57 protein-coding genes and 1 riboswitch (2 of these 58 cut by a window edge) are annotated in these 54,904 nt (G+C 62.8%); of the genes, 37 read left to right on the top strand and 20 right to left on the bottom strand.

Annotation, left to right across the window (positions count from 1 at the left end):
* From ACQ4WO_RS22350 to ACQ4WO_RS22295, 12 genes are all read left to right on the top strand, one after another.
* A protein-coding gene (locus ACQ4WO_RS22350; RefSeq protein ID WP_436483296.1) for a Crp/Fnr family transcriptional regulator crosses the window boundary here: on the top strand, positions 1-425 show its 3' portion. 316 nt of this gene lie to the left of the window's left edge; only the last 425 of its 741 coding nucleotides appear in the window; its start codon lies beyond the left edge, outside the window; the stop codon is at positions 423-425.
* A 45-nt stretch (positions 426-470) separates the two neighbouring features.
* The gene (locus tag ACQ4WO_RS22345) at positions 471-2,375 is read left to right on the top strand and encodes a hybrid sensor histidine kinase/response regulator (protein WP_436483295.1); all 1,905 of its coding nucleotides are present in this window, start codon (positions 471-473) and stop codon (positions 2,373-2,375) included.
* A gap of 28 nt (positions 2,376-2,403) precedes the next feature.
* Complete coding sequence (locus ACQ4WO_RS22340) at positions 2,404-3,210, top strand: response regulator (RefSeq protein WP_436483294.1); 807 nt, start codon at positions 2,404-2,406, stop codon at positions 3,208-3,210.
* 38 nt (positions 3,211-3,248) lie between these two features.
* Positions 3,249-3,506, top strand: a complete 258-nt coding sequence (locus ACQ4WO_RS22335) for a hypothetical protein (protein ID WP_034749180.1) — start codon at positions 3,249-3,251, stop codon at positions 3,504-3,506.
* An 83-nt stretch (positions 3,507-3,589) separates the two neighbouring features.
* Positions 3,590-3,705: riboswitch (TPP riboswitch) on the top strand.
* A 79-nt stretch (positions 3,706-3,784) separates the two neighbouring features.
* On the top strand, positions 3,785-5,698 hold the full coding sequence (gene thiC, locus ACQ4WO_RS22330; RefSeq protein ID WP_436483293.1) for a phosphomethylpyrimidine synthase ThiC: 1,914 nt from the start codon (positions 3,785-3,787) through the stop codon (positions 5,696-5,698).
* Between the two features lie 11 nt (positions 5,699-5,709).
* Positions 5,710-5,922 carry a sulfur carrier protein ThiS gene (thiS, locus tag ACQ4WO_RS22325; protein WP_128141284.1) on the top strand — a complete coding sequence of 71 codons (213 nt, stop codon included), beginning with the start codon at positions 5,710-5,712 and terminating at the stop codon, positions 5,920-5,922.
* 143 nt (positions 5,923-6,065) lie between these two features.
* Entirely contained in the window at positions 6,066-6,860 is a 795-nt protein-coding gene (locus ACQ4WO_RS22320) for a thiazole synthase (RefSeq protein ID WP_436483292.1), read from the top strand.
* A gap of 8 nt (positions 6,861-6,868) precedes the next feature.
* The gene (locus ACQ4WO_RS22315) at positions 6,869-7,624 is read left to right on the top strand and encodes a hydroxymethylpyrimidine/phosphomethylpyrimidine kinase (protein WP_436483291.1); all 756 of its coding nucleotides are present in this window, start codon (positions 6,869-6,871) and stop codon (positions 7,622-7,624) included.
* Positions 7,625-7,634: 10 nt separating this feature from the next.
* Complete coding sequence (thiE, locus tag ACQ4WO_RS22310) at positions 7,635-8,246, top strand: thiamine phosphate synthase (protein ID WP_436483290.1); 612 nt, start codon at positions 7,635-7,637, stop codon at positions 8,244-8,246.
* Between the two features lie 78 nt (positions 8,247-8,324).
* Positions 8,325-8,957, top strand: coding sequence for an ANTAR domain-containing response regulator (locus ACQ4WO_RS22305; RefSeq protein WP_034749164.1), 633 nt, complete (start codon positions 8,325-8,327; stop codon positions 8,955-8,957).
* Between the two features lie 93 nt (positions 8,958-9,050).
* Positions 9,051-10,157: an S-(hydroxymethyl)glutathione dehydrogenase/class III alcohol dehydrogenase gene (locus ACQ4WO_RS22300; protein WP_436483289.1), complete on the top strand. Its 1,107-nt coding sequence runs from the start codon at positions 9,051-9,053 to the stop codon at positions 10,155-10,157.
* Between the two features lie 183 nt (positions 10,158-10,340).
* Entirely contained in the window at positions 10,341-11,195 is an 855-nt protein-coding gene (locus ACQ4WO_RS22295; RefSeq protein WP_436483288.1) for a hypothetical protein, read from the top strand.
* On the opposite strand, the gene ACQ4WO_RS22290 is transcribed toward ACQ4WO_RS22295, so the two are convergent.
* On the bottom strand, positions 11,192-11,467 hold the full coding sequence (locus ACQ4WO_RS22290; protein WP_436483287.1) for a hypothetical protein: 276 nt from the start codon (positions 11,465-11,467) through the stop codon (positions 11,192-11,194). The genes ACQ4WO_RS22295 and ACQ4WO_RS22290 overlap by 4 nt on opposite strands.
* A gap of 108 nt (positions 11,468-11,575) precedes the next feature.
* Between ACQ4WO_RS22290 and ACQ4WO_RS22285 the strand changes: the two genes are divergently transcribed.
* Positions 11,576-13,879 (top strand): UvrD-helicase domain-containing protein, encoded by a 2,304-nt coding sequence (locus ACQ4WO_RS22285; protein ID WP_034749150.1) that lies wholly within the window; start codon positions 11,576-11,578, stop codon positions 13,877-13,879.
* 180 nt (positions 13,880-14,059) lie between these two features.
* Here ACQ4WO_RS22285 and ACQ4WO_RS22280 read toward each other — a convergent pair whose 3' ends face one another.
* The 3 genes from ACQ4WO_RS22280 to ACQ4WO_RS22270 form a co-directional block, all read right to left on the bottom strand.
* On the bottom strand, positions 14,060-14,851 hold the full coding sequence (locus tag ACQ4WO_RS22280; protein ID WP_139091722.1) for a BPSS1780 family membrane protein: 792 nt from the start codon (positions 14,849-14,851) through the stop codon (positions 14,060-14,062).
* Positions 14,852-14,853: 2 nt separating this feature from the next.
* On the bottom strand, positions 14,854-15,810 hold the full coding sequence (locus ACQ4WO_RS22275; RefSeq protein ID WP_436483286.1) for a homoserine kinase: 957 nt from the start codon (positions 15,808-15,810) through the stop codon (positions 14,854-14,856).
* A gap of 83 nt (positions 15,811-15,893) precedes the next feature.
* Positions 15,894-16,289 carry a hypothetical protein gene (locus tag ACQ4WO_RS22270; protein WP_046683428.1) on the bottom strand — a complete coding sequence of 132 codons (396 nt, stop codon included), beginning with the start codon at positions 16,287-16,289 and terminating at the stop codon, positions 15,894-15,896.
* A gap of 292 nt (positions 16,290-16,581) precedes the next feature.
* Between ACQ4WO_RS22270 and polA the strand changes: the two genes are divergently transcribed.
* From polA to ACQ4WO_RS22250, 4 genes are all read left to right on the top strand, one after another.
* Complete coding sequence (gene polA / locus ACQ4WO_RS22265; RefSeq protein ID WP_436483285.1) at positions 16,582-19,344, top strand: DNA polymerase I; 2,763 nt, start codon at positions 16,582-16,584, stop codon at positions 19,342-19,344.
* A 136-nt stretch (positions 19,345-19,480) separates the two neighbouring features.
* A complete protein-coding gene (locus ACQ4WO_RS22260) occupies positions 19,481-20,365 on the top strand; it encodes a dienelactone hydrolase family protein (RefSeq protein ID WP_436483284.1) in 885 nt (294 codons plus the stop codon).
* Positions 20,366-20,730: 365 nt separating this feature from the next.
* Positions 20,731-21,489: a ZIP family metal transporter gene (locus ACQ4WO_RS22255; RefSeq protein ID WP_046683425.1), complete on the top strand. Its 759-nt coding sequence runs from the start codon at positions 20,731-20,733 to the stop codon at positions 21,487-21,489.
* Between the two features lie 263 nt (positions 21,490-21,752).
* Positions 21,753-23,489, top strand: coding sequence for an ABC-F family ATP-binding cassette domain-containing protein (locus ACQ4WO_RS22250; protein ID WP_436483283.1), 1,737 nt, complete (start codon positions 21,753-21,755; stop codon positions 23,487-23,489).
* A 45-nt stretch (positions 23,490-23,534) separates the two neighbouring features.
* Here the strand turns inward: ACQ4WO_RS22250 and ACQ4WO_RS22245 are convergent, their stop codons facing one another.
* From ACQ4WO_RS22245 to ACQ4WO_RS22235, 3 genes are read right to left on the bottom strand one after another with little or no spacing between them, the layout of a single operon-like run.
* Positions 23,535-24,389, bottom strand: a complete 855-nt coding sequence (locus ACQ4WO_RS22245; protein ID WP_436483282.1) for a sulfurtransferase — start codon at positions 24,387-24,389, stop codon at positions 23,535-23,537.
* Between the two features lie 13 nt (positions 24,390-24,402).
* Entirely contained in the window at positions 24,403-25,326 is a 924-nt protein-coding gene (locus ACQ4WO_RS22240) for a DMT family transporter (RefSeq protein ID WP_436483281.1), read from the bottom strand.
* Positions 25,327-25,385: 59 nt separating this feature from the next.
* Positions 25,386-26,486, bottom strand: a complete 1,101-nt coding sequence (locus ACQ4WO_RS22235; protein ID WP_436483280.1) for a putrescine 2-hydroxylase Put2H — start codon at positions 26,484-26,486, stop codon at positions 25,386-25,388.
* Between the two features lie 406 nt (positions 26,487-26,892).
* Here ACQ4WO_RS22235 and ACQ4WO_RS22230 point away from each other — a divergent pair, with 406 nt between their 5' ends.
* The 9 genes from ACQ4WO_RS22230 to ACQ4WO_RS22190 all read left to right on the top strand — a co-directional run bounded on the left by ACQ4WO_RS22230 (position 26,893) and on the right by ACQ4WO_RS22190 (position 33,875).
* Positions 26,893-27,144, top strand: coding sequence for an exodeoxyribonuclease VII small subunit (locus ACQ4WO_RS22230; RefSeq protein WP_046683420.1), 252 nt, complete (start codon positions 26,893-26,895; stop codon positions 27,142-27,144).
* On the top strand, positions 27,141-28,052 hold the full coding sequence (locus tag ACQ4WO_RS22225) for a polyprenyl synthetase family protein (RefSeq protein ID WP_436483279.1): 912 nt from the start codon (positions 27,141-27,143) through the stop codon (positions 28,050-28,052). Before ACQ4WO_RS22230 ends, ACQ4WO_RS22225 begins: the two co-directional genes overlap by 4 nt.
* Positions 28,053-29,921 (top strand): 1-deoxy-D-xylulose-5-phosphate synthase, encoded by a 1,869-nt coding sequence (gene dxs / locus ACQ4WO_RS22220; protein WP_436483278.1) that lies wholly within the window; start codon positions 28,053-28,055, stop codon positions 29,919-29,921. It begins immediately after the preceding gene.
* Between the two features lie 191 nt (positions 29,922-30,112).
* Entirely contained in the window at positions 30,113-32,179 is a 2,067-nt protein-coding gene (locus tag ACQ4WO_RS22215; RefSeq protein WP_436483366.1) for an FUSC family protein, read from the top strand.
* A gap of 274 nt (positions 32,180-32,453) precedes the next feature.
* Positions 32,454-32,651 (top strand): hypothetical protein, encoded by a 198-nt coding sequence (locus ACQ4WO_RS22210; protein WP_436483277.1) that lies wholly within the window; start codon positions 32,454-32,456, stop codon positions 32,649-32,651.
* A gap of 63 nt (positions 32,652-32,714) precedes the next feature.
* Positions 32,715-33,095 carry a glutaredoxin family protein gene (locus tag ACQ4WO_RS22205; protein WP_034749103.1) on the top strand — a complete coding sequence of 127 codons (381 nt, stop codon included), beginning with the start codon at positions 32,715-32,717 and terminating at the stop codon, positions 33,093-33,095.
* Positions 33,096-33,126: 31 nt separating this feature from the next.
* Complete coding sequence (locus tag ACQ4WO_RS22200) at positions 33,127-33,306, top strand: hypothetical protein (RefSeq protein WP_436483276.1); 180 nt, start codon at positions 33,127-33,129, stop codon at positions 33,304-33,306.
* 86 nt (positions 33,307-33,392) lie between these two features.
* Positions 33,393-33,593 carry a hypothetical protein gene (locus ACQ4WO_RS22195; protein WP_034749098.1) on the top strand — a complete coding sequence of 67 codons (201 nt, stop codon included), beginning with the start codon at positions 33,393-33,395 and terminating at the stop codon, positions 33,591-33,593.
* A gap of 93 nt (positions 33,594-33,686) precedes the next feature.
* Positions 33,687-33,875, top strand: coding sequence for a hypothetical protein (locus ACQ4WO_RS22190; RefSeq protein WP_230518303.1), 189 nt, complete (start codon positions 33,687-33,689; stop codon positions 33,873-33,875).
* A 65-nt stretch (positions 33,876-33,940) separates the two neighbouring features.
* On the opposite strand, the gene ACQ4WO_RS22185 is transcribed toward ACQ4WO_RS22190, so the two are convergent.
* The gene (locus ACQ4WO_RS22185) at positions 33,941-34,495 is read right to left on the bottom strand and encodes a cob(I)yrinic acid a,c-diamide adenosyltransferase (RefSeq protein WP_070222612.1); all 555 of its coding nucleotides are present in this window, start codon (positions 34,493-34,495) and stop codon (positions 33,941-33,943) included.
* A gap of 150 nt (positions 34,496-34,645) precedes the next feature.
* Between ACQ4WO_RS22185 and ACQ4WO_RS22180 the strand changes: the two genes are divergently transcribed.
* Genes ACQ4WO_RS22180 through glcF form a run of 3 tightly spaced genes read left to right on the top strand, consistent with a single transcriptional unit; the run spans position 34,646 to position 38,468 of the window.
* Complete coding sequence (locus ACQ4WO_RS22180) at positions 34,646-36,136, top strand: FAD-linked oxidase C-terminal domain-containing protein (protein WP_436483275.1); 1,491 nt, start codon at positions 34,646-34,648, stop codon at positions 36,134-36,136.
* 16 nt (positions 36,137-36,152) lie between these two features.
* On the top strand, positions 36,153-37,223 hold the full coding sequence (glcE, locus tag ACQ4WO_RS22175; RefSeq protein WP_436483274.1) for a glycolate oxidase subunit GlcE: 1,071 nt from the start codon (positions 36,153-36,155) through the stop codon (positions 37,221-37,223).
* 6 nt (positions 37,224-37,229) lie between these two features.
* Positions 37,230-38,468, top strand: a complete 1,239-nt coding sequence (gene glcF / locus ACQ4WO_RS22170) for a glycolate oxidase subunit GlcF (RefSeq protein ID WP_436483273.1) — start codon at positions 37,230-37,232, stop codon at positions 38,466-38,468.
* On the opposite strand, the gene ACQ4WO_RS22165 is transcribed toward glcF, so the two are convergent.
* From ACQ4WO_RS22165 to ACQ4WO_RS22150, 4 genes are all read right to left on the bottom strand, one after another.
* Positions 38,461-40,569, bottom strand: a complete 2,109-nt coding sequence (locus ACQ4WO_RS22165; RefSeq protein WP_436483272.1) for a putative bifunctional diguanylate cyclase/phosphodiesterase — start codon at positions 40,567-40,569, stop codon at positions 38,461-38,463. The two genes, glcF and ACQ4WO_RS22165, sit on opposite strands and share 8 nt — an antisense overlap.
* A gap of 184 nt (positions 40,570-40,753) precedes the next feature.
* Positions 40,754-41,239: a glutathione peroxidase gene (locus ACQ4WO_RS22160; protein WP_436483271.1), complete on the bottom strand. Its 486-nt coding sequence runs from the start codon at positions 41,237-41,239 to the stop codon at positions 40,754-40,756.
* A gap of 1 nt (position 41,240) precedes the next feature.
* On the bottom strand, positions 41,241-42,380 hold the full coding sequence (locus ACQ4WO_RS22155; protein WP_436483270.1) for a PilT/PilU family type 4a pilus ATPase: 1,140 nt from the start codon (positions 42,378-42,380) through the stop codon (positions 41,241-41,243).
* Between the two features lie 3 nt (positions 42,381-42,383).
* Positions 42,384-43,427 (bottom strand): type IV pilus twitching motility protein PilT, encoded by a 1,044-nt coding sequence (locus ACQ4WO_RS22150; RefSeq protein WP_034749074.1) that lies wholly within the window; start codon positions 43,425-43,427, stop codon positions 42,384-42,386.
* Positions 43,428-43,497: 70 nt separating this feature from the next.
* Between ACQ4WO_RS22150 and ACQ4WO_RS22145 the strand changes: the two genes are divergently transcribed.
* Positions 43,498-44,199 carry a YggS family pyridoxal phosphate-dependent enzyme gene (locus ACQ4WO_RS22145; protein WP_436483269.1) on the top strand — a complete coding sequence of 234 codons (702 nt, stop codon included), beginning with the start codon at positions 43,498-43,500 and terminating at the stop codon, positions 44,197-44,199.
* Positions 44,200-44,215: 16 nt separating this feature from the next.
* Positions 44,216-45,046 carry a pyrroline-5-carboxylate reductase gene (gene proC / locus ACQ4WO_RS22140; protein ID WP_436483268.1) on the top strand — a complete coding sequence of 277 codons (831 nt, stop codon included), beginning with the start codon at positions 44,216-44,218 and terminating at the stop codon, positions 45,044-45,046.
* A 3-nt stretch (positions 45,047-45,049) separates the two neighbouring features.
* Here the strand turns inward: proC and ACQ4WO_RS22135 are convergent, their stop codons facing one another.
* From ACQ4WO_RS22135 to ACQ4WO_RS22100, 8 genes are all read right to left on the bottom strand, one after another.
* Positions 45,050-45,766, bottom strand: a complete 717-nt coding sequence (locus ACQ4WO_RS22135; RefSeq protein ID WP_436483267.1) for an anti-sigma factor — start codon at positions 45,764-45,766, stop codon at positions 45,050-45,052.
* Positions 45,763-46,332, bottom strand: coding sequence for a sigma-70 family RNA polymerase sigma factor (locus tag ACQ4WO_RS22130; protein ID WP_436483365.1), 570 nt, complete (start codon positions 46,330-46,332; stop codon positions 45,763-45,765). Before ACQ4WO_RS22130 ends, ACQ4WO_RS22135 begins: the two co-directional genes overlap by 4 nt.
* Positions 46,333-46,412: 80 nt before the next feature.
* Positions 46,413-46,970 carry a DUF3455 domain-containing protein gene (locus ACQ4WO_RS22125; protein ID WP_436483266.1) on the bottom strand — a complete coding sequence of 186 codons (558 nt, stop codon included), beginning with the start codon at positions 46,968-46,970 and terminating at the stop codon, positions 46,413-46,415.
* Positions 46,971-47,059: 89 nt separating this feature from the next.
* The gene (locus ACQ4WO_RS22120; RefSeq protein WP_436483265.1) at positions 47,060-47,407 is read right to left on the bottom strand and encodes a hypothetical protein; all 348 of its coding nucleotides are present in this window, start codon (positions 47,405-47,407) and stop codon (positions 47,060-47,062) included.
* Positions 47,404-47,781: a phage holin family protein gene (locus ACQ4WO_RS22115; protein ID WP_331778627.1), complete on the bottom strand. Its 378-nt coding sequence runs from the start codon at positions 47,779-47,781 to the stop codon at positions 47,404-47,406. The genes ACQ4WO_RS22120 and ACQ4WO_RS22115 overlap by 4 nt, the downstream gene beginning before the upstream one ends.
* Positions 47,782-47,846: 65 nt before the next feature.
* A complete protein-coding gene (locus ACQ4WO_RS22110) occupies positions 47,847-48,203 on the bottom strand; it encodes an ElaB/YgaM/YqjD family protein (RefSeq protein WP_072456840.1) in 357 nt (118 codons plus the stop codon).
* A gap of 108 nt (positions 48,204-48,311) precedes the next feature.
* Positions 48,312-49,166, bottom strand: coding sequence for a 4-hydroxybenzoate octaprenyltransferase (gene ubiA, locus ACQ4WO_RS22105; protein WP_034749047.1), 855 nt, complete (start codon positions 49,164-49,166; stop codon positions 48,312-48,314).
* A gap of 58 nt (positions 49,167-49,224) precedes the next feature.
* The gene (locus tag ACQ4WO_RS22100; RefSeq protein WP_128141311.1) at positions 49,225-50,163 is read right to left on the bottom strand and encodes a hydrogen peroxide-inducible genes activator; all 939 of its coding nucleotides are present in this window, start codon (positions 50,161-50,163) and stop codon (positions 49,225-49,227) included.
* Positions 50,164-50,297: 134 nt separating this feature from the next.
* Here ACQ4WO_RS22100 and ACQ4WO_RS22095 point away from each other — a divergent pair, with 134 nt between their 5' ends.
* The 6 genes from ACQ4WO_RS22095 to ACQ4WO_RS22070 form a co-directional block, all read left to right on the top strand.
* The gene (locus ACQ4WO_RS22095) at positions 50,298-50,537 is read left to right on the top strand and encodes a DUF3717 domain-containing protein (RefSeq protein ID WP_436483264.1); all 240 of its coding nucleotides are present in this window, start codon (positions 50,298-50,300) and stop codon (positions 50,535-50,537) included.
* Positions 50,538-50,586: 49 nt separating this feature from the next.
* Positions 50,587-51,069 (top strand): D-glycero-beta-D-manno-heptose 1-phosphate adenylyltransferase, encoded by a 483-nt coding sequence (gene rfaE2, locus ACQ4WO_RS22090; RefSeq protein WP_035824719.1) that lies wholly within the window; start codon positions 50,587-50,589, stop codon positions 51,067-51,069.
* Positions 51,070-51,196: 127 nt separating this feature from the next.
* Positions 51,197-52,681 (top strand): hypothetical protein, encoded by a 1,485-nt coding sequence (locus ACQ4WO_RS22085; RefSeq protein ID WP_436483263.1) that lies wholly within the window; start codon positions 51,197-51,199, stop codon positions 52,679-52,681.
* On the top strand, positions 52,678-54,147 hold the full coding sequence (locus ACQ4WO_RS22080) for a hypothetical protein (protein WP_436483262.1): 1,470 nt from the start codon (positions 52,678-52,680) through the stop codon (positions 54,145-54,147). Before ACQ4WO_RS22085 ends, ACQ4WO_RS22080 begins: the two co-directional genes overlap by 4 nt.
* A gap of 45 nt (positions 54,148-54,192) precedes the next feature.
* Positions 54,193-54,633, top strand: coding sequence for a hypothetical protein (locus ACQ4WO_RS22075; protein ID WP_436483261.1), 441 nt, complete (start codon positions 54,193-54,195; stop codon positions 54,631-54,633).
* Between the two features lie 34 nt (positions 54,634-54,667).
* Positions 54,668-54,904, top strand: the beginning of a protein-coding gene (locus tag ACQ4WO_RS22070) for a tubulin-like doman-containing protein (protein WP_436483260.1). Its footprint extends 3,462 nt past the window's final position; 237 of the gene's 3,699 nt are visible here — the first part of the coding sequence; its start codon is at positions 54,668-54,670; the stop codon falls past the right edge of the window.

The raw sequence follows: 54,904 nt of genomic DNA, 5'->3' as shown, positions 1-54,904 counted from the left end.
TCGGCTACCGGCTGAAGGCGCATTTGCTGATGGAAGAATTCGACCGCGCCGGTCCCGTCATGCGCTTGCTGCTGCGCTATACGCAAGCGCTGATCACGCAAATGTCGCAGACGGCCGTGTGCAACCGCCACCATACGGTGGAACAGCAACTGTGCCGCTGGCTGCTGCTGACCATGGACCGCCTGCCGAACCGCGAGCTGACGATGACGCAGGAGTTGATTGCCAACATGCTCGGCGTGCGCCGCGAAGGCGTGACGGAAGCGGCCGGGCGTTTGCAGACGCGGGGCTTCATCAGCTACCGGCGCGGCCATATCTCCGTGCTGGACCGCACCGGGCTCGAAGGCCACGTGTGCGAATGCTATGGCGTGGTCAAAAAGGAATTCACGCGCCTGTTGTCGGACGTGCGCCAGCGCCAGACGCACTGAACACCGCATCCTCTCTTTTATCGTTGTCACAGCCCGGGCTACCCCATGCAATCTGTCGAAAACATTCCCCCGCGCGCACCGTCGCGCTGGCCCATGGCGCTGGCGTTTTCGTTCAGCGCCATCGTGCTGCTGGCCATCGGCCTGCTGGCCTGGCGCGCGCCGTTCGAGACGGCATGCGTCATCGACGCGCTGGTCTTCTTGTTGCTGATGCTGCTCGTGGCACTGTACCGGCGCACCCTGGCGGCCAGCCTGCCGCGCCAGCTGCTCAAGGCGGGCGCCTTGCAAGATGCGATTTTCAACAGCGCCAATTTCTCATGCATCGCCACCGATGCGCAGGGCGTGATCCAGATTTTCAACGTGGGCGCCGAACGCATGCTGGGCTATGCAGCGAGCGACGTGGTCGACAAGCTGACGCCGGCCGGCATTTCCGATGCGCAAGAAATCGTCGCGCGCGCCGCCGCCCTCAGTGCCGAACTCGACACCGTCATCACGCCCGGCGTGGAAGCGCTCGTGTTCAAGGCCACGCGCGGCATCGAAGACATTTATGAACTGACTTACATCCGCAAGGACGGCAGCCGCTTCCCCGCCATCGTCTCGGTAACGGCCTTGCGCGATGCACAAAGCAAAGTCATCGGTTACTTGCTGATCGGCACGGACAATACAGCTCGCAAGCAGGTCGAGGCGGAGCAAGCCTTGCTGGACCAACGCTTGCAGGAGCAGCAGGCGTATACGCGCTCGCTGGTCGAGACCAACAATGCGGAGTTGAAGAAGGCGCGCCTGGTGGCGGAAAAGGCCAACCGCGCCAAGTCCGAATTTTTGTCGAGCATGAGCCATGAATTGCGCACGCCGCTGAACGCCGTGCTGGGCTTTGCGCAGCTGATGGCGTCCGACGTGCCGCCGCCCAGCGTGCCGCAGCAGCGCTCGATCGAACAAATCCTCAAGGGCGGCTGGTATCTGCTGCGCCTGATCAATGAGATCCTCGACCTGGCCATGATCGAATCGGGCAAGGTTACCTTGTCGCAGGAAGCGATGTCGCTGCTCGACGTGTTGCAGGATTGCCAGGCGATGATCGCGCCGCAGGCGGAAAAACGCGGCATCCGCATGCATTTCCCCCGCTGCGGCCAGGCCTTCTATGTGCATGCGGACCGCACGCGCGTGAAGCAGGTGATGGTCAACCTGCTGTCGAACGCCATCAAGTACAACCAGGGCGGCGGCACCGTCACCGTCGATTGCAGCCAGCGCGGCACCAAGGTACGGGTCAGCGTGCGCGACAGCGGCGCCGGCCTCGATGCGGGCCAGGTGGCCCAGCTGTTCCAGCCCTTCAACCGCCTGGGACAGGAAAACAGCACGGAAGAGGGCACGGGCATCGGCCTGGTCGTCACCAAGCAACTGGTCGAATTGATGGGCGGTACTATCGGCGTCGACAGCACGGTCGGCGTGGGCACCACGTTCTGGTTTGAACTGGCCGCCAGCAGCGCGCCGGCACTGGTGCTGGGCGACGGCGACGCGCTGCCGCAGGTGCAGGAGCCGCAGGAAAGCCAGCGCACCTTGCTGTACGTGGAAGACAATCCCGCCAACCTGGCGCTGGTGGAGCAATTGATCGCCCGCCGCAGCGATTTGAAACTGCTGACGGCCATCGATGCGCACCTGGGTATCGACCTGGCGCGCACGTATCAGCCGGACGTGATCTTGATGGACATCAACCTGCCCGGCATCAGCGGCTTCGGCGCCCTGCACATCCTGCACGACGACCCGCTGACGAGCCATATTCCCGTGATGGCCCTGTCGGCCAACGCCGTGCCGCGCGACATCGAGAAGGGCCTGGAAGCGGGCTTCTTCCGCTACCTGACCAAGCCGATCAAGGTCGTCGAATTCATGGATGCGCTCGACGTAGCCCTGCACCATGCGGCCGCGCACGGCCTGGCCGACGACATTCACGCAGTACGCTAATTCAGCATTTATTTTTAGGAATACCGCCATGCTTCAAGCCACCGAGATCCTGAACGCCAGCATCCTCATCGTCGATGACCAGGAGGCGAACGTCCTGCTGCTGGAACAGGTGCTGCGCAATGCCGGCTATACGCGCATCACGTCCACCATGGACCCGCAAGCCGTGCGCGCGCTGCACCAGCAGCACCGCTACGACCTGATCCTGCTCGACTTGCAGATGCCGGAAATGGATGGCTTCGAGGTTATGGAAGGCTTGCGCGACATCGAGGCGGGCAGCTATCTGCCCGTGCTGGTGATCACGGCCCAGCCCGGCCACAAGCTGCGCGCGCTGCAGGCGGGCGCCAAGGACTTTGTCAGCAAGCCGTTCGACCTGGTGGAAGTTAAAACGCGCATCCACAACATGCTGGAAGTGCGCCTGCTGTACCAGAAGCTGGCCGAATACAACAAGTCGCTGGAGCAAATGGTGGAAGCGCGCACGGCGGAGCTGCGCGAAAGCGAAGCGCGTTTCCAGCGCTTCACGGAACTGTCGTCCGACTGGTACTGGGAACAGGATGCGCAGGGCAATCTGACGCGCTTTTCCGGTCCCGTGGCTGAAATGCTGGGCATCGGCAGCGAGCAAGAGCCGCAGCGCTGGAATGCCACCGAACGAGCGCTGCTCGATGCAAAAATTGCCGCGCGCGAACCTTTCCTCGATTTCATCTACAGCCGCGCCAACCTCGACGGCAGCACGCAGTACCTGCAAGTGAGCGGCGAACCGATGTTCGACAGTGGCAGCCGCTTCATCGGCTACCGCGGTATCGGCCTCGATGTCACGGAGCGCCATCGCATTGCCTGATTTATACTGGGTGCTATCGATACTGACCAGGAAAAATCATGACTGACAAATCAACGCCGCAATACTGGTTCCCCGCCAAGACCTATGGCTGGGGCTGGGGCTTGCCCATCACGTGGCAGGGCTGGCTGGTGTTCCTGGCCGCGCTGGCGCTGTTCGCCTGCGGCGCCTTCCTGTTCCCGCCGCAGACCATGCTGGTGGGCTACATCGTCTATGAAGTGGCCATCGTTGCCGTGCTCATTTTCATCTGTCAGCTGAAGGGCGAACCGACCAGCTGGCGCTGGGGCAAGAAGAAGTAGAGCGATGTACAAAGACGACACCTGCAAGAAATCATCTGGCCGCGCGGCGTGAACCGCGTATAATTGGCTCGCTGCCGCAAGGCGGCAAACGCTAGGGGTCCTGCCTTTCGCTGTGGAAACACAGTGCAAGCGCGGGTGAGAAATACCCTCCGAACCTGATCTGGATAATGCCAGCGAAGGGAAGCTTTAGGATGAACGCACCCCGCCTTTCCGCGTGCGCGCAGCCGAACCTCCTTAGCTGGCTCCAGGCTTAAAAATAGTCTAGCCAAGGAGCCAAAATGAACGCCAACCCGAAATTCCTCTCCGCCACCGCCACGGTCGACGAAGCCGCCATCGCGCCGCTGCCCAATTCGCGCAAGATCTATGTTGAAGGCAGCCGCCCCGACATCCGCGTGCCCATGCGCGAAATCAGCCAGTCCGACACGGAAGCGTCGTTCGGCGGTGAAAAGAATCCGCCGATCTACGTCTACGACACGTCCGGCCCGTACACGGACCCGGACGTGCAGATCGACATCCGCTCGGGCCTCGACACGCCGCGCCTGCCGTGGATCGTCGAACGTGCCGATACGGAAGAATTGCCGGGCCCGACCTCCGACTACGGCATCGCCCGCCTGGCGGACCCGAAGCTGGCCGAGCTGCGTTTCAACCTGCACCGCAAGCCGCGCCGCGCCATTGCCGGCAAGAACGTGACGCAGATGCATTACGCGCGCCAGGGCATCATCACGCCGGAAATGGAATATGTCGCCATCCGCGAAAACATGCGCCGTCAGGAATATTTGCGTGAGCTGAAAGCGTCCGGCCCCATGGGCGAGCGCCTGGCCGACCTGATGGGCCGCCAGCATCCGGGCCAGTCGTTTGGCGCCAGCATCCCGACCGAGATCACGCCGGAATTCGTGCGCGAGGAAATCGCCCGCGGCCGCGCCATCATCCCCGCCAACATCAACCATCCGGAAGTCGAGCCGATGATTATCGGCCGCAATTTCCTCGTGAAAATCAACGCGAATATCGGCAACTCGGCCGTCACCTCGTCGATCGGCGAGGAAGTGGAAAAGATGACCTGGGCCATCCGCTGGGGCGGCGACAACGTGATGGATCTATCCACAGGTAAACATATCCACGAGACGCGCGAATGGATCGTGCGTAACAGCCCCGTGCCGATCGGCACCGTGCCCATCTACCAGGCCTTGGAAAAGGTCAATGGCAAGGCCGAAGATTTAACTTGGGAAATCTTCCGCGATACCCTGATCGAGCAGGCCGAGCAGGGCGTCGACTACTTCACCATCCACGCGGGCGTGCTGCTGCGCTATGTGCCGATGACGGCCAAGCGCTTGACGGGCATCGTTTCGCGCGGCGGCTCCATCATGGCGAAATGGTGTTTGGCGCATCACCAGGAATCGTTCCTGTACACGCATTTCGAAGAGATCTGCGAAATCATGAAGGCGTACGACGTGTCGTTCTCGCTGGGCGACGGCTTGCGCCCGGGCTCCATCTACGACGCCAACGACGAGGCGCAGCTGGGCGAACTGAAAACCCTGGGCGAGCTGACGCAAGTCGCCTGGAAGCACGACGTGCAGGTGATGATCGAGGGCCCGGGCCACGTGCCGATGCAGCTGATCAAGGAAAACATGGATTTGCAGCTGGAACAGTGCGGCGAAGCGCCGTTCTATACCCTGGGGCCGCTGACGACCGATATCGCGCCCGGCTACGACCACATCACGTCCGGCATCGGCGCGGCCATGATCGGCTGGTACGGCACGGCCATGCTGTGCTATGTGACGCCGAAGGAACACCTGGGCTTGCCCAACAAGGCGGACGTCAAGGACGGCATCATCACCTACAAGATTGCGGCGCACGCGGCCGACCTGGCCAAGGGCCATCCGGGCGCGCAAATCCGCGACAACGCCCTGTCGAAAGCCCGCTTCGAATTCCGCTGGGACGACCAGTTCAACATTGGCCTGGACCCGGACAAGGCACGCGAATTCCACGATGAAACCTTGCCCAAGGATTCGGCCAAGGTGGCGCATTTCTGCTCCATGTGCGGCCCGCATTTCTGCTCGATGAAGATCACGCAGGAAGTGCGCGAATACGCGGCCGGCATGGGCATCGCGGAAGACAAGGCGCTCAAGCAGGGCATGGAAATCAAGGCCATCGAATTCATCAAGAACGGTGCCGAGCTGTACCGCAAGGTCTGAGGGAGAGCGTGATGCCCGCATTCATCAACATCACGCTCAACGGCGCGCCGCACCAGGTGCCGCCGGGGCAAACCCTGGACCAATTGATCGCCGCGCTGTCGTTGGAAAACCAGGCGCTGGCGCTGGCCGTCAACCGTAATGTCGTGCCGCGCAAGGCGTGGCCGGGACAGGTTTTGCAAACCCAGGATCAGGTTGAAATAGTACGCGCCATCGGCGGCGGCTGAAAACGTCCAAGCAAACCTACTGCGCCTCGCGCTTTGCGGCCTGCGATGCTCACCGTGCTCAAGCACGGTTGCGCGTCTCGGCCACAAATCATCGCCGCTCGCTACGGTTTTCTTCGGACGTTTAAAAACTTAAGGAAGAGCACATGAATACCGAAACAAATAATGACCTGCTGACCATCGCAGGAAAACAGTATCAATCGCGCTTGCTGGTGGGCAGCGGCAAGTACAAGGATTTGCCGCAGACGCGCGAAGCGACGGATGCGGCCGAGGCGCAGATCATCACGGTGGCGATCCGGCGCGTGAATATCGGGCAGGACCCGAACGCGCCCAGCCTGCTCGACTTCGTGCCGCCCGACCAGTACACGATTTTGCCGAACACGGCCGGCTGCTATAACGCGAAAGACGCCGTCTACACCCTGCAACTGGCGCGCGAGCTGCTGGGCGGGCGCAATCTGGTGAAACTCGAAGTGCTCGGTGACGAAAAGACCCTGTTCCCGCACATGCCGGAAACGTTGATTGCGGCCGAAGCGCTGGTCAAGGATGGTTTTGACGTGATGGTCTACTGTAGCGACGACCCGATCCAGGCGAAGATTCTGGAAGACATCGGCTGCGTGGCCGTCATGCCGCTGGCCTCATTGATCGGCTCGGGCATGGGCATCTTGAATCCGTGGAACTTGTCGCTGATCATCGACCAGGCGAAAGTGCCCGTGCTCGTCGATGCTGGCGTGGGCACGGCGTCCGATGCGGCCATTGCCATGGAACTGGGCTGCGATGGCGTGCTGATGAATACGGCCATTGCCGGCGCGCGCGACCCCGTACGCATGGCCCACGCGATGAAGCTGGCTGTGCGGGCCGGACGCGAAGCGTTTTTGGCGGGACGCATGCCGCGCAAGTTTGCCGCGTCGCCGTCGTCGCCGATGGCGGGCCGCCTGGCATGACGGTGCCGATGCGCCACACTGTGCTCGTGTTTGCCGGCGCCGACCCGTCAGGCGGCGCCGGCATCGCCGCCGATATCGTGGCGATTGCGGCGCAGGGCGCGCATGCCTTGCCCGTCATCACGGCGCTGACGGTGCAGGACAACGACTACGTGTTTGCTGTCGAGCCGGTGGCGCCGGAATTGCTGCGCCGGCAGGCGCAGGCGCTGATCGACAAGATGTCGATTCATGCCGTCAAGATCGGCATTCCCGGCAGCGCCGCGAATGCGGCCGTCATCGCGCAACTGATCGCGCAATTGCGGCTGATTCGGCCGGACTTGCCTGTCGTGCTAGACCCCGTGCTGGCCAGCGGCCATGGCGACGTGCTCAGCCGGGACGACGCCGTCCTGGCGCTGGCGCCCTTGCTGCCGGTGACGACCGTCATCGTACCGAACGGGCCGGAAGCGCTGGCCCTCGGTGGCGCAGACAATTTACTTGCGCAAGGCTGCCGGAACGTGCTGGTGACGGGCGGTCACGGTGAAGGCGAAATGATTGTCAACCGCTGGCTCGATGGGGCTGGTGGCGAGCGCGAGTGGCGCTGGCCGCGCTTGCCGGGCGAATTCCACGGCAGCGGCTGCACCTTGGCGTCCGCCATCGCGGCGCGCCTGGCGCAAGGCGTGCCGATGCAAGAGGCGCTCGATGGCGCACAACGCTATTGCCATGCGGCCCTGGCCGGCGCGTATGCAATAGCGCCAGGCCAGCTGATGCCGCAACGATTCATTCAATAAGGAAAATATCATGCGTGGACTGTATCTGGTCACCCCGAACTGGGACGACACCGACCGCCTGCTCGACGTGAGCGAGCAAGCCTTGCAGGAAGGCGTGGCCTTGCTGCAATACCGCCACAAGAGCGCGGAAGCGGATCAGCGGCGCGAGCAGGCGGGCGCCTTGCTGGCCCTGGCCCGCAAGTATGGCGTGCCTTTCATCATCAACGACTTCATCGGGCTGTGCGAAGAGCTGGACGCGGACGGCGTGCACGTGGGCGGCACGGATGCGTCCGTCGCGCAGGTGCGTGCGCGCTTGGGAAAGGACAAGATCGTCGGTGCCTCGTGCTATGGCGACATGGCCTTGGCACGGACGGCGCAGGCGGGTGGCGCCAGCTACGTGGCCTTCGGCGGCTTTTATCCGTCGCTGGTGAAAAAGTATCCGGTGACGACGCCGCTCGACATCGTGCTGCAGGCCAAGCGCGAGATCGCCTTGCCTTGCGTGGTGATCGGCGGCATGACGCCGGAGAACGCCGCGCCGCTGGCCGCGCGCGGTGCCGACATGGTGGCGGCCATCACTAGCGTCTACCAGGCGGACGATGTAGATATTGCGGTGCAGCAATTCAATCACTTGTTTACGGCGTGAGCATGGACGTGCAGGGCTGGTTTGGGGGAATAATCGGCATATAATAAGAACATCATTCATTACCGAGGTCCCCCACCCATGAGCCAGCCAGCCGCCGCGAAACGCCTTATCCTGATCGTTGACGATGACCAGCTCCTGTTGGAATTCCTCGGCGAAGTCCTGCGCCATGCCGGCTACGAAACAGCCTTGGCCCATTCGGCCGAAGTGGCGCTGCAGCTGATCGCCCAGCGCGAGCCGGACCTGGCCTTGCTCGACATCCACATGCCGGGCATGTCCGGCCTGGAACTGGCCAAGCGCCTGCATGGCGAGACGGCCGTGCCCTTCATGTTCCTCTCCGGCAGCGGCGACAGCGAATCGGGCAAGCAGGCGGCCGCCTACGGCGCCGTCGGTTACGTGGTGAAACCCGTCGACGAGGGCCGCTTGATGCCCGCGTTCGAAGCGGGCCTGGCCCGTGCCGATGAAATCCGCCAGCTGCGCCGTACCGAACTGAACCTGAACGCGGCGCTGGCCGCCGGCCGCGAAACGAGCCTGGCCGTGGGTTTGCTGATGGGCAAGTTCCAGACGGACCGCAACACGGCCTTCGAAGTGCTGCGCGACCATGCCCGTTCCAGCCGCCGCAAGATCAATGAAATCGCCAGCCAGCTGCTGCTGGCCGAGGAAACCCTGAACGGCTTGCACGGCGCCTTTTTGAACCGCGCGAAAACCAAGTAAGCGTTTTACTGGCGCCTGCTTTGCTATGATGTGGCGATACGGCGCGCTGGCGCGCCCGGTTCAACCATACACAGCACACACCACAGGACACACATGAAAACCAAAGCAGCGATTGCATGGAAGGCGGGCGCGCCTTTGACCATCGAGGAAGTCGACCTGGCCGGCCCGCGCGAGGGCGAAGTACTGGTCGAGATCAAGGCCACGGGCATTTGCCATACCGATTACTACACCTTGTCGGGCGCCGATCCGGAAGGCATCTTCCCGTCCATCCTCGGCCATGAAGGCGCCGGCATCGTCGTCGACGTGGGCCCGGGCGTGAAAAGCCTGAAAAAGGATGACCACGTCATTCCCCTGTACACGCCGGAATGCCGTCAGTGCAAATTCTGCCTGTCGCAAAAGACGAACTTGTGCCAATCGATCCGCTCGACCCAGGGTCGCGGCCTGATGCCGGACGCCACCTCGCGCTTTTCCATCGACGGCAAGCCCATCTTCCACTACATGGGCACGTCCACGTTCTCGAATTACATCGTCGTGCCGGAAATTGCCCTGGCGAAGATCCGCGAAGACGCGCCATTCGACAAGGTCTGCTATATCGGTTGCGGCGTGACGACGGGCGTGGGCGCCGTGCTGTTCACGGCCAAGGTCGAGGCGGGCGCAAATGTCGTCGTGTTCGGCCTGGGCGGCATCGGCCTGAACGTGATCCAGGCGGCCAAGATGGTCGGCGCAGACAAGATTATCGGCGTGGACATCAACCCGGCACGCCAGGCCATCGCGCGCAAGTTCGGCATGACGCATTTCGTCAACTCCAACGAGGTGGAAAATGTCGTCGACACCATCGTGCAGCTGACGGACGGCGGCGCCGACTATTCGTTTGAATGCATCGGCAACACCACCACCATGCGCCAGTCGCTCGAGTGCTGCCACAAGGGCTGGGGCCAGTCCATCATCATCGGCGTGGCGGCGGCCGGCCAGGAAATTTCCACCCGTCCATTCCAGCTGGTGACGGGACGCGTGTGGAAAGGTTCCGCCTTCGGTGGCGCACGGGGACGCACGGACGTACCGAAGATCGTCGACTGGTATATGGAAGGCAAGCTCAACATCGACGATTTGATCACGCACCGCCTGAAGCTCGACGACATCAACCAGGGCTTCGACCTGATGAAGAGCGGCGAATCGATCCGCTCCGTCGTGCTGTACTAATACATTACGCCGTACCACGGCGTTTTTGCGGAGGCTGCGGCCTCCGTTTTTTTGCCCGGCGTTCCATCCATCGTCCGTGTCTGCCATCCAGGCCGGTCTTTTTGCAGCCTGTCGCACCGCGCTGGAGCCGTGCTCCATCCGCCGCTAAAGTCAATGCTCCACTACTTTTGCGACGAGGCAGCCATGTCCACTTCCTACCGTTTGATCCTCAGCCTGGCCGGTATCCTGCTTGGCGGCAGTGCGCTGGCCGTGCAGCCGCCGCAGCCGCCCGCGCCGCCTGCCCCGCCGGCCGCACCCAGCGTGCAGGTCAGCCGTTCGCTCGACAAGGGCGAAAGCTATGCACTGGTCGATGGCGCCACGGATAGCGAGGGCGTCATCGTCGTCGACAGCGATATTCACTCGCAGCAGGTGGAAAAGCTCAAGCGCTCGATCAAGGGGCCGTTCCTGTGGTTCCGCGATCAGGGGCAGGCCTACGTGCTGCAGGATGCGGCCTTGCTGGGCAAGGTGCGCACGGCATGGCAGCCTTCGAAACAGATCGGCAAGGAGATGAGCGCGCTCGGCGATCAAATGGGCGCGCATGGCAAGGCCATGGGTGAAATGGGCCGCAAGATGGGCGCCCGCAGCCTGGAAAAAGGCAGCGCGCGCGAGTCGGAACAGTTGCGCGCGCTGGGCCGCCAGCAGCAGGATCTTGGCCGCAAGCTCGGTGACGCCTCGCGCCGCCAGGCGCTGGCAACGAGCGACACGGCGCGACGCGCGGCCGAGCGCGACGTGGAACGCCTGCAGCAGCAGATGGAAGATGCGCAGGAAAAGATGGAAGAGATCAACGACCGCATAGCCGACGTGCACGAGCGCGAGGCCGAGAAAGTGGAGCAGATGTCGCGCCAGATGGAGCAGCGCAGCAAGCCGATGGAAGCGCTGGGCAAGCAAATGGGCGACCTGGGCCGCCAGCAGGAAAAAGTCGTCAAGATCGCCGACAAGACCACGCGCCAGGTGATCGCCCAGGCGCTCAGTGAAGGCAAGGCCAAACTGGTGCGCTAAGCAAGATTCCAAGTGGCGGTCACGGCGCGGTATTGCGCCGGCAACTGCTCCCTGGCGTCGTCCTCGCTGGCATACACGTCATCCTGCACCGTTTCCCACTGCGCGTCGCAGCTGAAACGGTAGACGCGCGCTTCGTCTGCGTAGCGGCATACGGCCAGGCCGTGGATGGCGGCGGGGGCGCCGCCATGCTCATTGGTGACGTGGCCGAAGGGCAGGTCGGACCAGGCCCAGGCCAGTATACGGGCGCCGTCGATGTGGGGCGGTGGTGTCATGGGATGCAGGCAGAGGTGTCGGGATGGCGATTGTAGCGCGCGTGGGTAAAATGCCGCGACCGCTGGACAAATGCACAGTATTTTTAGCCATGCCGGTATAATCACGGGATGCAAAATCTTCTTCACAACCTCAATCCCGAACAATTGGCTGCCGTCACCTTGCCGGCGCAGCATGCGCTGATCCTGGCAGGCGCCGGTTCAGGCAAGACCCGCGTGCTGACCACCCGCATCGCGTGGCTGATCCAGACCCAGCAGGTATCGCCGCCCGGCATCCTGGCCGTGACGTTTACGAACAAAGCCGCCAAGGAAATGCTCACGCGCCTGTCGGCCATGCTGCCCATCAATACGCGCGGCATGTGGATTGGCACTTTCCACGGCCTGTGCAACCGCCTGCTGCGCACGCATTACCGCGACGCCGCCTTGCCGCAGACGTTCCAGATCCTCGACTCGCAGGATCAATTGTCCGTGATCAAGCGCTTGTTGAAGGCGAACAATATTGACGATGAAAAATTCCCGCCGAAGACGGTGATGTATTTCATCAATAATGCCAAGGACCAGGGCTTGCGCGCCACGGACGTGGAAGCGTACGACGCGCACGAGCGCAAGATGGTCGAGCTGTACCAGCTGTACGACGACCAGTGCCAGCGCGAAGGCGTCGTCGATTTTGCCGAATTGCTGTTGCGCACGTATGAATTGCTGAGCCGCAACCAGCCCTTGCGCGAACATTACCAGGCCCGTTTCCGCCATATTCTGGTGGACGAGTTCCAGGATACGAATAACCTGCAATACAACTGGCTCAAATTGCTGGCCGGCCACGGCAGCCGCGATGGCGGCGCCCTGTTTGCCGTCGGCGACGATGACCAGAGCATCTACGCGTTCCGCGGCGCCAACGTGGGCAATATGAGCGCCTTCGAGCACGAGTTCCAGGTGAAGAACTTGATCAAGCTTGAGCAGAACTACCGCTCGCACGGCCACATCCTCGACAGCGCCAACGTGCTGATCGCGAACAACAGCAAGCGCCTGGGCAAGAATCTGCGCACGGACGCGGGCCATGGCGAGCAAGTGCGCGTGTATGAAGCCAGTTCCGACTTGCAGGAAGCGCAGTGGATCATCGAAGAGGCGAAAAGCCTGATCGCCGACGGTGCCTCGCGCAGCGAAATCGCGATCTTGTACCGCTCGAACGCGCAGTCGCGTGTGATCGAACATGCGCTGTTTTCGGCCGCGATTCCGTATCACGTGTATGGCGGCCAGCGCTACTTCCAGCGTGCCGAGGTCAAGCACGCGATTGCCTATTTGCAATTGATGGACAATCCGCACAACGATTCGGCCTTCTTGCGCGTGGTCAATTTCCCTACGCGCGGCATCGGCATGCGTTCGATCGAGCAATTGCAGGCTGCGTCGGAACAGTACGGTATTTCGCTGTATGCATCCGTGCCGTATGTGGCGGGCAAGGCGGGCAGCGTGCTGGCCGGCTTCGTCAAGCTGATCGAAGGCGTGCGTTTCGAAACGCAGCAATTGTCCTTGCCGGAAATGGTCAGAGTGGTGCTGGAAGCGAGTACCTTGCTCCAGCATTACCAAAATGAAAAAGAAGGCGCCGACCGCATCGAGAACCTGGAGCAGATGGTCAGTGCTGCCAGCCAGTTCATTTCCGAGGAAGGTTTCGGCCAGGGCGCACCGGCCCATCTGGGCCCTGCCGCCCAGGCGCAGTCGGGCGCGCCCGTCGTGAACCAGGATGGCATCGAAATCCTCGACGCGGACGCGCCGCTGCCGGCCGTGATGTCGCCGCTGTCCGCCTTCCTGTCGCACGCGTCGCTGGAAGCGGGCGATAACCAGGCGCAAGCGGGCCAGGATGCGCTGCAGATGATGACGGTGCACTCGGCCAAGGGCCTGGAATTCGACAATGTGTTCATTACCGGCCTGGAAGAGGGCCTGTTCCCGCACGAAAGCAGCTCGAAGGAAGACAATGGCGTGGAAGAGGAACGCCGGCTGATGTACGTGGCCATCACGCGCGCGCGCAAGCGGCTGTACATGAGCTTTTCGCAGACGCGCATGCTGCACGGCCAGACGCGCTATAACATGAAGTCGCGCTTCTTTGACGAATTGCCGGAAGAATCGCTGAAATGGCTGTCGCCGAAAGTGCAGGCGAACTGGTTCGGCAACCGCAAGTCGGCCTGGGACGAGGCACCGCGTGTGGCCAGCCTCGGTTCGGACAATGCGATTGCACAAAAGATCGCGCAAAAAGCCACGGGCGGCGGCTGGCGCATCGGCGAATCCGTGGCGCACGCCAAGTTCGGCGAAGGCGTGATCGTCAATATCGAAGGCGGCGGCGGCAATGCGCGCGCGCAAATCAATTTCGGACAGCACGGCATGAAGGTGCTGGACCTGGGGATTGCGAAGCTGGAACGGCTGTGAAGGTAACCCGGCACCAACGCGGGCGCTAACAATGTTGTCGGATTACGCGTGGCCTTCGGCCCCGCTAATCCGTCCTACCGGGAAGATACTCTGACCGGTCGCGTCGGATTAACGAAGCGTAATCCGACACCATTGTCGGCCTCGCAGCGTCGGATTACGCGGCCGACCGGTGTCTGGCGATCACTCGCCGGTCTTGTCCAGCGATACCGTCTTGCTGTCATCGACGGGCAGGCCGAAGATCTGGCGGTAGGCTGCATAGAACGAGCAATGCATGATGATGGTCAAGATCATCGACAGCGGCATCATCAGTTGCATCATCAGCTGCGTGCGGCCAAAGATGACGGCCAGCAACTGGCTGGTGACGATGCTGATGGCGAACCAGGTGGCGGCGAAGACGATGAAGGCCGACAGCGAACGCCAGACGGCGAAAAAGCTGAAGAACAGCGCCTTGCCCAGGCTGATGCGTTGCCAGTAGATCAGCGGTGCGGCAAAGCAGAAGGCCATGGCGGCCGGCACGTACAGCACGATGGCCAGCAGGATGCCGAGGCCCAGGCGCGATTCGGGGATGGCGGCGCGCGCCGCTTCTTCCGTCAGTTGCCCTGTGACCAGTTTCCACAGCAAGCCATCGTCCACCAGGGTCGAGGCGCCGATGGCGACGATGGCCATCAGGATGTACAGCACGCCCAGGCCGAACAGGGAAGGAAAAGCAGGTTTGCGGAAGCCCGAGATCAGCAGGCTGGGCAGGACGCGCTTGCCCTGGTCGATATTCAGGCAGCCTTGCACGAAGGCGACGGAAAACACGGGGACCAGGATGACGGGCAGCAATTGGCCGAGCACGGGCACGATGCTGACGGCCAGCATGCAGAACATATAGCCGAGAAACAGCATCGACATGCCGCCAGGTTGCTTGCGAAACAGGCCAAAGCCTTGTTTCACCCATTGCCAACCTGTACTTGCAGGTAATTTTTCCATATTTAAAACAGTTCCGGAGCAGGTGTGGCGATACGTTCGCGCAGAATGCGTTCGAAATGCGTGGGATCGTGCGGGGTCAGCATTTCCGCTTCGCGCGGCTGGTAATAATCGTACAGGCGCGACAGCCAGAAGCGCAGCGCGGCGGCGCGCAGCATCGGTTGCCATGCCGTTTGTTCTTCGTGCGTAAACGGGCGCACGGCCTGGTAGGCGTCGAGCAGGGCGCGCACTCTTGCCGTGTCGAGCACGCCCGTGGCCAGGTCCACGCACCAGTCGTTGACGGTGACGGCCACGTCGAACAGCCAGGTGTCGCAGCCAGCAAAATAAAAGTCAAAAAAGCCTGTCAGTTGTTCGCCGTCAAACATGACGTTGTTGCGGAATAAGTCGGCATGCACGGGACCGCGCGGGATGGCTTTATAGGTATCGCAGGCAGCAAAGGCGTCCTGGAAATGAATTTCCGCGCGCAGCAAGTGCGCTTTGGCATCGTCGAGGTGGTGCAAGACCAAAGGCGTGGTGGCGTTCCACCAGTCCAGTCCCCGCAAATTCGGCTGCTGCAGGGGGAAGTCCTGCGCCGCCAGATGCATCTTGGCCAGCATGGCGCCGACGGCCGCGCAATGCACGGCTTGCGGCGCCATCTGCGAGCTGCCGTCGAGTTTGCTGACGATGGCGGCCGGCTTGCCTTGCAGAGCCGTCACCAGTTCGCCGTCCGCATTGGCGATCGGTGCCGGCACCAGCACGCCCCGGTCCGCCAAATGGCGCATCAGTTGCAGATAGAACGGCAATTGCTCGAAGCTGAGGTTTTCAAAGATCGTCAGCACGTACTCGCCGCGCTCCGTGCTCAGGAAGAAATTGCTGTTTTCGATGCCGGATGCGATGCCCTTGAGCGCCAGAGGTTTGCCGAGTGGAAACTGCGTGATCCACTGGTCGATATCGTCCAGGTGTAGCGCGGTAAAAACTGCCATGGGAAAGAGGGGAATGGTCTAAAAGGTCAAAAAAAGCCGGCTGCCCCGCAGATGACCGGGGCAGGGCAGAAGAGAGTGGCTGCTTACTTCGCTGGTGCGGGCGGTGCTGGGGCGTCCGCTGCCTCTTCGTCGCGTTGTTTCTGTTTCTTCTTGCCCAGGTCGAATTCCAGCACTTTCCATTGCGGGCCGCGCAGGGCGCCGTTGTGGGCCTGGTCGCCGCCAGCGGCCGGCTTCATGTAATAGGTGCTGCCGCCGCTCGTGACTTTGACTTCGGACGTCACGCCCGCTTCGCGTTTTTCGGTAATTTGCTGCTTGGCCGCCGCTGGCGCCACGGTGATCGGTGCTTCGCCCATTTCCTCGATACGTTCGAGCTGGGGTGGCGCGTCGCTCGGTTTGGCCGGCGTCTGGGCGCTGGCAATGGCTGAACATGCCAGCAGGGGCAGGGCGAGGAATGTCCAGAGTGTCGATGTACGCATCATGATGGGTTCGCTTCCATGTGTGGGGCTGCAGCGCGTGCAGTGGTGTAATGCCGTCAATTTATCTATAAGGCATTGTAACAAACTGGTAGGCAATGCTGTTTAAATGTGCCGAAATGGCTGGCAACGGCAGCCCGCACGCCCGCACGGGGCCGCCAGCGTGCTAAAAACGCCAGGAACGGCACGCGTTGCGGCCGGTGGCGCGGCCCTAAACTCTGCGATAATTGTGCGATATTTCGCCCGTCCGCCGCTGTTTCTTCCCGGCTGGCGCGGCTCACCTTATTTTATTGGCATTATGCAAAACACCCTGCTGTTAGTCGACGGTTCCAGTTACCTTTATCGTGCCTTCCATGCGCTGCCCGACTTGCGCAGCCCGGACGGCTATCCCACGGGCGCCATGCACGGCATGGTCAACATGCTGCGCCGTTTGCGCGCCGATTACCCGGCCGCCTACATCGCCTGCGTGTTCGATGCCAAAGGGAAAACTTTCCGCGATGACATGTATCCCGAGTACAAGGCCACGCGCGCCTCGATGCCGGACGACCTGCGCTTGCAGATCGAACCGATCCACGAAGCCGTGCGCGCCATGGGCTGGCCTATTTTGATGGTCGACGGCGTGGAAGCGGACGACGTGATCGGTACCCTGGCCGTGCAGGCGGCAGCGGCCGGCATGAACGTGGTGGTGTCGACTGGCGACAAGGATCTGGCGCAGCTGGTCAACAGCCAGGTGACCCTGATCAATACCATGAGCAATGAAAAGCTCGACGAAGCGGCCGTGCTGGTCAAATTCGGCGTGCCGCCGAACCGCATCATCGATTATCTGTCGCTGATCGGCGATACGGTCGACAACGTGCCCGGCGTATCGAAATGCGGTCCGAAGACGGCCGTCAAATGGCTGACCTTGTACGACAGCCTGGAAGGCGTGATGGAAAACGCGGCCAGTGTGGGCGGCGCCGTGGGGGAAAACCTGCGCACGGCCCTGCCATGGCTGCCGCAGGCGCGCGCCTTGATCACCGTCAAGACCGATTGCGATTTGTCCGGGCACATGACGACGATCGCCGACTCGCTGGTGGCGAAACACGAAGACAAGGAAGCGCTGCTGGCCTTCTTCAACCGCTACGGCTTCAAGGCCCTGCTGCGCGAACTGGGCGCCACGCCGCCGCCGATGTCTCCCGTTGGCGCACCGACAGTTGCCGGTGCCGCCATCGCGAATACGACGGGCGACATGTTCGCCGATGCCGCGCCAGCAGTCGAGGCCGTGTATGAAACCGTGCTGACGGATGAGCAGCTCGATAAATGGATCGCGCTGATCGATGCGGCGCCCTTGACGGCTGTTGACACGGAAACCACGTCGCTGGAACCGATGACGGCGCAGATGGTCGGCATTTCCCTGTCGGTGGCCGAACATGCCGCTTGCTACATCCCGCTGGCCCACGATTACGCGGGCGCGCCGGAACAGTTGACGCGCGAACACGTGCTGGCGAAACTGCGCCCGTGGCTGGAAGATGCAAACAAGCCCAAGCTGGGGCAGAACCTCAAGTACGACAGCCACATCTTCGCCAACCATGGCGTGACCCTGCGCGGCATCGCCCACGATACTTTGCTCGAATCGTATGTGTTCGAATCGCACAAGAAGCACGACATGGACAGCCTGGCCTTGCGCCACTTGAACTACACGACGATCCCGTTCGAGGACGTGTGCGGCAAGGGCGCCAAGCAAATCACCTTCAACCAGGTGGAAGTGGAGCAGGCGGCGAAATACGCGGCCGAAGATGCCGACGTCACCTTGCGTTTGCACAATGCCATGTGGGGCAACGTGGCGGGCGATGACAAGCTGACCTTCATCTATGAAAAGATCGAGATGCCGACGGCCGTGGTCTTGCAAAAGATCGAGCGCAACGGCGTGCTGATCGATGATGAATTGCTCAACATCCAGTCGGCCGAGTTGGCCGTGAAAATCCTCGAACTGGAAAAGAAGGCGTATGAACTGGCCGAGCAGCCGTTCAACCTCGGTTCGCCCAAGCAGATCGGCGAGATTTTCTTCGAGAAGCTGAAACTGCCGGTGGTCAAGAAAACCCCGACGGGCGCGCCTTCGACGGATGAAGAAGTCTTGCAAAAGCTGGCCGAGGATTATCCATTGCCCAAAGTGCTGCTCGAATACCGCGGCATGGCCAAGCTGAAGTCGACCTACACGGACAAATTGCCGAAGATGATCAACGTTACGACGGGCCGCGTGCATACGAATTATGCGCAAGCCGTGGCCGTGACGGGGCGATTGGCGTCGAACGACCCGAACTTGCAGAATATTCCCATCCGCAGCGCGGAAGGCCGCCGCATCCGCGAAGCCTTCATTGCGCCGCCAGGCAGCCACATCGTCTCGGCCGACTATTCGCAGATCGAATTGCGCATCATGGCGCATATCTCGGGCGACGAAGCCATGTTGCGCGCGTTTGCCGACGGCATCGACATTCACCGCGCCACGGCGGCCGAGATCTTTGGCGTGCCTGCCGCGGAAGTGCAAAGCGAGCAGCGCCGCTACGCCAAGGTCATCAACTTCGGCCTGATCTACGGCATGAGCGCGTTCGGCCTGGCCGGTAACTTGGGCGTGGACCGCACGGCCGCGCAAAGCTATATCGACCGCTACTTTGCCCGCTTCTCCGGCGTGAAACAGTACATGGAAGACACGCGCCAGCAAGCGAAGGCGCGCGGCTACGTGGAAACCGTGTTCGGCCGCCGTTTGTGGCTGCCGGAAATCAACTCGCCTAACGGCCCGCGCCGCCAGGGCGCGGAACGGGCGGCGATCAATGCGCCGATGCAGGGCACGGCCGCCGACCTGATCAAGCTGGCCATGATCGCCGTACAAGGCTGGCTGGAAACGGACAACTTGCAGACGAAGATGATCATGCAGGTGCACGATGAACTGGTGCTGGAAGTGCCGGACGCCGAGCTCGAACTGGTCAAGCGCAAGCTGCCGGAACTGATGGCCAGCGTGGCCGCGCTGAAGGTGCCGCTGACGGCGGAAGTCGGCATCGGTAAAAATTGGGACGAAGCGCACTGATGCGGTGTCGGCTTACGCGGGACATGCCCCGCTAAGCCGACCTACGTGCCGATCAAGAGTGACGAGCAGTGACCGTAGGCCGGCTTAGCGCAGCGTAAGCCGACATTTCCAAAGGCAATACATTCAGGAGGAATGCATGAGCGACATGATCACCGATTGTGAAAGTTTGCTGGGCCAGAGCAGCTTGTCCGGGCCGGACGGCCGGCGTGGTTTCCTGAAGGTGGCGCTGGGAACGGGCTTTGCCGTGGCCGTGCTGCCCGTGGCGGCGCAAAACGTCGTCAAGACGGATTCCGCCGGGCTCGTCACGGGCAGCATGTCGGTGATGGTCGATGGCCAGGCCGTGCCCGTGTACGCGGCCCAGCCGGAGGGTAAAACGGGTTTGCCCGTGGTACTGGTCATTTCGGAAATCTTTGGCGTGCATGAACATATTGCCGACATGGCGCGCCGTTTCGCCAAGCAAGGTTATCTGGCGCTGGCGCCCGATTTGTTCGTGCGCCAGGGCGACCCCACCAAGGTGGGCAGCATTCCTGAATTGATGAAAGGCATCATCGCCAAGACGCCGGACGCGCAGGTGATGACGGACCTCGACGCCGTTGTGGCGTGGGCGAAACAGAATGGCGGCGACACGAGCCGACTGGGCATTACGGGTTTCTGCTGGGGCGGGCGCATCACGTGGCTGTACGCGGCGCACAATCCGGCCGTCAAGGCGGGCGTGGCCTGGTATGGCCGCCTCGTGGGCGAGCCCAATCCATTGCAGCCAAGCAACCCCATCGATATCGCCGCCACCTTGAAGGTCCCCGTGCTGGGCTTGTATGGCGGCAAGGATACGGGCATCAGCCAGGAATCGATCGCGAAGATGAAGGACGCGCTGGCCAAGGGCGGCAACAAGTCGGAATTCGTCGTGTACCCCGATGCGGGACATGCCTTCAATGCCGATTACCGCCCCAGCTATGTGGCGGCCGATGCGAAAGACGGCTATGCGCGTTGTCTGGCCTGGTTCAAGAGCCACGGCGTGGCGTGACGACGTCTGATTAAACCTGCTGCGCGTTGCGACTTGCGGCCTGCGATGCTCACTGTATTTCAGTACAGTTCCGCTTCTCGGCCACAATTCGCTGCCGCTCGCGACGGTTTTATCCGACGTCGAAAGCATGAGAACAGTTAAATTTCCCAGAAGTTAACGCGAAAGGCGCACCGGGCTGTAAAATGCCCGCTGCGCGCCAATGCAGTACAATTGCATCTTCATCGCGCGACGCTGCCGCCAAACGCGCAAAAAATTAAACAATAGATAACAATGCATTCATCAGGCCAGACGCCAGCATCGCGGGCGCCAGTGACCCGGCGCCATTTTGAGGTAAGAAAATCATCGATCCCGTCCTTATATCCATTTTGCTCGCGACCACGATCGCGGGCGTGTTGAGCATTACCGCGGCGGCGATCTTTTCGTTTGCATTCCTGTCCAAAGTGGTCGAGCGCATGGTCAGCTTGTCCGTCGGCATCATGTTGTCGACGTCCCTGCTGCACGCCTTGCCCGAAGCGTTCGAATCGCAGGCGGACCCGCGCACCCTGTTCGCCACCCTGCTGGCGGGCTTGCTGGCCTTTTTCATGCTGGAAAAATTCGCCATCCTGCGCCATTCGCACCACCACGAAGGCGATGGCCACCACCATGCGCACGGCCACGACAAGCACGAGGCGGGCAAGGCCGGCTGGATGATTCTCGTCGGCGACGGCATGCACAATTTTACGGACGGCATCCTGATCGCGGCCGCCTTCCTGGCCGACCCGAAGCTGGGCCTGGTGACGGGCCTGGCCATCATCGCGCATGAAATCCCGCAGGAAATCGGCGACTTCATCGTGCTGCTCAACGCCGGCTTCTCGCGCCTGCGCGCCTACATCTTCAACCTGCTGTGCAGCCTGATGGCGGTGGCGGGCGGCCTGCTCGGCTATTTCACCCTGGACCGCGCCAGCAATCTGATTCCTTACGTGCTCGTGTTCGCCTCGTCCGGCTTCATCTACATTGCCTTGAGCGATCTGATGCCGCAGATGCAGCGCCGCGCCACCTTGCGCGAAACCATTCCGCAAGTGCTCCTGATCGCGCTGGGCGTGTGCATCGTGCTGTTCCTGACGCATAAGCGCCACGGCGGTTGATGTACTGACTGTGCGGGTGTAGTATTGCCTTTCTGACTAACTTGCACAGAAAGGAGGAAAATATAATGGAAGAAAACTTGTTGCTCGCCTTGTGGCGCGCACGCTCTTTAAGCGCATTTGTCCGCTCTTGCCCACGTTCTATCGCGCTGCGATAACTTGGCCAGAGCAAAGTTACCCTCCTAGACGAGTCCTTTCCTGGTACTCCGTTGTCGTTAGCGCTCCTGTTAACGCGGATGCTTGCATCCCGAACAAAGACAAGAGCCATGACTACCCTTATCTCGACACAAGCTTTACAGCTGGATACCCACGACGGTTTCCTGTTCAACGAACTCGCCTTTACCTTGCGCCAGGGCGACCGCATTGGCCTGATCGGCCACAATGGCTGCGGAAAATCCACCTTGCTGGGTCTGCTCAGCGGCACGCGGGAAGCCTCGTCCGGCACCATTCATTACGCCCGTGCCTGCCGCTTGCAGCACGTGGAGCAGCATTTGCCAGCCGAACTTGCCAGCCTGAGCCTGTACGACGCCTTGCTGGCGCCCGTGCTGGACCAGCCCGAGCTGCATTGGCGGGTCGACAGCCTGCTGGCCGAACTGGGCTTCGACCAGGAAACGGCGCAAGTGCCCGTGCATTCTTTATCCGGCGGCCAGCACACGAGGTTATTGCTGGGGCGCGCCCTGCTGCAGGAGCCGAACGTGCTGCTGCTCGATGAACCGAGCAATCACCTGGACTTGCCGTCGCTGCTGTGGCTCGAGCAATTCCTGCTGGCCTGGCGCGGCGCCTTCATCCTCGTCTCGCACGACCAGCGCCTGCTCGACAACGTTGCCACGCGCAGCTGGATCTTGCGCGATAGCCGCCTCTACGACTTCGACTTGCCGTGCGGTCCCGCGCTGGCGGCGCTGGCCGAAGCAGATCTTGCCGCTGCCGCCCGGCATGCGGCCGAACAGAAGGAAATCGACCGCCTGGCCGTCAGCAGCACCCGCCTGGCCCTGTGGGGCAAGGTCTACGATAACGTCGGCATGGCGCGCAAGGCCAAAAGCATGCAGCGGCGCATCGACAAGCTGCAGGACGAACAGTCGTTCGTCAGCGAGGGCGCGCCCTGGCGCTTGAGCTTGCGCGGCAAGGCGCTGGCGGCCGACCAGCTGCTGGCGCTTGATGGCCTGGACGTGCGCGCCGTGCCTGCCTCGCCCCTGCTGTTCCACGTCGGCCAGCTGTGGCTGAAACCGGGCGACCGCATCGCCTTGCTGGGCGCCAACGGCAGCGGCAAGTCGTCCCTGCTGCGCCTGTGCTGGCAAGTGATACAGGCGCAGGAGGAACGCAGCGACCTGCGCTACCACCACGCCGCCAACATCGGTTACTACGACCAGTCGCTCAAGCAACTGGCTGACGATGCCGACCTGCCTGACGCGCTGTATCCGTTTGCCGTGCAGAACGAGGCCGCGCGCAGCCAGGTGGCGCGCAAGCAGGCCTTGATCTCGGCAGGTTTTCCCTATGCGCGCCATGGCCAGACGGTGGCGACCCTGAGCGGCGGCGAGCGGGCGCGGCTGCTGTTCCTGGGGTTGTCGCTGGCCAGTTACCACTTGCTGCTGCTGGACGAGCCCAGCAACCACCTGGACATGCAGGGCAAGGCGGAACTGGGACAAGCCTTGCGCGGCTTTGCGGGTGGCTGTTTATTGGTATCGCATGACCGCGACTTGATCGAGACGGCTTGCAACCGTTTTTGGGTGGTGGCCGATGGCCAGTTGGAAGAGTGGCCCGATGCTGCCAGCGCGTATGCACGGCTCAGTGTGGAAGATGGTCAGGCGTTGACGCCCGCGCCGCGCGTGGAACATGCATCTGCGGTACTGGAAGATGTCGACGTGCAGCTGGAACGCTTGTGCGAACTGGAGCAATTGCTGGCGGAAGACCTTTCCCGCAAGCCGCGCCACCAGAAGCCGGCCAGCCAGCAGGCGTGGCTGGCGGAACTGGGACGCTTGAATCAGGCGCTCGGGATAACGTCGTAGTTATCCACTGGCAAAAAATGACGGACCAGTTGGTCCGCCATTTTTTTATTCAGTGCCCGTCGCTACAGGCCGCGCCGGATCGGCGCACCATTCGCTCCACGAACCCGGATACAGGGCCGCGCCAGGCAAGCCTGCCACTTCCAGGGCCAGCAAGTTGTGGCAAGCCGTCACGCCGGAGCCGCACTGCAGGATGGCCGCTTGCGGTGAATCTATCAATGCGCTGAAGTCGCGCTGCAGTTCCTCGGCGCTCTTGAAACGGCCGTCCGCTTGTAAATTATCTTTGAAGAAACGGTTTTTCGCGCTGGAGATGTGGCCGCCCACGGGGTCGATAGTTTCGTTTTCGCCGCGATAGCGGTCTGGCGCACGCGCGTCGATGACGGTCAACGCCTGGGTTTCCAGGTTGGCGATGACGTCTTGCACGCTGACCGTGCGCGTCAGGCTGGTTTTTTCCGTGATATTACCGACAGGGCGGGGCGCTACCGGCGTGACCAGCGGCAAACCCTGTGCTTGCCAAGCGGCCAGGCCGCCGTCGAGCACGGCGACGGCAGGATGGCCGAGCCAGCGCAGCAGCCACCACAGGCGGGCGGCGAACATGCCGCCCTGGCCATCGTAGGCGACCACTTGCGTGTCGTCATTGATGCCCCAGCCGCGCAAGGTGGCCAGCAGGGTGTTGCGGTCGGGCAAAGGATGGCGTCCCGTAAAATTCGCGCCGCGCGCCGTCTTGGGGCCGGACAGGGCCGTATCGATATCGGCGAACTGCGCGTTCTGGATGTGTCCGGCGGCAAACGCGTCGCTGCCTGCTGCCGGGTTGAGCAAGTCGTGGCGGCAATCGAGGATCACCCAGTTGCTGTCGTTTAGGTGGCTGGCCAGTTCGCTGGCCTGGATCAAGGTGGTGTACATCGGAAACGCTCCTTTACACTTCGCTGGCAATCGGATCCGTGCGCGCGATCGCCGCGCCACGGGCCGTGTTGCGGGTATTGTAATAGGTTGCCGCGATGCCCGAAGCGAGAATGATGCCGATGCCGGTCCAGCCGTGCCAGTCGAACAGGTCGCCGAAGATCACCACGCCCCAGAAGCTGGAAAAGACGATGCCCGTGTATTGCAGATTTGCAACCACGAGGGTCTTGCCCAGACGATAGGCGCGCGTCATGGCCATCTGTGCCATGGTGGCACACAGGCCGATGGCGGCCAGCAAGCCGATGCCGTAGGCGCTCGTGTGCGCATGCCAGACGACGGGGCCGCCGCCGGCGCTGGCCACGTGGCCGATCACGCCAGCGAGGAAATTGACGACCGAGAAATAAAACACGACGCGGTATTCGGGTTCGCCCAGCAAGCCCAGTTTACGCACCTGCAAGTAGGCGAGGGCCGACAGCATGCCGGAAATCAAGGCCGTGATGGCGCCGGCCAGCTGGTCTGTCTCGAACACCGGTTGCAGCAGCAGGGTCACGCCGACAAAGCTCATGGCAATGGCCGCCACCAGCGGCCACTCGACCTGTTTCGTACCTTTCCAGAAGCCGCCGGCCAGCAGGATCACGGCGATCCAGATGGGCGCCATGTAATTCAAGGTCATGGCCGTGGCCAGCGGCAGGATGGCGATCGCATAAAACCACAGCCACAGGGCGATCACGCCCACCACGCCGCGCCACAGATGCTGGCCCGGCATCGTGGTTTTAAAGCTGCCGCCCTGGTACAAAATCGTGCAGCTCATGACGATCATGCCGATGATGCCGCGGTACATGACGATTTCGGACGTCGAATACATATCCGACGCCAGTTTGACGCACACGCCCATGATGGCGAACATGAAACTGGCAAACAGCATCCATAACGATTGCATTGGATTCCCGGGAAATGAGAGGATAAAAAAAGGGCCGCGCAATGCGGCCCTTCTGCTAATTACAGCGCGATATTATTGCGGTACCACTCGTGGAAATGCTGCATGCCGTCTTCCATCGGCGACTGGTAAGGGCCCACTTCGCTCACGCCGCGGGCCATCAGGGCCTTGCGGCCGGCATCCATGCGCTGGGCGATTTCATCGTCCTCGACGCAGGTTTCCATGTAGGCAGCCCGTTCCGCTTCGACGAAGTCGCGCTCGAACAGCACGATTTCTTCTGGATAATAGAACTCCACCACGTTGCGCGTCTTTTGCGGACCATCGGGCCACAGAGTCGAGACGACCAGCACGTGCGGATACCATTCGACCATGATGTTCGGATACAGGGTCAGCCAGATGGCGCCATACGGCGGCGCTTCACCGCCACGGAATTGCAGCACCTGCTCCTGCCATTTCTTGTAGGCAGGCGAACCGGCCTGCTGCAAGCCGCGGTGCACGCCCACCGTTTGCACGCTGTAATCCTTGCCGAATTCCCAGCGCAGGTCGTCGCAGCTGACGAAGCTGCCCAGGCCCGGGTGGAACGGTTCGACGTGATAGTCTTCCAGATAGACTTCGATGAAAGTCTTCCAGTTGTAGTCGCACTCGTGGATTTCCACGTGGTCGAACATATAGCCGGAGAAATCGAGGTCTTTCGAGACGGACAAATCTTTCAATTTTTCCATCACGTTGTAGCCGTTTTGCTCGAACAGCAAGCCATTCCAGCTTTGCAGCGGCGTTTTCGACAGGTTCAGGCACGGTGTCTCGGGGAAATGCGGCGCGCCGATCAATTCGCCCTTGAGGTCGTATGTCCAGCGGTGCAGCGGGCAGACGATATGGTTCGCGTTGCCGCGGCCGTTGTACATCAGCGCCTGCCGGTGGCGGCACACGTTGGACAGCACTTCGATGCCGTTGGCGTTGCGCACGAGCATGCGCCCCTCGTTCTCAGACGCCAGGGTCGCAAAATCGCCGGTTTCCGGCACCATCAGCGCATGCCCGATATAGCGCGGGCCGGCTTGGAACAATTGCTGCATTTCACGCTGCAACAGCGTTTCGTCAAAATAGACGTGGACCGGAAGTTGCGCGTTTGAGCGCGCCAGCTTGGCGTGAGTAGCCAGATCGGACATCCCAACCCCCCATAAATGTACAACGGTCAGCAGTGCCCCAAGCCCTTGCCTGGACAACCGCTACAGAGAGAAAGAATCCGCAAAGACCTGAATTCAAATTTGTTGAAACGGTATTTCGGACAGAACCGGCGATTATAGCGCGTATCGGCCTCGGCATTGCCAAAACCCCCGGTAAATAGGCTACTTTAATGAGAAACATTGTCATTTGGCGCGCAATACCCGGTAGCGAGGGGCGATTGCGCTAAAATTCACTGCCAAGCTGGCAACGCTATTGACTTTGAGCGCGCTGATTGCGCTTTAGTTTTCACTTAATAGTGTGGTTTGTTCTAAAATAACGCTTCTATGCTGGCCGGGAGTCCCCGGCGTCTCCCTACAAGCCCCTCGTGCCACGAAGAGATCTGAGTCTATGTCGAAGAAATTAACTGCCGCTGCCGCAGCGCCGGCCTCGTTTGAAGAGGCGATGGCGGAACTGGCGCAGCTGGTAACGCAAATGGAAGCGGGCCAGTTGCCGCTGGAAGCATCGGTCGCGGCGTATCAGCGCGGCTCGGAACTGGTCAAGTATTGCGCTACCCAGCTCGATAGTGTCGAAGCGCAGGTGAAAGTATTGGAAGGCGACATGTTGAAACCGTTCGTGGATGCCGGCGAGGCCGCTCAATGATGGCCAGCATATCGCAAGACGGCGTCACCTTCGGCGACTGGATGCAAGCGACCCAGTCCGGCGTGGAAAGCCGGCTCGACCAGTTCCTGCCGGCGGCGGACGCGGTGCCGCACAAGCTGCACGCGGCCATGCGCTATGCGCTGTTGGGTGGCGGCAAGCGCGTGCGCCCGCTGCTGGTGATGGCGGCAGGCGAACTGTTTGATGCCGATCAAGATACCCTCGCGCGCGCAGCTTGCGCGCTGGAAATGATTCACGTGTATTCGCTCGTGCATGACGATATGCCGTGCATGGATGACGATGCCTTGCGCCGTGGCAAGCCCACCGTGCACATCGCCTACGATGAAGCGACGGCCCTGCTGGTCGGCGACGCGCTGCAATCGCAGGCGTTCATGCTGCTGGCCGACGGCGCGGCCATTCCACCGGCGCGGCAAATGGCCATGATCAAGCTGCTGGCGCACGCCTCGGGTTCGGCAGGCATGTGCGGCGGGCAGGCGATCGATCTCGACAGCGTCGGCCTGGCCTTGACCTTGCCGCAGCTGGAACAGATGCATCAACTCAAAACGGGCGCCTTGCTGCGTGCGGCCGTGATCCTCGGCGCGCTGGCCGGCAAGGACTTGACGCCAGACGAGATGACGGCGCTGAACGCGTATGCGCGCGCCGTCGGACTGGCGTTCCAGGTGGTCGACGACGTACTCGATGCCACGGCCGATTCGGCCACCCTGGGCAAGACGGCAGGCAAGGATGCGGCCGCCAACAAGCCGACTTACGTATCGATACTGGGGCTGGAACCATCGAGAGCCCTGGCAGAACAATTGCGGTGCGACGCCCATGCGGCGCTGGCGCCATTCGGGGACAAGGCACGCCGTTTGCGCGAGCTGGCGGACCTGGTCGTGCAGCGGAAGGCATAAATGAAACTGTTAGAAACCATCAATGAACCAGCGCAAGTGCGCAAGCTGGCCCGCTCGCAACTGGTGCCGCTGGCCCAGGAACTGCGCAGCTTCCTGCTCGATTCCGTTTCCAAGACGGGCGGCCACCTGTCGTCCAACCTGGGTACGGTCGAGCTGACCGTCGCGCTGCACTACGTGTTCAATACGCCGCACGACCGCATCGTGTGGGACGTGGGCCACCAGACCTATTCGCACAAGATCCTCACGGGCCGCCGCGAGCGCATGCACACGCTGCGCCAGAAGGATGGCATTTCCGGCTTCCCGAAGCGCGACGAAAGCGAATACGACACTTTCGGCACGGCGCACTCGTCGACGTCGATCTCGGCCGCTTTGGGCATGGCGCAGGCCGCCAAGATCAAGGGCGACCCGCTGCACGCGATCGCCGTGATCGGCGACGGCTCGATGACGGCCGGCATGGCGTTCGAGGCGATGAACAACGCGGGCGTGCAGGAAGACGTCAACCTGCTGGTGATTTTGAACGATAACGACATGTCGATCTCGCCGCCCGTGGGCGCGCTGAACCGCCACCTGGCGCGCTTGATGTCGGGCCAGTTCTATGCGGCGGCGAAAAATGTCGGCAAATCGGTGTTGCCCGGCCCCGTGCTGGAACTGGCGAAGCGCTTTGAAGAGCACGCCAAAGGCATGGTCGTGCCCGCCACCATGTTCGAGGAATTCGGTTTCAATTACATCGGCCCCATCGATGGCCACGACCTCGATTCGCTGATCCCGACCTTGCAAAACATCAAGCAATTGAAGGGTCCGCAATTCCTGCACGTGGTGACCAAGAAGGGCCAGGGCTACAAGCTGGCCGAGGCGGAACCGATTTTGTACCACGGCACGCCGAAATTCAATCCGGCGGAAGGCATCAAGCCGGCCACGGCGCCGGGCAAAATGACGTACACGGAAGTGTTCGGCAACTGGCTGTGCGACATGGCCGCGCACGACAAGCGTCTGGTGGGCATCACGCCGGCCATGCGCGAAGGCTCGGGCATGGTCAAGTTCGAACAGCAATTCCCCAACCGTTATTTTGACGTCGGCATCGCGGAGCAGCATTCCGTGACCTTCGGTGCGGGCCTGGCTTGCGAAGGCTTGAAACCCGTCGTGGCCATCTATTCCACCTTCCTGCAACGCGCCTACGATCAATTGATCCACGACGTGGCCCTGCAAAACCTCGACGTGACGTTCGCGCTGGATCGCGCCGGCCTCGTGGGCGCCGATGGCGCCACGCACGCGGGCAACTACGACATGGCGTTCCTGCGCTGCATCCCGAACATGGTCGTCATGGCCGCGTCGGACGAAAACGAATGCCGCCAAATGCTCACCACCGGTTACCATTATCCTGGCCCGGCCGCCATCCGCTATCCGCGCGGCGCCGGTGCCGGCGTGGCCATCGTGCCGGAACTGACGAGCATTGAAATCGGCAAGGGCGAGCTCAAGCGCCACGGCAAGCGCATCGCCATCCTGGCCTTCGGCTCGATGGTGGCGCCGAGCGTGGCGGCGGGCGACAAGCTCGACGCGACGGTGGCCAACATGCGCTTCGTCAAGCCGCTCGACGTGGCGCTGGTGAAACAGCTGGCCGCGGAACACGATTACCTGGTGACGGTGGAAGAGGGCTGCATCATGGGCGGCGCCGGTTCGGCCGTGGCCGAAGCGCTGGCTCTTGAGGCCATCGTCAAGCCGATCCTGATGCTGGGCTTGCCCGACACCTTCATCGACCATGGCGACCCCGTGCAACTGCTGAAAAGCGTGGGCCTGGACGCCGCCGGCATCGCCGCCTCGATCGAGCAGCGCTTTGGCGGCAGCCAGCCGCGCCTGGCTGTCGTCAGCTAAGTTTGTCTGCATACTGAAAAGCGGCACTGCGGTGCCGCTTTTTTTTCGTCCGCAGGAATTTTACGCTGCACTGCAACATTTTCCCCCGGGGAATGCTACGATGACGCTTTGATACCCTTTCAAAGTCCAACTTGCATTTCAGGAAATTTCACCGCCGTTCGCGCGCACTGGCCGGCCGCTGGCTGACGGGCATGCACGCCTATACCGACAAGCTGGCGCAGCGCCGTCCCCTGTGGATGGTCAGCCTGGCCATCGACGAAACGAATCTGTCCGAGGGCCTGCGGGCCGCGTGCGCCTCGAGCGCCATGCTGCTGCTGGGCCTGCTGTTCGACCATCCCGATTTTTCCTGGGCCGCCATCGGCGCCTTCTGGACTTGCCTGGCCGACGCGGCCGGCACGCGGCGCATGCGCTTCGTCTCGATGGTGGGCTTCGGCTTGCTGTCGACGGTCGCTGGCGGCCTGACGGCGCTGGCGGCCGGCCATGGCGTGGTGGCGGCGGCCATCGCCGTGCTGCTGTTTTCCTGGGCCGGCGCGCTGGCGCGCATCTGGGGCGCGGCCACGGCGCAAGTGGCCATCCTGGCGGCCACGGCTTGCGTGGTGATGGTCACGCATCCGCTTGAATCGATGACGCAGACGGCGCCTTTCCTGGGCCTGTACATGTTCGGCTGCCTGTTTGCCACCGTGCTCAGTTTTACGGTCTGGCGCATCCACCCGTTCAGCCCGGCCAGGCGCGCCATCCGTGCCGCGTATTCGCGCCTGGCCGGCATCGCGCGCGACAATGCGCGTTTCCTGGAGCAAGGCCCGGCATTGCCGGACGCGGCCGCGCATGGCGCCAGCTACCGCTCGCAGGCGCGCGCCGCGCTGGAAGCGGCGCGCGTGGCGCTGGCCGCCGTGCCGCCCGCGCGCGCGGGACGCAGCGCCCTGTACGACAACCTGCTGCTGGCGCTCAGCGACGCCGAGCGCATCTTCGCTTATCTGATCGCCGTCACGCATACGTGCGAGCGCGAGCAGCAGCACCTGCGCCAGGACCCGCGCGCGCGGCGCAGCCTGGAAGTGATGGCGGTGCTGCTGCGCCGCCTGGGGCAAGCCGTGCAGCGCCAGCCGGAAACGCCGCCCCTGGCATTGCAGCGCCGCCTGGCGGGCTGCGGACGGCGCCTGGAAGCGGCGCTGGGCGCCTTGCTTCCGCTGCGCCTGAACGTGGACTTCATGGAGCTGGGCTTGCCGCGCGCGACACAGCTGCCGTGGCGCGAGGCGGCCTTCCTGGCGCTGGGGCAGGCGTGGCAAACGGCGAAAGTCAACGCCACGCCGCATTCGCTGAGCTGGCGCCACGCGGCGCGCGTATCGCTGGCGACGACGGCCGGCTTCCTGCTGGTCGAAGCTTTGCAGATTCCGTTCGGCTACTGGGCCACGATGGCGACCTTATTGATCTTGCAGCCGTCCGTGTCGACCACCTGGCCGCGCGGCATCGAGCGGGTCGCTGGCAGCGTGCTGGGCGCCGTGCTGGCCGTGCTGATCGGCCTGGTCATTTACACGCCGCTGGGCATCTCGCTGGTGGTGTTTCCCCTGATCGTCGCCACGATGGCCTTGCGCCGTGTCAGCTACAGCCTGCACGTGCTGTTCATGACGCCCGCCTTCGTGCTGGTGGCCGACTATGCGGCGCCGGCCAGCGAGATGGTGTATGCGATGAGCCGCCTGGGCAACAATGTGCTCGGTTGCGTGCTGGCCCTGCTGGCCACGTTTTTCCTGTGGCCGGACCGCGAGGCGGACGACCTCGATCAGCGCCTGGCGAAAGCCGTGTCGGCCAACCTGAAATATCTGCTGGCCGTGCTGGCGGCGGGAGGGCGGTGGGACAGCGCGATTGCGCGCCTGCGCCGTGAGGCGGGGCTGGCCAGCAATAACGCGGAGCAAGTGCTGCAGCGCTTGCGCATCGAGCGCCGCCTGGACCGCAGCAGCGGCGTGGGCCTGGCGGCCCTGCGCACCTTGCCGCTGCTGCGCCGCGTGGCGGGCAGTACTGCGCGCATCAGTTTGAGTCCCCAGGCCGAGCCGGCGCCGCCCGAATTGCAACGGTGGATTGCCGCCGTCAGCGGGGAAATCGATGCGCTGCTGCGCGGTGCAGCCGATGCCAGCGCGCCCGGCCCGTGCGCGGCCGAGGGCTTGACGGCCCTGCAAGCGGATGCGGTGGCCCAGGTGCAGCTGCTGCGCGGCTTGCTGCGCGAGCATGTGCAGGCGGCCGATAGCGCGGTGGCATCCTCGCACTGAAGCGTAGCCGCTCGGCCGGTTGCGCCCGCAACCGGCCTTTTCCTGCTTGCGGCGCCAATATTGTATAGACGTTTGGCGCCTGCCAATCTCTCCAAATTCCACATTTAACAGGCTTCCCCGATATATTTTCTAAACCGGAAATTTATCGAAAGGAAACGTTGACTCTAAAATAAGTGCAGTCTATATTCGATTTCTCAGGATGTAAATTCTAAAAAGTAATAAGCATTCAATCGCAAGTGGCCTTCCTTTTTCCACGTTAATCGAAAGGTAGAAAATGTTCAAAAAGATCGCACTTTTCCTGTTCGCCGTTGGTGTCAGCGCATCCTATTCGGTGGGGGCGGCCGGCAACAGCTTGAGCGACTGCCAGCGCGAGTGTTATGGCGCCTTTACCGATTGCCTCGATTCTGGCCACTCCAGCAACACCTGCAAGGCATTGTTAAATGCATGCAAGGCCGAATGCGGCGTGCATTAAGAAACCGGGTGTGCCGGGGAAGAATTGACCCCGGTTTGGAGGTAACGATGACAAGGTGGCTTCATGATGCAAAAGAAAATTAAAACCATCGCCATGTATGGCTTGATCCTGGCCGCCGGCCTGGGCAGCGGTTATGGCCTGTCCTTGTTGCCCGGCTTGCTCAAGTCGAATTACACCGAGGGCAATTACGCCGCGTATTTCCCGAATGCCCAGACGAAGGTGGTGCTGTACGGCACGGACTGGTGCGGCTATTGCGCCAAGACGCGCGCTTACTTCAAGGAAAACAAGATCGAATTCGTCGATCTCGATATCGAGAAATCCCCGGAAGCAAGAAAAGCCCATGAAGCACTGGGCGGCGGCGGCGTGCCGGTGGTGTTGATCGGTAACCGCAAGATCCAGGGTTTCAATGCGGGCGCGCTGGAGGCGGCGCTGAAGAAAATCTGACGTTGCCACTTGTTAACTTGAAAGGCTGACCATGTTCAAAAAGATTGCCGCTTTCCTGTTTGCCGCCGGCACGGCCCTGTCCTTCAGTGTGCACGCGGGCAGTCCCGATTGCACCTTTGTCTGCGAACGCAACATGCTCGATTGCGTGGAGTTCGACCAGCCAGCCTGCCTGACGAATTACAGGGAGTGTATGAATCAATGCGTGCGCTAGGAACGCGCTGACGCAGTGTGGATGGCGCGTAAGAGACGGCGCGCCATGGATGTCAGTGATCGTCTGTCAATTCAACAGGAGTGCTTATGTTCAAAAAACTGGGTTTCTTTTTGTTTGCCATGGGCGTCAGCGCCTCGTATGCGATCGCCGGCGGCGGCGAGCCGGAATGCTATTCGCAATGCGATGACAGGCTGGATCAGTGCATGACGGACCATCCGACCGCGCCTGGTGCCTGCACCAAGATTCATCAGATGTGCTACGACCGCTGCGATCCATACTTGCCGTAAATGTGCCGTCCATGATGGTTGCCGGCCTGCCCGTATCGTGGCCGGGCCGGCTGAATCACTTCATCCGTCCTGCAGTCCCACCAAGGAATACTTATGTTCAAAAAGCTCGGGTTCTTTTTGTTTGCAATGGGCGTCAGCGCCTCGTATGCCATGGCCAGCAGTACCGCCGACATTTCGGAATGCCAATCCGAGTGCTATATGGCACTCGATGCCTGTGTCATGGAATTCAGTGTTCCTTCATGCGTCCGTGCCAATAAAACCTGCCTTCAGGCCTGCGGCTAAGTAACAGCCTGTCAGCCGGATAGAGCACGGCGATGCTGTTTGACAGGCATCGCCTTTTTTTCATCTCATCCCCGCGTGCGGTCATGCCGCCACAGCACGTCGCTGCCGCCGGCAAAGCGGTTGAGCACGCGCGACAGCACGAACAGCAGGTCCGACAGGCGGTTCACGTACTGGCGCGGATGTTCGTGCAGGGGCTCCGCATTGGCCAGCGCGACGATGCTGCGCTCGGCGCGGCGGCACACGGTGCGGCACACGTGCGCGAGCGAGGCGGCGCGCGAGCCGGCCGGCAGGATGAATTCGGAGAGCGCCGGCAAGTCCGCATTGTATTTCGCCAGCAGGTCATCGAGGCGCAGCACGTGCTCTTCCTTGATCAGCTGGTAGCCGGGGATGCAGATTTCTCCGCCCAGGTCGAACAGGTCGTGCTGGATGGCCACCAGCTCGTCGCGCAAGGCGTCGGGCATGGCTTCGCACAACAGCAAGCCGATATTGGAATTGAGTTCGTCCACGTCGCCCATGGCGTGGATGCGCGCGCTGTCCTTGCTGGTGCGGCTGCCGTCGCCCAGGCCTGTGCTGCCATTGTCGCCCGTGCGCGTGGCGATTTTCGAAAGTCGGTTGCCCATGATGCTGATCCTGTAAAGAAGAATGGGGCAGCATACGACACTGTGCGCCGCCCGGCGCCGGATTTGCGGGCAAATCGGACAAAAAATGCGGTGCGCGCCACTTTTGTGCTTACAATCGTTGCACGCCCATGCCCATTTGTCTTCCATCTTATGCTCAATGCTGCCCCTGAATCCGGATTGACCGCCGCGCGCCAGCAAGCCGTCGTCGCGGCCCTGCTGGCCGTGCTGCCGGCCCGCTGCGTGCTGTCCGACGCGGAAGATACGCGCCCGTACGAATGCGACGGCCTTGCCGCCTACCGCCAGTTGCCGATGGTGGTGACCTTGCCGGACACGGAAGAACAGGTCATCGCCATCCTCGGCGTCTGCCGCGAACTTGGCGTGCCGATCGTGCCGCGCGGCGCCGGCACGGGCTTGTCGGGCGGCGCCTTGCCGATCGCCGATGGCGTGGTACTGTCGACGGCGCGTCTGAACCGCATCGTGCGCGTCGATGCGTATGCGCGCACGGCCGTGGTGCAGCCGGGTGTGCGCAACCTGGCCATTTCCGAGGCGGCCGCGCCCCATGCGCTGTATTACGCGCCCGATCCCTCGTCGCAGATCGCCTGCAGCATCGGCGGCAACGTGGCGGAAAACTCGGGCGGCGTGCATTGCCTCAAATACGGCTTGACCGTGCACAACGTGCTGCGCGTGCGGGTCGTCACCATCGCTGGCGACGTGCTGGAACTGGGCGGCGAATGCCTGGACTCTCCCGGCCTTGACCTGCTGGCCGTCTTCATCGGCTCCGAAGGCATGCTGGGCATCGTCACGGAAGTGACCGTGAAACTGATACCGAAGCCGGCCACGGCGCGTGTGATCATGGCGTCGTTCGGCGACGTCGTCATGGGCGGCAATGCCGTGGCCAATGTGATCGCCGCCGGCATCATCCCGGCCGGGCTGGAAATGATGGACCAGACGTCGTCGCGCATGGTCGAGCCGTTCGTCAAGGCCGGCTACGACATCGACGCGGCCGCCATTTTGCTGTGCGAGGCGGACGGCACGCACGAAGAAGTGGAAGAGGAAATCGCGCGCATGACGGCCGTGCTGGAAGGGGCGGGCGCCAGCGCGATTGCCGTCTCGCAGTCGGAAGCGGAGCGCATGAAGTTCTGGTCCGGCCGCAAGAACGCCTTTCCCGCCGCCGGGCGCATCTCGCCCGATTATTACTGCATGGACGGCACCATCCCGCGCAAAAAACTGGCGGAAGTGCTGACGGGGATCGCCGCCATGGAAACGACGCATGGCTTGCGCTGCGCGAACGTGTTCCACGCGGGCGACGGCAATCTGCATCCATTGATCCTGTTCGACGCCAACATGCCCGGCGAATTCGAGCGCGCCGAAGCGTTTGGCGCCGACATCCTGGCCCTGTGCGTGGCCGTGGGCGGCACGATCACGGGTGAACATGGCGTGGGCATGGAAAAGATCAATTCCATGTGCGTGCAGTTTACGCGCGCCGAACTCGATGCCTTCTTTGCCGTCAAGCGCGCCTTCGATCCCCACACCTTGCTGAACCCGGACAAGGCGATTCCCACCTTGAACCGCTGCGCCGAATTCGGCAAGATGCATGTGACGGCGGGGCGCCTGCCGTTCGCCAACTTGCCCCGTTTTTAATTTTCCGGAGACCCTTTTGCAAGCGATAGCGGAACAATTCAGGCAGCAGATCCTGGCGGCCAGCGCGGCGGGCAAGCCCTTGCGCCTGCGCGGCGGCGGCACGAAAGACTGGTATGGCCAGCAGCTCGAAGGCGAGGTGCTCGACACGCGCGCCTATGCGGGCATCATCGATTATGAACCGACGGAGCTGGTGATCACGGCCCGCTGCGGCACGCCGCTGGCGGAGATCGAGGCGGCGCTGGTCGCGCGCAACCAGATGCTGGCGTTCGAGCCGCCCCACTTCGGCCCTGGCGCCACGGTGGGCGGCGTCGTCGCCAGCGCCTTGTCCGGCCCGCGCCGGGCCAGCGCGGGGGCGCTACGTGACTTTGTGCTGGGCGCCGTGCTGATGGATGGCCATGGCGAACGCCTGGCCTTCGGCGGACAGGTGATGAAAAACGTGGCCGGCTACGATGTCTCGCGCCTGCTGGCGGGGTCCCTGGGCACCCTGGGCCTGATCCTGGAAGTGTCGCTGAAGGTGCTGCCCTTGCCGCTGCGCGAAGCGACGTTTCGCGTGGCGTGCGCGGAAATCGCCGCCTTGCGCATGCTCAATGAATGGGCGGGCAAGCCGCTGCCGATATCGGCCAGCTGCTGGCATGATGGCGTCTTGAGCGTGCGCTTGTCCGGCGCCGAGGCGGCCGTGTCGGCGGCCCTGCAATCATTGAAAGGCGAAGTGCTGGCGCACGATGACGCGGCCGCCTTCTGGCTGTCCGTGCGCGAGCAAACGCACGCATTCTTTGCGGGCGCGGGCAGCCTGTGGCGCTTGTCGCTGCCGCCGCACGCCAGCGCCATGATCCTGAAAGGGCGCCAGCTGATTGAGTGGGGCGGCGCGCAGCGCTGGCTCAAGCTCGATGGCGACGCCGATGCGGCCGGCAGCGCGCAGATTCGCCAGGCCGTGGCGGCCGCCGGCGGCCATGCGACGCTGTTCCGCGGCGGCGACAAGGCCGTGGGCGTATTCCATCCGCTGGCGCCGGCCGTGGCCACCATCCACCAGCGTCTGCGGCAGGCTTTCGATCCGGCCGGCATCTTCAACCCGCACAGAATGTATTGAGCGCGCATGCAAACCAATCTCGCCGATTTCATCAAGAATACGCCGGCAGGCGACGAAGCCGAAGCCATCTTGCGCGCCTGCGTGCATTGCGGCTTTTGCACGGCCACCTGTCCCACTTACCAGTTGCTGGGTGATGAACTCGATGGCCCGCGCGGACGCATCTATTTGATCAAGCAAGTGCTCGAAGGCGCGCCCGTCACGGCCAAGACGCAGACGCACCTGGACCGCTGCCTGACCTGCCGCAACTGCGAGTCGACCTGTCCGTCCGGCGTGCAGTACGGGCGCCTGGTGGACATCGGCCGCAACGTCGTCGAACAGCGCGTGCAGCGTCCCTTGCGCGAACGCGCGCTGCGCTTCGCCCTGAAGGAAACCTTGCCGCGCCGCTGGCTGTTTACGCCCGTGTACAAGGCGGGACAGGCGCTGCGGCCGCTGCTCTCAAAAAGCTTGCAGGACAAATTGCGCCCGGGCGCCGGCGCCGGTGCATGGCCCGCGCGCCAGCACGCGCGCACCATGCTGCTGCTCGACGGCTGCGTGCAGCCGGCCATGTCGCCGAACATCAACGCGGCCACGGCGCGCGTGCTCGATGCCTTGGGCGTGCAACTGATCGTCGCGCCGAAGGCGGGCTGCTGCGGTGCCCTGCGCCATCACCTGAATGACCAGGACGCGGCGCTGGACGACATGCGCCGCAATATCGACGCCTGGTGGCCTTACGTAGACAGCGTGGACAGTGCGGAAGCCATCGTTATGACGGCGTCCGGCTGCGGCGCCACGGTCAAGGAATATGGCCATTTGCTGGCGCACGATGCGCAGTATGCGGAGAAGGCGCGGCGCATCGCGGCGCTGACGCGCGATCTGTCCGAGATCATGCCGGCGTTTGAAGCGGAACTGGCGGCGCTGCTGCAAGGGCGCATCGGAAAACGGGTGGCGTATCACCCGCCGTGCACCCTGCAGCATGGCCAGCAGGTGCGCGGCAAGGTGGAGCAGGTGCTGCGTGCCGTCGGCGTCGACGTGCGCCTGTGCGCGGACAGCCATTTGTGCTGCGGTTCGGCGGGCACGTATTCGATCCTGCAGCCGGCACTGTCGCAGCAGCTGCGCGACAACAAGGTGGCGAACCTGGAAGCGTGCGAGCCGGAGATGATCGTGTCGGCCAATATCGGCTGCCTGAGCCACCTGCAGTCGGGTACTGAGACGCCCGTGCGGCACTGGATCGAGCTGATCGACTCGGCCTTGTCTCCGGTCAAATAGGCACTTCGCTGTACTGCGCGATGCGCCATTGGGGCGCCGGCACGAAGTTGGCGGCCCACTCCAGCACGGCGTCGGCCGGCATGGGGCGGGCGATGCCGTAGCCTTGCGCCAGGTCGCAGCCCAGCTGGATCAAACGCGCGCCATGTTCGACGCTTTCCACGCCTTCGGCGATCACCGTCAGGCTGAAGGAGCGGGCCAGGCCGATGACGGCGCGCACCAGGTGCAGGTCGTCGCGGTCGTTGAGCATATTGCGTACGAAGCTCTGGTCGATCTTGACGATATTGGCCGGCAGGCGTTTCAGGTATGACATCGACGAGTAGCCGGTGCCGAAATCGTCGAGGGCAAACGTGATGCCCAGCGCCTGGCAGGCGCGGATGATGCGGCGCACGTCTTCGATGTCGTGCAGGGCCGACGATTCGAGGATTTCCAGTTCCAGCATGCTGGCGCGCACGCCGGGAAATTCGCCGAGGATGGTTTCCAGGCGCGAGACGAAGTCCGGTTGCTGGAAATGGCGCGCCGCGATATTCACGCTGACCACCCAGTGCTTGCCGCCAGCCACCCAGCGCTGCATCTGCCACAGGGCCTGGCGCAGCACCCATTCGCCGATGTCGATGATCAAATCCGTCTGTTCCACCAGCGGCAGGAATTGCGCGGGCGCCAGTATGCCGCGGCGCGGATGCTGCCAGCGCAGCAGCGCTTCCATGCCCACCACGGTACCGGCGCGCATGTTCACCTTGGGCTGGTAGTACAGCCGCAGTTCGCCATTGATCAGGGCGTGGCGCACTTCCGTGCGCTGGTTGTGATGGGTGCGCACTTCTTCATCGAGATTGGTGTCGAAGAAGTGGTACTGGTTGCGCCCCGTCAGTTTCGCCTGGTAGACGGCGTGGTCGGCGTGGCGCAGCAGGCTTTCCGTATTCAGGTCCTTGCCCGCGTAGACGGCGATGCCGGCGCTGGCCGTCATGTGCAGCGCCTGCTGGTCGCACTGGTAGGGGCGGCCCAGTTCCGCCATCAACTGCGTGACGTTCTGTTCGATGCTGGCGATGCTGGCCTGGCCGCACAGCAGCATGACGAACTCATCGCCGCCCAGGCGCGCCGCGTAGTGGACCTGGCCCGTAAAGCCGTGCAGGCGGCCGGCCACCTGTTTGAGGATTTCATCGCCGGCCTCGGCGCCGTAGCGATCGTTGATGGCCTGGAAGTGGTCGAGGTCGAACAGGCAGACGGCCAGCAGGCGCTGGCGTTCGCGCGCGAGGAACAGTTCCTGTTCGAAGCGGGCGGCCAGCGCGGCACGGTTGGGCAGACCCGTCAGCACATCATTGTAGTTTTGCCAGGACAGCTTTTGCAGCGCCTGCTGCATGTGCACGGTTTCGTTCAGTTGCTCGCCCAGCTGGCGCTGGCTGGTTTTCAGCGAGGTCAGCAGTTCTTCGATATCGCCGGCCATGCCATTGAACGACTGCGACACGGCTTGCGCCTCGGGCGTGGCGCCAGCCGCCAGGCGCACGGCGAAGTTGCCGTCGCGGAAGCGATCGGTCGCTTGCACGAAGCGCGCCAGCAGCTTGCGGTGCGTGGCCAGGATCAAGCCCAGCAGCACGAAGACGAGCACGATATTGATGCTGCTGAGGACGGCCTGCTCGCGCACCCTGAGCCACACCTGTGCCAGTGGCAGGCCGGGCGTGTAGTGCAGGTCGAGGATGCCGTCGCCGCCGTCCGGCAGCGCCACCGTCAGGCGGCTGCGGATGGCCGTGATGCCGGCCAGGCGCGCAAACCATGCCGGCACCGTGGCCAGCGTGCCGGCCAGCTTGCTGTCGGCCAGTACTTCGACATGCCCGCCAGCCGTGTCCCAGCGCGCGGAAACGAGGCTGCGGTTCAGCGGCAGGGCGCTGCGCAGCACTTGCCGGACGCTGTCGTGCATCGCGTGGCTGTCCGCGTGCACGGCCAGCGGCAGCACGCTATTGGCGAGGAACAGGTCGAGTTGCCGCGCATCGTTCTGGTAGCGCGCATTGGCCAGCGCCGTTTCCGTGCCGAGCAGGGCGTGATAGCGAACGGCGGAAACGGCGAGTATCAGGAAGAAAATAGGAAGAAAGAGGCGGGAATAAATTCCCATCCGCATCCATGAAGATAATATTTTCCCAAAGACTGGCATCGTTTTTTGATCGATATCTGCGAATAATTATGCAAACATTATCACCGAAATTTGCTATTGGAAACACAATATTGATATCAAGCATGAAATAAGTGCGGATTGATTGATTTTAGCAATTATTGTTTTTAATCAAACCGTCAAATTGCTATTCCTGTAGTAATTGCCGAATGTCGTCCGCCAGGCTGGCCGGTTTGCTGGCCGTCGCGTAACGGCGAAATACGTTGCCATCCTTGCGCACCAAAAACTTGGTGAAATTCCATTTGATCGATTGCGTGCCCAATATGCCGGGTGCCGCCTGTTTTAATTGCGCAAATACGGGATGCGTATGCGGGCCATTCACGTCGACCTTGGCAAACAGGGGAAAGGTGACGCCGAAGTTTTTCTCGCAAAAGGCGCCGATTTCCGCATTCGATCCCGGCTCCTGCTGGCGGAATTGATTGCAGGGAAAACCGAGCACGACCAGCCCCTGCGCGTGGAATTCGCGGTACAGCGCTTCGAGCCCCTGGTATTGCGGCGTGAAACCGCAGGCGCTTGCCGTGTTGACGATCAGCAGCACCTTGCCTTTGTATTGCGCCAGGTCGACCGGCGTGCCGTCCAGCGCCTCGGCCTGAAAATCGTGGATGCTGGTCATGTCAGAGGAGTCCCAGTTTGGTGGCGCCCGTTTGCGGGGCGGGTTCCGGCGCCATTGCGCCCTTGAGTTTGATCGTCAGGCGCAGGTCGTTGACGGAGTCCGCATTGCGCAGCGCGTCTTCATAGCTGATGGCGCCCGCTTCGTGCAGGTCGAACAGGGCCTGGTCGAAGGTTTGCATGCCGTGTTCGCGCGATTTTTTCATCAATTCCTTGATTTCGTGCACTTGGCCCTTGAAGATCAGGTCGCTCATCAGCGGCGAGTTGAGCAGGATTTCCAGCGCCGCCTTGCGCCCGCCGCCGTCCTTGTTGGGAATCAGGCGCTGCGAAATCATGCCCTTCAAATTCAGCGACAGGTCCATCAGCAACTGTTGGCGCCGCTCTTCGGGGAAGAAATTGATGATACGGTCCAGCGCCTGGTTGGCGTTATTCGCGTGCAAGGTCGCCAGGCACAGATGGCCCGTCTCGGCAAACGCGATGGCGTGGTCCATAGTGTCGCGGTCGCGTATCTCGCCGATCTGGATCACGTCGGGCGCCTGGCGCAGGGTGTTTTTCAGGGCCGTGGCCCAGTCGTCCGTATCGACGCCCACTTCGCGCTGGGTGACGATGCAGTTGCCGTGCGGATGGATGAATTCCACGGGGTCTTCAATGGTGATGATGTGGCCGTGGCTGTGCGCGTTACGGTGTCCCACCATGGCGGCCAGGGTGGTCGACTTGCCGCAGCCCGTGGCGCCCACCATGATGACGAGGCCCCGCTTGCTCAGGACGATATCTTGCAGGATGGCGGGCAAACCCAGTCCATCGAGCGTGGGGATGGCGGTATTGATCAAGCGCAAGACCATGCCTGCCTGGCCCATCTGCACGAAGGCGGACACGCGGAAGCGCCCGAGTCCGTCCGGGCTGATGGCGAAATTGGCTTCGCGGCTGGACGCGAACTCGGCCGCCTGGCGTTCGTTCATGACGGCGCGCACGTAGCCGGCCGCCTGCTGCGCGTCGAGTGCGCCGCCCGCCAGCGGCGTCAGCTTGCCATCGAGCTTGATGGCGGCAGGAAAGCCGGCCGTGATGAACAGGTCCGAGCCGCCCCGTGCGCGCATCTGCGCCAGCAGCGCGTGCACGGCGCCATAGTGTTCGTGCGTTGTCTGCATGGCTTATCCGGGGAAGTTTTCAGGGGCCTTGGCGGCCGAGCGGGCCGTCTCGGCCGAGATCGTGCCGCGCCGCACCAGGTCGGACAGGCACTGGTCCAGGGTCTGCATGCCCACGTTGCTGCCTGTCTGGATGGCCGAATACATTTGCGCCACTTTCGCTTCGCGGATCAGGTTGCGCACGGCCGGCGTGGCCAGCATGATTTCATGCGCGGCCACGCGGCCCGCGCCATCCCTGGTTTTCAGCAGGTTCTGCGAAATGACGGCTTGCAAGGATTCGGACAGCATGGCGCGCACCATTTCCTTTTCCTCGGCGGGGAAGACGTCGATGATGCGGTCGATCGATTTCGCCGCCGACGAGGTGTGCAGGGTGCCGAACACGAGGTGCCCCGTTTCGGCCGCCGTCAGCGCCAGGCGGATGGTTTCCAGGTCGCGCAATTCGCCCACTAAAATCACGTCCGGGTCTTCGCGCAGGGCCGAGCGCAGCGCATTGCTGAACGAATGCGTGTGCGAACCCACTTCGCGCTGGTTGATCAGGCATTTCTTCGGTTCATGCACGAATTCGATCGGGTCTTCGATGGTCAATATATGGTGGTTCAGGCGCTCGTTGACGTGGTTCACCATGGCCGCCAGGGTGGTCGACTTGCCGGAACCGGTCGGCCCCGTCACCAGCACGAGGCCCCGTGGGCGCATGGCCAGCTCGCCGAAGATGCGCGGTGCGTTCAGGTCTTCCAGGGTCAGCACTTTTGACGGAATCGTGCGCAGCACGGCCGAGGCGCCCCTTTCCTGGTTGTAGGCGTTGACGCGGAAGCGGGCCAGGCCGGGAATCTCGAACGAGAAATCGCATTCCAGCGCTTCTTCATACGCCTTGCGCTGGCTGTCGTTCATGATGTCGTAGATCATGCTGTGCACTTCCTTGTGCTCGAGCGGGGGAACGTTCAGGCGGCGCACATCGCCGTTGACCCGTATCATCGGCGGCAGGCCGGAAGACAGGTGCAAGTCGGAAGCCTTGTTGCTGACGGAGAAAGCGAGTAGTTCGGAGATGTCCATTTATAATCCCTGTGCCTGCATTGATGGGCTGGCGCACTGTGCCGCCGCCCCTATACACTAGAAAATGATTATGTCCACAATCGAACAGAACTTGCAAGCCGTGCGCGCGAGTATTGCGCAGGCCGCCGCTGACGCGCAGCGCGCCCCTGGCGACGTGACCCTGCTGGCCGTCTCGAAAACTTTCGGCGCGGATGCCGTGCTGGACGCCATGCGCGCGGGCCAGACGGCGTTCGGCGAAAACTATCTGCAGGAAGCGCTCGACAAGATCGCCTTTGTGAAGGCGGCCGCGCCGCAGCACGCGCCGGCATGGCATTTCATCGGTCCCATCCAGAGCAACAAGACGCGCCCCATCGCCGAGCACTTCGACTGGGTGCATACGGTGGAACGGGAAAAGATCGCCACGCGCCTGTCCGAGCAGCGCCCGGCCGGCTTGCCGGACCTGAATATCTGTCTGCAAGTCAATATCAGCGGCGAGGCCAGCAAGAGCGGCGTGACACCGGCCGAACTGCCAGCGCTGGCGCATGCCGTGGCGCAATTGCCCCGTTTGCGCTTGCGCGGCCTGATGGCCATCCCCGAGCCGGAAACGGAGCTCAAGCTTCAGCGCGCTGCCTTTGCGCAACTGCGCGTGCTGTACGAACAATTGAAGGTCGAAGGGCTGGCGCTCGACACCTTGTCGATGGGCATGTCGGCCGACTTGCGCGCCGCCGTGCTCGAGGGTGCCACCATCGTGCGCGTGGGCAGTGCCATTTTCGGTTCCCGCAACTATTCCTGATGAAGAGAGAACAAGCATGACGACAGAATTGAATATCGCCTTTGTGGGCGGCGGCAACATGGCCGCGGCCCTGATCGCCGGCCTGGCGGGTAAATTGACCCTGGGCGGCAACATCCACGTGATCGATCCGCACGCGCCCGCGCTGGAAAAACTGCAGGCGCAATTCGGCGTCACGACAGCCACCGCCGCCGGTGAGGCGCTGCGCGGCGTGGACGTGATCGTGCTGGCCGTGAAACCGCAAAGCATGTGTGAAGTAGCGGCGCAATTGCTGCCCTTCCTCGACGGGGAGCGTACGCCATTGATCCTGTCGATCGCGGCCGGCATCCGCGCGCAAGACCTGTCGCGCTGGCTCGGCGATTATCCTGCCATCGTGCGCTGCATGCCGAACACGCCGGCCCTGATCGGCATGGGCATCACGGGCATGGTGGCCAGCAGCGGCGTCAGCGAAGAACAGAAAAAGACGGCGGATGCCATTCTGCGCGCCGTCGGCCAGACGGTCTGGCTCGATGATGAAGCGAAGATCGACCCCGTCACGGCCGTGTCCGGCAGTGGTCCCGCCTATGTGTTTTACTTTATCGAAGCGATGCAGCAGGCGGCGGCCGAATTGGGCTTGACGCCCGAGCAGGGCACGCAGCTGGCGATTGCCACGTTTACGGGCGCGGCGCAACTGGCGGCGAACTCCAGCGAACCCGTGTCCTTGCTGCGCGAGCGCGTCACGTCGAAGGGCGGCACGACCTACGCGGCCCTGACCAGCATGGAAGAGAGCGGCGTGAAGGCGGCCATCGTCAAGGGCATCAAGGCGGCCGCGCAGCGCGGACGCGAGATGGGGGACGAGCTGGGCAAATAAACGCTACATCACCTTGACGGCGCGGCCTATGTATAAAATCGGCCCTGTCGGCCTGCCTGTCGGCGAACCCGTTTCCGGCTCCAGCGTGATTTCAAACAGTTGATCGGGCTGCAGCGGCGGCAGCTTATCCAGGCTCAACTTGAGGCTTTGCCCCGGCTTGACCAGGCCCAGCGAGACGGGCGCGCCCCAGTCCTTGCCCTTGGTCCAGAATTGCAGGGCTTTTTGCTGCGGTACGGCAGTCGGGCCCAGCGGGATCAGGCTCAGGTCGCGGTTCTTGCCGCCGCGTCCGCCCGCCTGCACGATCCAGCCCGGCGATTTATCCTGCGGCGCCACCAGCACCACCAGATAGCCGGGTCCGCTGGGCGCTTGCAATTGCGTAGTGACCAGCACGGCCAGCGCGGCCGTGGCCGCCAGGCCGCCGCCGGCCAGCAGTCTCCAGAAGGCCAGGCTGTTCCACCACGCTTGCCAGCCGCCCGCTTGCCGCACGGCTTTCGGCGTGAACAGGCTGGCGCTGATGCGCGGCCACAGCTGGGTCGAAGGCGTTTCGGGCGGCGCCAGGGTCGTCAACGGCAGCAGACGCTGTTCCCAGGCATCCACGGCGTCGCGCAGGGCGGCGTCGCGCGGCAAACGCTGTTCCACTGCCGCCCGTTCGGCCAATTCCAGGGTGCCCAGCACGTATTCGCTGGCCAGCCTGTGCAGTTCTTCGTCGCTGTTGATCATCCCATGCACTCCCGCAAGGCGGCCAGGCCCCGCTTGACCCAGGCTTTGACGGTTCCCAGCGGCGCTTGCAGGCGTTGCGCGATTTCGCTATGGGAACATCCATCGACGTAGGCGTACAGGATGCTATTGCGTTTGGGCTCGTTCAGGTGGCCGAGGCAATCGTGCAGCTTGCCCAAGTCCGCCTGGTCGGCATAGGCCTCGCCCGTATCATGGCTTTGGCGTTCGTGCAGCAGGGTTTCCACGGTATCCTCGTCGGCTGACAGTTCATGGGCGCGGGCACGCGCCACGTCCAGTGCCTGGTGCCGCACCACCACATAGATCCAGCCCTTGCCGCTGCCGCGCGTGGCGTCGAAACTGCCGGCGCGGCGCCAGATATTCAGGAAGGCGTCGTGCAGCACGTCTTCGGCCAAGGCCCGCTGGCGCACGATACGCAGGGCCACGCCCAGAAGATAGCGGCTTTCCTGCTGGTACAGGCCGTGCAATGCCTGCTGCTCGCCCCTGGCGCAGGCGCGCAGGGCGGCATCGTAATCGTAAGGGGCGGCGTGGGCTGGCAAGGTTGGGGCAATCGTCAAGGTTTAACGGTTAGCAAGTTTTCAATGCCGAGTATAGGCCAGAAACCAGCTTGCCAACCGTCAATGCGACCTTTTTAGGCGGCTTTCCAGAAGATATAGTCGGCCTGGTAGGGCACCCATTGCTTGGCGCCGATGGACTCCATGCCGCAGGGGCTGCTTGGCGCCACGCCGCCGCTGGTGGCCACGCGCTGGATGTAGCTGACGCCCTGCATGGCGCCGTTGCCCGTGGCCGGGTTGGCTTTTACCAGTTGATACGGGATGTTGCCCGCGCCGGCCGGCGCCACGGCCACTTGCGTCGCCGTCACTTTTGAGCCATCCAGGTTGGCCCAGGTCGCAGGAGGACCGACATACGTGCCCACTTTTATGCCGCTGCGGTCGTTCAAGGCCGCGTCCGGGCCCACGAAGACCCATTCATGGCCCGTCATGTCTTTCTTGGCCTTGCATTCGTAGGCGATCTTGCCCACGCCCACCGTCTGCATGGCAACCTGGTGGCCATCGGGCACTTTCACGGCGTTCGGCAATTGTTCCTGCGAATAGCGCGCGCTCATGGGGGCGCAGGCGGCCATCAGCAGGGCGGCGCACAGCACGGTGAGGGAAGGGGCAGTATGGCGTGGGGCGATGGTGGCAAGCATGGCAAACTCCTGGTAGTTGGCTCAACCGGCTGGTTGATACCATTACTACGCAGGGGTTTGCCATTTGGATGCAGCCAGGAAAAAATATTTTATTCCGGCGTTTCTTTCTTGCTGAAACGCTGCGCCAGCGCCAGCACGACGGGCATGGCGGCCGTGGCGTGCTTGAGCAGCGCGCCGCTGGCCCGCATCAGCGGCAGGAAACGGCGCGGCCGCACGAGCAGCAGGCCCAGCACGGCGCCCCCTATCATCAGGGGAATTTTGAAGCGCGTGGCCAGGATGTGGCGCAGATTGCCGCCGGTCAGCGGTTCCAGCAATTGCCGCGTTTGCACGCTCAGGGCCAGGCGCTGCAGCGCGCATTCGGCCAGCAGCGCATCGCGCCGCTGTGCCAGGCTGGCGGCCGTGTGGACGTGCGACAACTTGGTGGGATGCGTGGTCATGGCCGCTCCGATCCCCGGCGTGCCAGCAGTTGCAGCTCGTCCAGGTCTTTGTTCAGTTCGGAAAGTGTGAACGACAGCAGTTTCGGCTTGCTGCGGAAACTGGCGCGCACGCCCAGCAGGGTGGTGATGGCGGCGACGATGAAGACAGCGGCCGTGATGGCGATGGCGGCGATGCGGTGCGTGTCCCAGAACAGCACGATGACGAGGAACACGATCAATACCAGGCCGACGAACAAGCACAGCAGTGCCAGCATGGCCAGGGCCAGATAGGACAGGAAGCGCAGCGACTCTTCTTCCATTTCCACTGCCGCCAGGGCCAGACGGGTCTGGACGATGGCGGCGAGGGTCGCTGCGACTTGGGCGACATGGTGCATGATAGCCATATGCTGCCTTTCGCGTCAGGAGACGGCCTATGCCGTCGGTGCTGCGTCGTTACTAACTAGCGGCGTGACGAGGAAAGCAGCAAGCCGAACAGTACGCCCACGACGGCGCCCGCGCCCACGGCTTTCCATGGATTGTCCTGCACGTACTCGTCGGTGACCTTGGCCGCCTTCTTGGTCCGTTCGAGCAAGTCTTCTTCCAGCTTGATCAAGTCTTTCTTGGCCGTTTCCAGGGTGGCGATGAACTTGTCCTTGACGGCTTTCACATTCTCGCCCGTCTGATCCTTGGCGCCATCGAGCCAGCCTTCCGCTTCATTGATGACGGTTTTCAAGTCGCCCGCCAGTTTGTCGCGGGCCTTGTCGGCGTCGGCGAGGATGCTGTCGCTGCTGGATTTTCCGGTATGTATCGAGCTCATGTATTACCTCATGGAAGTGGAACTGCACAGTGAAATACCAGTGTAGGCAGCTGCGGCCAGGCTTGTCTTGCGCCGCCTCAAGGGCTGCCGCGGCGCCAGGGTTATTGCTTAACGGAAAGCAAAGTCCAGTACCACGCCCGCAAACACCGCTGCTCCTAGCCAGTTATTATGCCGGAATGCCGCAAAACATGGCATACGCTCGCGTGCGCGGATCAGGGTGTAGTGGTAAACGGCGCATCCGGCCGCAACTACTAGGCCCGCGACGAACCAATAACGCAAGCCCAGGTACCAACCGCAGCCCAGCCACAGCAGCAGGAAAACGGCATAGCAGAACATGACGATGGCCACGTCGTAGCGGCCGAACGTGATGGCCGACGTCTTGATGCCGATTTTTAAATCGTCGTCGCGGTCGACCATCGCATATTCCGTATCGTAGGCCACGGCCCAGAAGACATTGCCTAACAGCAGCAGCCAGGCGACGACGGGCACGGAATCCGTGATGGCGGCAAAGCCCATGGGAATGCCGAAGCCGAAGGCGATACCGAGATACGCTTGCGGAATGGCAAAGAAGCGCTTGAAGTAGGGATAGGTGCCGGCGATGATGACGGCGGCCACGGACAGTTGCTTGGTCAGCGCATTCAGGGGCAGGATCAGGCAAAAGGCCAGCACGGTCAGTACGCCGGCCACGGCCAGCGCTTCCTTGCCGCTGATGCGTCCGCTGGTGATGGGGCGCTCTGCCGTACGCTTGACGAATTTGTCGATATCCTGGTCGGCGTAGTCGTTGATGGCGCAGCCTGCCGAACGCATCAGGAAAGTGCCGAGAATAAAGATGAGCAGCAGCCGCCAGTCCGGCACGCCCTGTTGCGCCAGCCACAGCGCGCACAGGGTAGGCCACAGCAGCAATACGGTACCGATAGGCTTGTCCAGCCGTATCAGGCGGAAATACAGCGCCAGCTTGTTCATGGAAGACTCGATCTTGTTGAAGAGAAAGGTCGATTATCGCAAATAGTATGTAAATGTACTATTCGTCGTCTTCGCACAAGGGGGTGATGCCAGGCAAGTTGCAACTGGCGATGGCCGCGCACAGGGCGTCGATGGCGGCCTTGCGCGTAAAACTCTTGCGCCACAGCATGACCACCCGGCGCGATGGCACGGGGGCGGCGAATGGCCGGTATTCGAGCATGCCGTCGGTGGCGTGCATATTGGCGACGGAGGCGCGCGGCAAGACCGTCAGGCCGATGCCGCTGGCCACCATGTGGCGGATGGTTTCCAGTGAGGAACCTTCAAACGTGCGCTGCATGCCGTTGCCGGGCGAGGAAAAACGCGCCATTTCGGGGCACACTTCGAGTACCTGGTCGCGGAAGCAGTGGCCATTGCCCAGCAGCAGCATGGTTTCCGATTTCAAATCTTGCGCGGCGATTTTGTCACGCGCCGTCCACGGATGCTGGCGCGGCATGGCGACGACGAACGGCTCGTCATACAGTTCCTGCATGGCCATGCCATGGTCGGGCAGGGGCAGGGCCATGATGGCCACGTCCAGTTCGCCCTGGCGCAGCAATTCGAGCAGGCGAACCGTGAAGTTTTCCTGCAGGATCAAGGGCATTTGCGGTACCTGGTCTATCATGGCCTTGACCAGGGGCGGCAGCAGATAGGGGCCGATCGTGTAGATCACGCCCAGGCGCAGGGGGCCGGCCAGCGGGTCCTTGTTTTGCTTGGCGAGTTCCTTGATGGCGGCCGTCTGTTCCAGCACGCGTTCGGCTTGCGCGATGATCTGCGCACCCAGGGGCGTGACGGAGATTTCCGCGCCGCCCCGCTCGAACAGGACGACGCCCAATTCGTCTTCGAGTTTCTTGATGGCCACTGACAGGGTGGGCTGGGCAACGAAGCAAGCTTCGGCGGCATGGCCGAAGTGCTTCGCTCGCGCGACTGCAACGATATATTTCAGTTCAGTCAGTGTCATAGGTTGATTGAAACACAGGAAGTACTTACTTGCAATGAATGAAAGGTGGCGCAAACGTGAAACTGTGGCGCCGATGGCGTATTGTAGCGGATCGCCCCCTATAATGCGGGACCGGGCGGCGGAGGGAGAGGGCGATGGAACTGCAGATGCAGATGCTGGAAGCGGCGATCAATTACTGGCGCGCCAGGCAACCGGCGCGGGGCAATGAATATGCGCTGTCGCCGCCCGTCAGCCGTCTGGCAGGTGTGTATGCGCTGATGATTTACCACCGGCAAGATCGCATCGCCGAAGAGGGCCTGGATCCGGCCGTCCTGGCCTTGATCGATGCCTGGCGCCGCGATGCCGGCGGCATCCAAGGCGATAGCCACGCCTGATTGCGCCCCTTTTATTGCGACCCTATTAATAACCCAACAAGAGATATCCATGCCTGACTTTGAAAACAAACTGTGCGGCCGTGACGAACTGCGCGCCCGTGCCGCGGCCCTGCCGAAACCGGTGGTGGTGACGAACGGCGTGTTCGACATCCTGCACCGCGGCCACGTGACGTATCTGGCGCAGGCGCGCGCGCTGGGCGCTTCGCTGATCGTTGCCGTGAATACTGATGCTTCAGTGAAACGTCTGGGCAAGGGCGACGACCGTCCGCTGAACAATTGCGAAGACCGCATGGCCGTGCTGGCCGCGCTGGAAGCGGTGAGCCTGGTCGTGCCATTCTCGGAAGACAGCGCCCTGGAAGTGGTGCAGGACATCGAACCGGAAATCTATGCCAAGGGCGGCGACTACGACATGGCGGCCATTCCGGAAGGCAAGGCAGTGCTCGCGTATGGCGGCCAGGCCGTGGCCATCGATTTCGAGCATGACCGCTCGACCACCAAGCTGTTGACGAAAGTGCGGACGCAGCAGGGCTGAGGAAGCTCGTCAATGTTTCCATACAGATAAAAAGACGTTACTATGAGAACTGCCAGGGCTGCGACTTCGTTTCGACCGCCCCAGCGCGTTACACCGTCTGATATGCATTGCTTGTCATAGAAAATAAATGGATCATAAAACTTCTGGGGATTGGCCACTGCCCTCCGGCGCCTGGTACGTCGATGACGAGGGCGCGTGGAGCATGCAGCGCAGCGCGGACGGCCAGAACGTCTCGCCCTTGGTGAGCCATGCCGATATCGGCAAGCTGATGCTGGCGCGGCGCCTGCCCGCGCCCGCCGGCGCGCCCGTGCGCCAGTTTCCGCCCGAATTTTCGTTCGACCCCGCTTCGGGCGCGGCCTTGCAAGTGCCGCCCGATACTTCCGCCACGCCGCCGTGGGTGCCGCCGTATGGCGCTTATCCCGTCAGCGACGTGCCGCCGGCCGGCCCGGCCGGCTTGCGCCAGGCCAGCGTGCCGCTGAAACTGGCCGACCAGCGCGCGCGCGAAGAGCATGCGCAAGCCGATGCTTCGCTGCCCATGCCGCCGCCCGGCGAATACGAATTCTTTTCCGCCCAGTTCGGCACCAGCGCGCCCGCGCTGCTGGCGCTCGACCCGCGCAAGGCCGTCTTGCACGCGTGGCTGCCCGCCTCGAAACGCTGGCTGGCGCTGGACCCCGATTATGGCAGCCTGCTGGCTGAATCGGACCTGGCCCACGGCGCCTGGCGCGCCGAGCTGGTGCCGGAGTTCAATAGCGTGCTGGTCTTGCCGACCAGCCATGGCCTCGCTTGCATCCGTCCCGACGTGCCATCGCTGACCTACGTGGTCGAGCATGTGGGCGGCGCGCCGTGCATCGCCAGCCCCGTCTGGTTCCAGAACCGGCTGTGGGCACCGCTGCGCGACGACGATGGCCGCATCCGCTTCGTCAATCTTGACGCGCAACAAAAGCCGGGCAGCGACGTGCTGCTCGACGGCGTGGTCGACCTGGGTACCGTCAGCGCGCCCGTCGCCTACAACCGCATGGCCGTGTGGCCGTGCGCCAACGGCCAGCTGCGCTTGCAGCTGCAGCCGGACGGCAACGTGGCCGCGTCGTTTACGCCCTGGCCCGAAGGGCTGGTGCCGCATTTCGAATTCGGCAGCCCCTACGTGTCGCGCGACGGCGGCCTGTGGCAGCTGTGCTTCGAGCGCAGCCGCGGCACCTATGTCTACGTGAAACTGGGCGCGCAGGCCGAACGGGCCGACGCGCTGGCACCGCGACTGTGTTCGGGCAGCTTCAATTACCGCTTCGCCACCAAGCTGAAAACGGCGCCGTGGGAAGAACCGGAACACGGCGACGATGGCGGCAAGAACCAGGCCGTCATGCCGCTGCTGGAGTCAAGCGTTGGCAACAGCGTCTTCGGCGTCAAGTTCGCCACCAGCGCCGGCCTGTCCAGCGTGCTGCGCTCGAACGAGCGCCTGGCGGCCCAGCTGGTGCAGGACGATGAATTGCGCGAAACCGTGTTCCACACGTTTGCCGTCAGCGAGCCGTGGCGCGTGCGCCTGTTTGTTCATGAAGGCATGCTGTGGGCGTACCACCCCTTGCTGTCGCGCATCGATGGCTGGGCCTTGCAGGCATGAGAGCGCGCGTCCTGATCGCGGCCTGCGCCGCTTTGCTCAGTGCAGCCGGCGTGCAGGCGGCCGGCATCCAGCAAGCCTTTCTCGTACAAAACTCGGGCTGGATGGAGCCGTTCTACACGGATGAACAGTCGCAGCTGAAAGCCCTCGTGGGCGCCGTGGCGCAGGCCGCCACCAGCCCGTCCGACAAGGTCTATACCCTGGCCTTCAGCCAGAGCAGCGGCAGCAATGTGTCCCCCGCGCTGATCGGGCAAGGGCAGGGCGGCGCCGGCGTGGCGGGCCAACTGGCCAATCTCGGCCTGGCGCGCAAGAGCGCCGGTGGCGCACTGGCCGATACGGATTTCCAGGAAGCCGTCACCAAGACCATCACGGGCCCGTTCCAGTCCGCCTCCGGCATCGTGTGGATTTTTACGAATAACAAGAACAGCCCGAACAACGACAGCCAGACGGCCGAGCGCAACCGCGACTTTTACCGCCTGCTGCATCTGGAACCGTCGATTACCAAGACGGTGGTGTTTCCGCTGCGCATGCCCGTGCAGGGCAAGCTGTACAGCGCCAAGGGCTTGATGGTGTATGCGCTCGCGTACGGCCAGCCCGCGTCGGAGGCTTTGACCCGCATCCTGGCCGAAGGGCGCTTGTCGCAAGTGCTGACGCGCCCGCCCGCGCGGCTGAAACCGGTGGACCAGGATGCCGTGCGCATCGTGCCCCAGTCCGTCAAGAACAGCGCCAATGTGCACGCCAGCCTGGGCCGCGACGGGCGCACCATCGTGCTCGACGTCGATGCGGCGAAGCTGCTGCCGCAAGTGGTGCTGCAGGCGTCCCTGCAAAACATGTTTTTCCCGTACGTGATCGACAGCGCCAAAGTGCACGCCAGCCTGGCCGGCCAGCACGCACCGCTGCACGTTGCGCCGGATCAAATCCGCCAGCTGCAGCCGGGCGCCAGCCAGTCCGTGCAAGTGCAGTTTGCGCTGCCGATGGCGCAGATCCCGTCGCCGTGGTCGGCGCAGGCGATCGCCGCCATGGGCAAGCAGGTGATGCTGCCCATGCAGGCGCAAGTGGGCCTGTCGGAACAGCGGCTGGCGCTGGCGTCCAGTTTTGCAAAGGATTTGCAGGAACTGTTCCCTGGCGATCCGATCTCAAGCATGTTTACGCCGCCCGACAGCGTGCGCGCCTCGCAGGCAACGATACCGCTGCTGGTGCGCATCCAGTATCCGCTGCTGCCCGTGCTGGTGATACTCGGCGGCGTGCTCGCGCTCGTGCTGGGCTTGCTGGCGCTGGGTCTGGTCGGCACGCGCGCCACGCGCTACAAGGTGATGGCCGATGGCGTGCAGCGGCAAGTGCTGTTGAAACCGTTTAAGAGCGTGCAGATCCGCGATGATGACGGCCGCGACATTGGCGAACTCAAGCGGGGCCTGGGCAAGCCGGCCGTCGTGCGCGTGGCCGAAGGCCATACCCTGAGCCTGGCCTGAACACAGATTCCTTTTTAAACTAGTCAAATCCACCAGAGGCATACCATGGCGCAAGACACTCCCAAAGACAACGCAGGTTTTACTTTGCCAGTTCCGGCGTCCGCGCCGCCTGCCGCCGACGCACCGGCTGCCGGCGCCGCCGCCGCCACGGCCACCATCGAGCCTGCGCCTGCGCTCGACCCTGCCAGCACGACCGACACCTCGTCGCGCGATACCCTGATCGGCGGCGTCGTGCTGTTGCTGCTGTTCATCGCCTTTTTCTTTGCCAAGAATGCCTATGCGAATGGCCTGGTCGCCAAGCGCGTGCCGCCGAACAAGGCCAATGCCTCGGGCTGGTGGCTGTTCATCTTCCTGGCCAGCCTGGCGACCGGCGTCGTGCTGGCGGCCGTGAACGCGCATAAATTCCTCGCGCCACTGTTCATGGGACCGCTAGTGCTGGTGGGCCTGGTCGCCCTGTTGCTGACATTTACCTCGAGCCGCCGTTAAGCACGCCGTAACACGCTTTATCCAAGGAATCACCATGGCAGAGAACCTGAACCAAACCATCACCGGCGGCGCCAGCGAGCGCAAGCAGGACAAGATCATCGAACTGCGGCCGACCCTGTTCATCGGTATCGGCGGCACGGGCATGCAGGTGCTGATGCGCGTGCGCCGGCGCGTCCTCAACACCCTGTGGGGCGGCGCGGGCAACCGCACGCGCATCGAGGGATTGGCCGACTTTCCCATCGCGCAATTCATCCATTTCGACCTCGATAAT

Source organism: Janthinobacterium aestuarii, assembly GCF_051380835.1.
Classification (GTDB): Bacteria; Pseudomonadota; Gammaproteobacteria; order Burkholderiales; family Burkholderiaceae_D; genus Janthinobacterium; species Janthinobacterium aestuarii.
Note: the sequence above shows the minus strand (reverse complement) of the source record. Positions and strands in the feature narration are given on the sequence as shown.

Excerpts from the sequence above, each read along its gene's own strand:
- ACQ4WO_RS22280 (WP_139091722.1), bottom strand. The coding sequence starts at position 14,851 with ATGGAAAAATTACCTGCAAGTACAGGTTGGCAATGGGTGAAACAAGGC.
- glcF (WP_436483273.1), top strand. The coding sequence starts at position 37,230 with ATGCAAACCAATCTCGCCGATTTCATCAAGAATACGCCGGCAGGCGAC.
- ACQ4WO_RS22100 (WP_128141311.1), bottom strand. The coding sequence starts at position 50,163 with ATGACACTGACTGAACTGAAATATATCGTTGCAGTCGCGCGAGCGAAG.
- ACQ4WO_RS22305 (WP_034749164.1), top strand. The coding sequence starts at position 8,325 with ATGAGCCAGCCAGCCGCCGCGAAACGCCTTATCCTGATCGTTGACGAT.
- ACQ4WO_RS22335 (WP_034749180.1), top strand. The coding sequence starts at position 3,249 with ATGACTGACAAATCAACGCCGCAATACTGGTTCCCCGCCAAGACCTAT.
- ACQ4WO_RS22210 (WP_436483277.1), top strand. The coding sequence starts at position 32,454 with ATGTTCAAAAAGATCGCACTTTTCCTGTTCGCCGTTGGTGTCAGCGCA.
- ACQ4WO_RS22240 (WP_436483281.1), bottom strand. The coding sequence starts at position 25,326 with ATGCAATCGTTATGGATGCTGTTTGCCAGTTTCATGTTCGCCATCATG.
- ACQ4WO_RS22320 (WP_436483292.1), top strand. The coding sequence starts at position 6,066 with ATGAATACCGAAACAAATAATGACCTGCTGACCATCGCAGGAAAACAG.
- ACQ4WO_RS22215 (WP_436483366.1), top strand. The coding sequence starts at position 30,113 with ATGCACGCCTATACCGACAAGCTGGCGCAGCGCCGTCCCCTGTGGATG.
- ACQ4WO_RS22085 (WP_436483263.1), top strand. The coding sequence starts at position 51,197 with ATGGATCATAAAACTTCTGGGGATTGGCCACTGCCCTCCGGCGCCTGG.
- ACQ4WO_RS22195 (WP_034749098.1), top strand. The coding sequence starts at position 33,393 with ATGTTCAAAAAACTGGGTTTCTTTTTGTTTGCCATGGGCGTCAGCGCC.
- ACQ4WO_RS22185 (WP_070222612.1), bottom strand. The coding sequence starts at position 34,495 with ATGGGCAACCGACTTTCGAAAATCGCCACGCGCACGGGCGACAATGGC.
- ACQ4WO_RS22080 (WP_436483262.1), top strand. The coding sequence starts at position 52,678 with ATGAGAGCGCGCGTCCTGATCGCGGCCTGCGCCGCTTTGCTCAGTGCA.
- ACQ4WO_RS22125 (WP_436483266.1), bottom strand. The coding sequence starts at position 46,970 with ATGCTTGCCACCATCGCCCCACGCCATACTGCCCCTTCCCTCACCGTG.
- proC (WP_436483268.1), top strand. The coding sequence starts at position 44,216 with ATGACGACAGAATTGAATATCGCCTTTGTGGGCGGCGGCAACATGGCC.
- ACQ4WO_RS22225 (WP_436483279.1), top strand. The coding sequence starts at position 27,141 with ATGATGGCCAGCATATCGCAAGACGGCGTCACCTTCGGCGACTGGATG.
- ACQ4WO_RS22245 (WP_436483282.1), bottom strand. The coding sequence starts at position 24,389 with ATGTACACCACCTTGATCCAGGCCAGCGAACTGGCCAGCCACCTAAAC.
- ACQ4WO_RS22190 (WP_230518303.1), top strand. The coding sequence starts at position 33,687 with ATGTTCAAAAAGCTCGGGTTCTTTTTGTTTGCAATGGGCGTCAGCGCC.
- ACQ4WO_RS22155 (WP_436483270.1), bottom strand. The coding sequence starts at position 42,380 with ATGCAGACAACGCACGAACACTATGGCGCCGTGCACGCGCTGCTGGCG.
- thiS (WP_128141284.1), top strand. The coding sequence starts at position 5,710 with ATGCCCGCATTCATCAACATCACGCTCAACGGCGCGCCGCACCAGGTG.
- ACQ4WO_RS22200 (WP_436483276.1), top strand. The coding sequence starts at position 33,127 with ATGTTCAAAAAGATTGCCGCTTTCCTGTTTGCCGCCGGCACGGCCCTG.
- ubiA (WP_034749047.1), bottom strand. The coding sequence starts at position 49,166 with ATGAACAAGCTGGCGCTGTATTTCCGCCTGATACGGCTGGACAAGCCT.
- ACQ4WO_RS22180 (WP_436483275.1), top strand. The coding sequence starts at position 34,646 with ATGCTCAATGCTGCCCCTGAATCCGGATTGACCGCCGCGCGCCAGCAA.
- thiC (WP_436483293.1), top strand. The coding sequence starts at position 3,785 with ATGAACGCCAACCCGAAATTCCTCTCCGCCACCGCCACGGTCGACGAA.
- ACQ4WO_RS22285 (WP_034749150.1), top strand. The coding sequence starts at position 11,576 with ATGCAAAATCTTCTTCACAACCTCAATCCCGAACAATTGGCTGCCGTC.
- thiE (WP_436483290.1), top strand. The coding sequence starts at position 7,635 with ATGCGTGGACTGTATCTGGTCACCCCGAACTGGGACGACACCGACCGC.
- ACQ4WO_RS22250 (WP_436483283.1), top strand. The coding sequence starts at position 21,753 with ATGACTACCCTTATCTCGACACAAGCTTTACAGCTGGATACCCACGAC.
- dxs (WP_436483278.1), top strand. The coding sequence starts at position 28,053 with ATGAAACTGTTAGAAACCATCAATGAACCAGCGCAAGTGCGCAAGCTG.
- ACQ4WO_RS22110 (WP_072456840.1), bottom strand. The coding sequence starts at position 48,203 with ATGAGCTCGATACATACCGGAAAATCCAGCAGCGACAGCATCCTCGCC.
- rfaE2 (WP_035824719.1), top strand. The coding sequence starts at position 50,587 with ATGCCTGACTTTGAAAACAAACTGTGCGGCCGTGACGAACTGCGCGCC.
- ACQ4WO_RS22075 (WP_436483261.1), top strand. The coding sequence starts at position 54,193 with ATGGCGCAAGACACTCCCAAAGACAACGCAGGTTTTACTTTGCCAGTT.
- ACQ4WO_RS22345 (WP_436483295.1), top strand. The coding sequence starts at position 471 with ATGCAATCTGTCGAAAACATTCCCCCGCGCGCACCGTCGCGCTGGCCC.
- ACQ4WO_RS22260 (WP_436483284.1), top strand. The coding sequence starts at position 19,481 with ATGAGCGACATGATCACCGATTGTGAAAGTTTGCTGGGCCAGAGCAGC.
- ACQ4WO_RS22340 (WP_436483294.1), top strand. The coding sequence starts at position 2,404 with ATGCTTCAAGCCACCGAGATCCTGAACGCCAGCATCCTCATCGTCGAT.
- ACQ4WO_RS22290 (WP_436483287.1), bottom strand. The coding sequence starts at position 11,467 with ATGACACCACCGCCCCACATCGACGGCGCCCGTATACTGGCCTGGGCC.
- ACQ4WO_RS22270 (WP_046683428.1), bottom strand. The coding sequence starts at position 16,289 with ATGATGCGTACATCGACACTCTGGACATTCCTCGCCCTGCCCCTGCTG.
- ACQ4WO_RS22160 (WP_436483271.1), bottom strand. The coding sequence starts at position 41,239 with ATGACCAGCATCCACGATTTTCAGGCCGAGGCGCTGGACGGCACGCCG.
- ACQ4WO_RS22165 (WP_436483272.1), bottom strand. The coding sequence starts at position 40,569 with ATGGGAATTTATTCCCGCCTCTTTCTTCCTATTTTCTTCCTGATACTC.
- ACQ4WO_RS22300 (WP_436483289.1), top strand. The coding sequence starts at position 9,051 with ATGAAAACCAAAGCAGCGATTGCATGGAAGGCGGGCGCGCCTTTGACC.
- ACQ4WO_RS22095 (WP_436483264.1), top strand. The coding sequence starts at position 50,298 with ATGGAACTGCAGATGCAGATGCTGGAAGCGGCGATCAATTACTGGCGC.
- ACQ4WO_RS22235 (WP_436483280.1), bottom strand. The coding sequence starts at position 26,486 with ATGTCCGATCTGGCTACTCACGCCAAGCTGGCGCGCTCAAACGCGCAA.
- polA (WP_436483285.1), top strand. The coding sequence starts at position 16,582 with ATGCAAAACACCCTGCTGTTAGTCGACGGTTCCAGTTACCTTTATCGT.
- ACQ4WO_RS22275 (WP_436483286.1), bottom strand. The coding sequence starts at position 15,810 with ATGGCAGTTTTTACCGCGCTACACCTGGACGATATCGACCAGTGGATC.
- ACQ4WO_RS22205 (WP_034749103.1), top strand. The coding sequence starts at position 32,715 with ATGATGCAAAAGAAAATTAAAACCATCGCCATGTATGGCTTGATCCTG.
- ACQ4WO_RS22295 (WP_436483288.1), top strand. The coding sequence starts at position 10,341 with ATGTCCACTTCCTACCGTTTGATCCTCAGCCTGGCCGGTATCCTGCTT.
- ACQ4WO_RS22145 (WP_436483269.1), top strand. The coding sequence starts at position 43,498 with ATGTCCACAATCGAACAGAACTTGCAAGCCGTGCGCGCGAGTATTGCG.
- ACQ4WO_RS22230 (WP_046683420.1), top strand. The coding sequence starts at position 26,893 with ATGTCGAAGAAATTAACTGCCGCTGCCGCAGCGCCGGCCTCGTTTGAA.
- ACQ4WO_RS22315 (WP_436483291.1), top strand. The coding sequence starts at position 6,869 with ATGCGCCACACTGTGCTCGTGTTTGCCGGCGCCGACCCGTCAGGCGGC.
- ACQ4WO_RS22115 (WP_331778627.1), bottom strand. The coding sequence starts at position 47,781 with ATGCACCATGTCGCCCAAGTCGCAGCGACCCTCGCCGCCATCGTCCAG.
- ACQ4WO_RS22150 (WP_034749074.1), bottom strand. The coding sequence starts at position 43,427 with ATGGACATCTCCGAACTACTCGCTTTCTCCGTCAGCAACAAGGCTTCC.
- ACQ4WO_RS22135 (WP_436483267.1), bottom strand. The coding sequence starts at position 45,766 with ATGATCAACAGCGACGAAGAACTGCACAGGCTGGCCAGCGAATACGTG.
- ACQ4WO_RS22120 (WP_436483265.1), bottom strand. The coding sequence starts at position 47,407 with ATGACCACGCATCCCACCAAGTTGTCGCACGTCCACACGGCCGCCAGC.